Source organism: uncultured Acetobacteroides sp., assembly GCF_963667355.2.
GTDB lineage: Bacteria > Bacteroidota > Bacteroidia > Bacteroidales > ZOR0009 > Acetobacteroides.
In genome coordinates this window covers 2,593,489-2,651,159 of sequence record NZ_OY763328.2, presented here as the reverse complement: position 1 = coordinate 2,651,159, position 57,671 = coordinate 2,593,489, and the positions used below count along the sequence as shown (strand labels likewise).

Annotated in this window: 45 protein-coding genes (1 of these 45 running past the window's edge); 17 read left to right on the top strand and 28 right to left on the bottom strand. The window is 47.9% G+C overall.

Annotated features, from left to right (window positions below; translation table 11 throughout):
- Positions 1–348: the 3' portion of a peroxiredoxin gene (locus ACHZA1_RS10950; RefSeq protein WP_394701080.1), read on the top strand. 195 nt of this gene lie to the left of the window's left edge; 348 of the gene's 543 nt are visible here — the last part of the coding sequence; the start codon falls outside the window, past its left edge; the stop codon is at positions 346–348.
- Positions 349–447: 99 nt separating this feature from the next.
- Complete coding sequence (locus ACHZA1_RS10945) at positions 448–1,026, top strand: carboxymuconolactone decarboxylase family protein (protein ID WP_320051922.1); 579 nt, start codon at positions 448–450, stop codon at positions 1,024–1,026.
- Positions 1,027–1,091: 65 nt separating this feature from the next.
- Here ACHZA1_RS10945 and purN read toward each other — a convergent pair whose 3' ends face one another.
- Positions 1,092–1,661: a phosphoribosylglycinamide formyltransferase gene (gene purN / locus ACHZA1_RS10940; protein ID WP_320051921.1), complete on the bottom strand. Its 570-nt coding sequence runs from the start codon at positions 1,659–1,661 to the stop codon at positions 1,092–1,094.
- 191 nt (positions 1,662–1,852) lie between these two features.
- Between purN and ACHZA1_RS10935 the strand changes: the two genes are divergently transcribed.
- The 7 genes from ACHZA1_RS10935 to ACHZA1_RS10905 all read left to right on the top strand — a co-directional run bounded on the left by ACHZA1_RS10935 (position 1,853) and on the right by ACHZA1_RS10905 (position 8,056).
- Complete coding sequence (locus ACHZA1_RS10935) at positions 1,853–2,089, top strand: acyl carrier protein (RefSeq protein ID WP_320051920.1); 237 nt, start codon at positions 1,853–1,855, stop codon at positions 2,087–2,089.
- A 44-nt stretch (positions 2,090–2,133) separates the two neighbouring features.
- Entirely contained in the window at positions 2,134–3,387 is a 1,254-nt protein-coding gene (fabF, locus tag ACHZA1_RS10930) for a beta-ketoacyl-ACP synthase II (protein ID WP_320051919.1), read from the top strand.
- Positions 3,388–3,467: 80 nt separating this feature from the next.
- Positions 3,468–4,133, top strand: coding sequence for a ribonuclease III (gene rnc, locus ACHZA1_RS10925; protein WP_320051918.1), 666 nt, complete (start codon positions 3,468–3,470; stop codon positions 4,131–4,133).
- 6 nt (positions 4,134–4,139) lie between these two features.
- Positions 4,140–4,571, top strand: a complete 432-nt coding sequence (locus ACHZA1_RS10920) for an IPExxxVDY family protein (RefSeq protein ID WP_320051917.1) — start codon at positions 4,140–4,142, stop codon at positions 4,569–4,571.
- 135 nt (positions 4,572–4,706) lie between these two features.
- Positions 4,707–6,296, top strand: coding sequence for a HAMP domain-containing sensor histidine kinase (locus tag ACHZA1_RS10915; protein ID WP_320051916.1), 1,590 nt, complete (start codon positions 4,707–4,709; stop codon positions 6,294–6,296).
- Positions 6,297–6,308: 12 nt separating this feature from the next.
- Positions 6,309–6,998, top strand: coding sequence for a response regulator transcription factor (locus ACHZA1_RS10910; protein WP_320051915.1), 690 nt, complete (start codon positions 6,309–6,311; stop codon positions 6,996–6,998).
- Between the two features lie 77 nt (positions 6,999–7,075).
- Positions 7,076–8,056 carry a glycoside hydrolase family 16 protein gene (locus ACHZA1_RS10905; protein WP_320051914.1) on the top strand — a complete coding sequence of 327 codons (981 nt, stop codon included), beginning with the start codon at positions 7,076–7,078 and terminating at the stop codon, positions 8,054–8,056.
- A 62-nt stretch (positions 8,057–8,118) separates the two neighbouring features.
- On the opposite strand, the gene lepA is transcribed toward ACHZA1_RS10905, so the two are convergent.
- The 4 genes from lepA to leuS all read right to left on the bottom strand — a co-directional run bounded on the left by lepA (position 8,119) and on the right by leuS (position 14,966).
- Positions 8,119–9,909: a translation elongation factor 4 gene (lepA, locus tag ACHZA1_RS10900; protein WP_320051913.1), complete on the bottom strand. Its 1,791-nt coding sequence runs from the start codon at positions 9,907–9,909 to the stop codon at positions 8,119–8,121.
- Positions 9,910–10,032: 123 nt separating this feature from the next.
- Positions 10,033–11,277 (bottom strand): peptidoglycan DD-metalloendopeptidase family protein, encoded by a 1,245-nt coding sequence (locus ACHZA1_RS10895; protein ID WP_320051912.1) that lies wholly within the window; start codon positions 11,275–11,277, stop codon positions 10,033–10,035.
- 21 nt (positions 11,278–11,298) lie between these two features.
- On the bottom strand, positions 11,299–12,144 hold the full coding sequence (locus ACHZA1_RS10890; protein ID WP_320051911.1) for a YitT family protein: 846 nt from the start codon (positions 12,142–12,144) through the stop codon (positions 11,299–11,301).
- Positions 12,145–12,206: 62 nt separating this feature from the next.
- On the bottom strand, positions 12,207–14,966 hold the full coding sequence (leuS, locus tag ACHZA1_RS10885; RefSeq protein ID WP_320051910.1) for a leucine--tRNA ligase: 2,760 nt from the start codon (positions 14,964–14,966) through the stop codon (positions 12,207–12,209).
- 164 nt (positions 14,967–15,130) lie between these two features.
- Here leuS and mscL point away from each other — a divergent pair, with 164 nt between their 5' ends.
- Positions 15,131–15,556: a large-conductance mechanosensitive channel protein MscL gene (mscL, locus tag ACHZA1_RS10880; RefSeq protein ID WP_320051909.1), complete on the top strand. Its 426-nt coding sequence runs from the start codon at positions 15,131–15,133 to the stop codon at positions 15,554–15,556.
- 180 nt (positions 15,557–15,736) lie between these two features.
- Here the strand turns inward: mscL and ACHZA1_RS10875 are convergent, their stop codons facing one another.
- The 3 genes from ACHZA1_RS10875 to ACHZA1_RS10865 all read right to left on the bottom strand — a co-directional run bounded on the left by ACHZA1_RS10875 (position 15,737) and on the right by ACHZA1_RS10865 (position 19,788).
- Complete coding sequence (locus ACHZA1_RS10875) at positions 15,737–16,513, bottom strand: DUF6261 family protein (RefSeq protein WP_320051908.1); 777 nt, start codon at positions 16,511–16,513, stop codon at positions 15,737–15,739.
- A 433-nt stretch (positions 16,514–16,946) separates the two neighbouring features.
- Complete coding sequence (locus ACHZA1_RS10870) at positions 16,947–19,379, bottom strand: TonB-dependent receptor (RefSeq protein ID WP_320051907.1); 2,433 nt, start codon at positions 19,377–19,379, stop codon at positions 16,947–16,949.
- Positions 19,380–19,470: 91 nt separating this feature from the next.
- The gene (locus ACHZA1_RS10865; RefSeq protein ID WP_320051906.1) at positions 19,471–19,788 is read right to left on the bottom strand and encodes a hypothetical protein; all 318 of its coding nucleotides are present in this window, start codon (positions 19,786–19,788) and stop codon (positions 19,471–19,473) included.
- Between the two features lie 220 nt (positions 19,789–20,008).
- On the opposite strand from ACHZA1_RS10865, the gene ACHZA1_RS10860 reads away from it, so the two are divergent.
- Positions 20,009–20,545 carry an alpha/beta fold hydrolase gene (locus ACHZA1_RS10860; RefSeq protein WP_320051905.1) on the top strand — a complete coding sequence of 179 codons (537 nt, stop codon included), beginning with the start codon at positions 20,009–20,011 and terminating at the stop codon, positions 20,543–20,545.
- 58 nt (positions 20,546–20,603) lie between these two features.
- Positions 20,604–21,779, top strand: coding sequence for a GDSL-type esterase/lipase family protein (locus ACHZA1_RS10855; protein WP_320051904.1), 1,176 nt, complete (start codon positions 20,604–20,606; stop codon positions 21,777–21,779).
- Positions 21,780–21,876: 97 nt separating this feature from the next.
- Here ACHZA1_RS10855 and ACHZA1_RS10850 read toward each other — a convergent pair whose 3' ends face one another.
- From ACHZA1_RS10850 to ACHZA1_RS10815, 8 genes are all read right to left on the bottom strand, one after another.
- Positions 21,877–23,088, bottom strand: a complete 1,212-nt coding sequence (locus ACHZA1_RS10850; protein WP_320051903.1) for an AGE family epimerase/isomerase — start codon at positions 23,086–23,088, stop codon at positions 21,877–21,879.
- Complete coding sequence (locus ACHZA1_RS10845) at positions 23,081–24,499, bottom strand: MFS transporter (RefSeq protein WP_320051902.1); 1,419 nt, start codon at positions 24,497–24,499, stop codon at positions 23,081–23,083. Before ACHZA1_RS10845 ends, ACHZA1_RS10850 begins: the two co-directional genes overlap by 8 nt.
- A gap of 43 nt (positions 24,500–24,542) precedes the next feature.
- Positions 24,543–25,742: a glycosidase gene (locus tag ACHZA1_RS10840; RefSeq protein ID WP_320051901.1), complete on the bottom strand. Its 1,200-nt coding sequence runs from the start codon at positions 25,740–25,742 to the stop codon at positions 24,543–24,545.
- Positions 25,743–25,765: 23 nt separating this feature from the next.
- Positions 25,766–27,049 (bottom strand): beta-mannosidase, encoded by a 1,284-nt coding sequence (locus ACHZA1_RS10835; protein ID WP_394701079.1) that lies wholly within the window; start codon positions 27,047–27,049, stop codon positions 25,766–25,768.
- A 15-nt stretch (positions 27,050–27,064) separates the two neighbouring features.
- Positions 27,065–28,330, bottom strand: a complete 1,266-nt coding sequence (locus ACHZA1_RS10830) for a glycosyl hydrolase (protein WP_320051899.1) — start codon at positions 28,328–28,330, stop codon at positions 27,065–27,067.
- 176 nt (positions 28,331–28,506) lie between these two features.
- Positions 28,507–29,667, bottom strand: a complete 1,161-nt coding sequence (locus ACHZA1_RS10825; RefSeq protein ID WP_320051898.1) for a glycan-binding surface protein — start codon at positions 29,665–29,667, stop codon at positions 28,507–28,509.
- 14 nt (positions 29,668–29,681) lie between these two features.
- Positions 29,682–31,487 carry a RagB/SusD family nutrient uptake outer membrane protein gene (locus ACHZA1_RS10820; RefSeq protein WP_320051897.1) on the bottom strand — a complete coding sequence of 602 codons (1,806 nt, stop codon included), beginning with the start codon at positions 31,485–31,487 and terminating at the stop codon, positions 29,682–29,684.
- A gap of 18 nt (positions 31,488–31,505) precedes the next feature.
- Complete coding sequence (locus ACHZA1_RS10815; protein ID WP_320051896.1) at positions 31,506–34,697, bottom strand: TonB-dependent receptor; 3,192 nt, start codon at positions 34,695–34,697, stop codon at positions 31,506–31,508.
- Positions 34,698–35,080: 383 nt separating this feature from the next.
- Here ACHZA1_RS10815 and ACHZA1_RS10810 point away from each other — a divergent pair, with 383 nt between their 5' ends.
- Positions 35,081–36,202: a glycosyl hydrolase gene (locus tag ACHZA1_RS10810; protein ID WP_320051895.1), complete on the top strand. Its 1,122-nt coding sequence runs from the start codon at positions 35,081–35,083 to the stop codon at positions 36,200–36,202.
- 240 nt (positions 36,203–36,442) lie between these two features.
- Positions 36,443–37,330, top strand: coding sequence for an AraC family transcriptional regulator (locus ACHZA1_RS10805; protein WP_320051894.1), 888 nt, complete (start codon positions 36,443–36,445; stop codon positions 37,328–37,330).
- Between the two features lie 704 nt (positions 37,331–38,034).
- Here the strand turns inward: ACHZA1_RS10805 and ACHZA1_RS10800 are convergent.
- The 8 genes from ACHZA1_RS10800 to queG form a co-directional block, all read right to left on the bottom strand.
- Entirely contained in the window at positions 38,035–38,958 is a 924-nt protein-coding gene (locus ACHZA1_RS10800) for a hypothetical protein (protein ID WP_321426966.1), read from the bottom strand.
- Positions 38,959–39,574: 616 nt separating this feature from the next.
- Entirely contained in the window at positions 39,575–39,769 is a 195-nt protein-coding gene (locus tag ACHZA1_RS10795; protein ID WP_320051892.1) for a hypothetical protein, read from the bottom strand.
- 443 nt (positions 39,770–40,212) lie between these two features.
- The gene (locus ACHZA1_RS10790) at positions 40,213–42,459 is read right to left on the bottom strand and encodes a glycoside hydrolase family 3 N-terminal domain-containing protein (protein ID WP_320051890.1); all 2,247 of its coding nucleotides are present in this window, start codon (positions 42,457–42,459) and stop codon (positions 40,213–40,215) included.
- A 150-nt stretch (positions 42,460–42,609) separates the two neighbouring features.
- Positions 42,610–43,716 (bottom strand): SGNH/GDSL hydrolase family protein, encoded by a 1,107-nt coding sequence (locus ACHZA1_RS10785; RefSeq protein WP_320051889.1) that lies wholly within the window; start codon positions 43,714–43,716, stop codon positions 42,610–42,612.
- Positions 43,717–43,775: 59 nt separating this feature from the next.
- Positions 43,776–45,194 (bottom strand): sialate O-acetylesterase, encoded by a 1,419-nt coding sequence (locus tag ACHZA1_RS10780; protein WP_320051888.1) that lies wholly within the window; start codon positions 45,192–45,194, stop codon positions 43,776–43,778.
- Between the two features lie 159 nt (positions 45,195–45,353).
- Positions 45,354–45,674: a hypothetical protein gene (locus ACHZA1_RS10775; RefSeq protein WP_320051887.1), complete on the bottom strand. Its 321-nt coding sequence runs from the start codon at positions 45,672–45,674 to the stop codon at positions 45,354–45,356.
- Positions 45,675–45,726: 52 nt separating this feature from the next.
- Entirely contained in the window at positions 45,727–46,719 is a 993-nt protein-coding gene (locus tag ACHZA1_RS10770; protein WP_320051886.1) for a GSCFA domain-containing protein, read from the bottom strand.
- A gap of 11 nt (positions 46,720–46,730) precedes the next feature.
- The gene (queG, locus tag ACHZA1_RS10765; RefSeq protein WP_320051885.1) at positions 46,731–47,681 is read right to left on the bottom strand and encodes a tRNA epoxyqueuosine(34) reductase QueG; all 951 of its coding nucleotides are present in this window, start codon (positions 47,679–47,681) and stop codon (positions 46,731–46,733) included.
- Positions 47,682–47,953: 272 nt separating this feature from the next.
- Here queG and ACHZA1_RS10760 point away from each other — a divergent pair, with 272 nt between their 5' ends.
- Both ACHZA1_RS10760 and ACHZA1_RS10755 read left to right on the top strand, forming a co-directional pair.
- Complete coding sequence (locus tag ACHZA1_RS10760) at positions 47,954–49,822, top strand: DUF3857 domain-containing protein (RefSeq protein WP_320051884.1); 1,869 nt, start codon at positions 47,954–47,956, stop codon at positions 49,820–49,822.
- A 38-nt stretch (positions 49,823–49,860) separates the two neighbouring features.
- On the top strand, positions 49,861–51,810 hold the full coding sequence (locus ACHZA1_RS10755; RefSeq protein WP_320051883.1) for a DUF3857 domain-containing protein: 1,950 nt from the start codon (positions 49,861–49,863) through the stop codon (positions 51,808–51,810).
- Positions 51,811–52,002: 192 nt separating this feature from the next.
- Here the strand turns inward: ACHZA1_RS10755 and ACHZA1_RS10750 are convergent, their stop codons facing one another.
- The 4 genes from ACHZA1_RS10750 to ACHZA1_RS10735 all read right to left on the bottom strand — a co-directional run bounded on the left by ACHZA1_RS10750 (position 52,003) and on the right by ACHZA1_RS10735 (position 56,438).
- Positions 52,003–52,380, bottom strand: a complete 378-nt coding sequence (locus ACHZA1_RS10750; protein ID WP_320051882.1) for a hypothetical protein — start codon at positions 52,378–52,380, stop codon at positions 52,003–52,005.
- A gap of 47 nt (positions 52,381–52,427) precedes the next feature.
- Complete coding sequence (locus tag ACHZA1_RS10745) at positions 52,428–52,805, bottom strand: hypothetical protein (protein ID WP_320051881.1); 378 nt, start codon at positions 52,803–52,805, stop codon at positions 52,428–52,430.
- 2 nt (positions 52,806–52,807) lie between these two features.
- Positions 52,808–54,007, bottom strand: a complete 1,200-nt coding sequence (locus ACHZA1_RS10740; protein WP_320051880.1) for a 3-oxoacyl-[acyl-carrier-protein] synthase III C-terminal domain-containing protein — start codon at positions 54,005–54,007, stop codon at positions 52,808–52,810.
- 454 nt (positions 54,008–54,461) lie between these two features.
- Positions 54,462–56,438 (bottom strand): GAF domain-containing protein, encoded by a 1,977-nt coding sequence (locus ACHZA1_RS10735; RefSeq protein WP_320051879.1) that lies wholly within the window; start codon positions 56,436–56,438, stop codon positions 54,462–54,464.
- Positions 56,439–56,641: 203 nt separating this feature from the next.
- Here ACHZA1_RS10735 and ACHZA1_RS10730 point away from each other — a divergent pair, with 203 nt between their 5' ends.
- Positions 56,642–57,637 (top strand): metallophosphoesterase family protein, encoded by a 996-nt coding sequence (locus tag ACHZA1_RS10730; RefSeq protein ID WP_320051878.1) that lies wholly within the window; start codon positions 56,642–56,644, stop codon positions 57,635–57,637.
- The last annotated feature ends 34 nt before the right edge of the window (positions 57,638–57,671 follow it).

Below are 57,671 nucleotides of genomic sequence, written 5' to 3'. Positions count from 1 at the left end.
GAATTTGCCGACAGAGATACCCTTCTAGTTGGCGCATCAACCGACTCCGAATTCGTGCACCTTGCCTGGCGCAACAACCACAACGACCTGCACGACCTTAAATTCCCCATGCTAGCCGACACCTCAAAGTCGCTTGCCGAAGAACTCGGAATTCTTGTAAACGATGCAAAAGTAGCCTACCGTGTAACCTACATTGTAGACCCACAAGGCATAATCCGATTTGTTAGCGTTAACGATCTAAGCGTAGGCCGCAACGTAAAAGAGGTGCTCCGCGTACTAGATGCCCTTCAAACCGATGAGCTTTGCCCATGTAACTGGGAAAAAGGACAGGAAACGATTAAGCAATAAGATTTTCAACTGCCGAGAGCCTCCTACCTGGAGGCTCTCATAATAAATAGAAAAAGAGGAGCAACTCCCCCAACCAGATAACCCCACAAACAGCAAAAGATGTACAACGAAACAGCCCAAGAGCTACTCGCCGACCTTGGTATTAGCGCAGAGCATCGCTTCCCTGCTCTTGAAACATTATCGCAGAGCAGCACAAAATATTTACGCGATCTTAAGGTAAACGTAAAAACAGCCTTAGCATCAGAAGCACTTGGAGAAAAAGACGCGCTACTCATAGCCTATGCTACCGCCATAAACAACAAAAATCATCCGCTTCAAGATGCCCTTAAGGCAAAAGCACTCGCAGCAAATGCAACACCCGACGAGCTTGCAGAGTCTGCAGCAATAGCATCACTATTAAGTGCGAACAACGTTCTCTATCGCTTCCGCCACTTCAGCGACAATAAGAAGTACACCGAGTTACCAGCCCGCATTCGCATGAACATAATGATGAGCCCAGTATTGGGTAAGGAGTGCTTTGAGCTTATAAGTTTGGCCGTATCGGCAGTAAACGGCTGCAAAGTTTGCGTAAACTCTCACGAGCATTCTGTTCGAGAGTTAGGTACTAACGAGGAAAGAATATTTGATGCCATTAGGCTTGCTGCGATTGTTGCTTCGCTGGACAGAATTATTGGGTAACAATATTCAATCAAAAAAAGGGACTACAAGCGTAATCCCTTTCCAATAGCATAGCGTTTTACAGGCTAAAGAGACGCTACAATTTTTTCTACAATTCTTGGGAAATGCTCGTATTCTAGCGCATGAATCTTTTCTGCAACCATCTCTGGACTATCTGTAGGAAGAACTTCTGTCTTAGCCTGAAAAATGATACTTCCCTCATCGTAGTTGCTATTCACATAGTGAATGGTAATTCCTGTCTCATGCTCCCCATTTTCTACAACAGCAGCATGTACCTTCATCCCAAACATCCCCTTCCCACCATATTTTGGGAGCAATGCAGGATGAATATTCACAATCCTTTCACTAAAATATTCGATGATATCGTCAGGAACTAGCCACAAGAAACCAGCAAGCACGATACAGTCAATTTCTTGCTCTTTAAGTGTTTCCAATATTTTAGAAGAATTGTAAAAGTCATCTCTGCCGAAATATAGCGATGGGACTCCCAATCGGTGGGCTCTTTCCAAGGCAAAAGCATCTTTTTTATTGGAAAGAATGACTGAAACACGAGCTAAATCACCCTTTCTGAAATATTTTACTAAATTTTCTGCATTGCTGCCAGAGCCAGATGCAAGTACTGCTATTTTTTTCATTCTGCGCTGATTTCCAGGGTTAAAAACAAGATGACGGTAAAAAATTAGAAAAAGAAATGCCAAAAATAAGAACAAAATGTTATACATTTGTCCCGTCATTCGCAAAGAGGGCAATTTCAATATTATAAAAATTGTTTTTCTTTGCGGTGAAATTTAAAGGTCAAATTCAGTACTAATCAAAATTTACCGTTATGTCTGATATCGCATCAAAAGTAAAAGCTATCATTGTTGAGAAGCTTGGCGTAGACGAAAATGAAGTTGTTCCAGCAGCTAGCTTCACCAACGACCTAGGCGCTGACTCACTTGACACTGTTGAGCTAATCATGGAATTTGAAAAGGAATTTAGCATTTCTATTCCAGACGAAGATGCTGAAAAAATCGGCACTGTTGGCGATGCAGTTTCTTACATTGAGCAACACGTAAAGTAAGAAGAGAAAACTAGAACAGAAATTTTGTTATAAAACTTGGACGTATGGAATTAAAGAGAGTTGTAGTTACTGGAATTGGAACAATCAACCCATTAGGAAATTCAATCGAAGAGTACTTTACTAACCTAGAGAATGGTGTTAGTGGTGCAGAGATGATCCCCTATTTCGATACATCCAAGTTTAAAACAAAATTTGCCTGTACAGTTAAGAACTTTGACCCTAATCAACACTTCGATCGCAAGGAAGTTAAGAAGTTGGATCTTTATGCACAGTATGCCATAGTGGCTGCCGAGCAAGCATTTGCAGATTCAGGACTTAACGAAACAAACCTAGATCCAGATAGAGGTGGTGTAATTTGGGGATCTGGAATTGGTGGCATTAACACCTTTTCTCAAGAAGTAAAGGGATATGTCGAGGGTGATGGAACCCCTCGATTTAACCCCTTCTTCATTCCAAAAATGATTGCAAATATTGCAGCAGGACATATTTCCATAAAGCTCAACCTACGTGGACCAAACTACTGTACCTTGTCTGCATGTGCATCTTCCAACCATGCAATTATTGATTCATTCAACACAATTCGTTTAGGCAAAGCCGATGTTTTGATCGCTGGTGGATCAGAAGCATCCGTAAATGAAGCAGGTGTTGGAGGATTTAATGCGCTACAAGCCCTTTCTACCCGTAACGATGACTACAAGACGGCATCACGTCCATTTGACTCTGGTCGAGACGGATTTGTAATCGGAGAGGGAGCAGGTGCTCTTATTCTTGAAGAGTATGAACACGCAATCGCACGTGGCGCAAAAATCTATGCAGAAGTCGTTGGTGGTGGTATGACAGCCGATGCTTACCATATGACTGCCCCTCATCCAGAAGGATTGGGAGCTAGCAACTCTATGAGAATGGCAATCACCGATGCTGGCATTGAGCCTTCTGCTATCGACTATGTAAACGTTCACGGAACCTCTACCCCACTCGGCGACATTGCTGAAATTAAATCAGTAAAAAATGTGTTTGGGGATCATGCCAAGAAGATAAACATCAGTTCGACAAAATCTATGACCGGACACCTTCTAGGTGCCGCTGGTGCTGTTGAGGCCATAGCATGTATCTTAGCAATTACTAAAGGGATTATTCCACCAACAATCAACAACGAAAATTTCGATCCAGAGTTAGATTCTGAATTGAATTACACCCTAAACAAGGCTCAGAAGCGTGAGGTTAACTACGCGCTAAGTAATACCTTTGGGTTTGGTGGACATAACGCAACTGTTATCCTTAAGAAATTCTCTAAGTAGTAGCATTGCTCAACAAGTTACTACATTCGGTAAAGATCGCCCTTTCTAAGGACAAGAAAATATACTTGGCACTTAGAGAGATGTTCGATCTTTACCCTTCCAACATTTCGCTATACAAAGTCGCTATAACCCACAAATCAGTTCTAAATACTCATCATCCAGTTATTCACAACGAACGATTAGAGTTTTTAGGCGATGCTGTGCTCGATTTAGTCGTAGCCGACTTCCTTTATGAGGAATATCAAGACAAAAGCGAAGGGTTTCTAACCAAGATGCGTGCAAAAATCGTTAGCCGCTCTACTCTTAACCAGTTATCTATAGACATTGGTATTCCTTCCTTATTGGTTCTACACACCAACCCCAATCACCAAATTAAACACATCTACGGCGATGCCCTAGAGGCACTAATTGGCGCCATTTACCTCGACAAGGGATACGCATACACTAAAAAGATGCTCATCAAATTCATTCGCAACCACATTGATTTTAGCAGATTAGAGTATACGGAAACCGATTTTAAAAGTCGTCTTATAGAATGGGGCCAAAAAAACAAGAAAGAATTCTCCTTCGAATTTCACGAGAGTTTTATAGAAGATGCTAAAACAATTACCTTTACAGCAAACATCCTTCTTGGATCATTAGTTGTAGGCAAGGGAGTTGGTCAATCAAAAAAAGAGGCTGAACAAAAAGCTGCATGCAAAGCATTAAGCACAATTGCCGAGCATTTATCGTTGAACCTTAACTAGCATGGTATGAGGGCAAGGAAACTACCAGTAAAGCCTTTACAGAAAGTAAAACTTGCTGATTTGCCCAGCAGTACACTTATCCTTTTTGCCATATGCTCTACAGAAAACGGTTACAGGTTAAGCTGGCTACTCAACTCAATACTATCCCTTAACCTCCAACGTCACGAACTAAATAGCAACGAATTTCCTGACTTCATTTGCAAGTTCGATGCCTTTACTGAAGAAAAGAATAATGGAGCTATTCTTTTACCTAATAAAATAGACCCCACAAGTTTTATTGCGCCAAAGTACAAAGAATTCGACTTCTTACTTGCCATTCGTCAAAATTCAGACGTTTTATCTCTCGAATCTGCGATAAAAAAGACTTCTGGAGTTGTAGCAGCAGTTCAAATTACCAATCTCAACAAGATGATTCTTGATTTAGTTAATCTATTTTAGCATTTTACGATCTTTTTATAGCTTAAGCTAAACTAGTGGCCCTTTAATCAATACTATCTTTGCATGATAGTAAAAGTTAAAATCCTTTTCTAATTTTATCTTTTAAAGGAATTCTGCCTCATAGTAAGCACTAGCATGAATAAAAAGCAAATCTGGTTACTGGTTTCCATCATCTTCCTTACCTCTGTAGGCTTGATATTCGTTCAAACCCTATGGATTAGGAATTCGCTTAAAATCAAAGAAGATGAGTTAAGCGACCAACTCAATGAGACCATTCGCCAAGTTATTCAAGACATTCAGCAAAGTGAAATACTTACCCAAACCGAAAGAACCGTATCCCCTTTTGGTAATAATGACGCAATCAATCCCTATTACGAAGATCAGTATAATGTAGTAAAAAAAACTCGCTCATCAGTTCACACCGTTAGTAAAAACGAAAAGATATACTACATCGACTCCAAGGATACAAACAAGTTTGTCAATCAGGTTAAAGGTTCATTCAAGTCAAATGCAGTAAGTTCAATTGTCAGCAATGCCTATAAGAACAAAAGACCAGAAACTCCCAATTCACAGAATAGCGAGAGAGTAAGGTTTCCGATGAATGACCGTTACAAGAAGCGTACGGTATTCATCTCCGAAACCATAGATAAACTCATTCGAGTGGAGGAACCAATTTCTCAACGTGTCAGCAAAAAACAGATTGATTCTCTTATCCGTCTCGAATTAAAAAAAAGAGGTATACGCATTCCATTTGAGTTTGCTGTAACCGACGAGGGAGCAAACAACATATTTAAATCTGAAAATTTTGAAAGGAATCCGACAGATGCGCTCACTGTTCACCAACAGATTTCACCAGAAGGCTACACGCGCACATCTTTCCTTCACGTAAACTTCCCGAACACGCAGAAGGTAGCATTCCGATCTATGGCAATGCTTGCAGCAATGTCCGTCGGATTAACTTTGATCATCATTTTTACCTTTTCTCTCACTTTACTTGTTATATTTAGACAGAAGAAATTAGCCGAGATAAAAAATGATTTTGTCAGCAACATGACGCACGAGTTGAAAACGCCCATATCAACGATTTCGCTTGCTGCCCAAATGCTACAAGACAAAAGTCTGCCCAACTCATCAAAAAACTATGACTACCTGTCAAAAATTGTTGGTGACGAGAGCAAGCGTTTGGGTTTTCTTGTAGAGAAAGTGCTTCAAATGGCAATTTTCGACAAGGGGAAACTTAAACTTAAAACAAAAGAAATTGACGTACATGCAATCGCTGGTAAAGTATGCGATAACCTTCAACTTCAGGTTTCCAGCAGAAAAGGATCCCTTGAACGATCATTTTCTGCTGAAAAATGCATTATTTTTGCCGATGAGGTGCATATTACAAATATTATAGCTAACTTGTTGGACAATGCGTTAAAGTATAGCAAGGGTATTCCTTCAATCAAGTTGTCGACTTACAATAAGGACGAAGGAATCGTTATAGAAGTGAAGGATAACGGTATTGGAATCAGCAAGGACAACATAAAACGCATTTTTGAACAGTTTTATAGAGTCCCAACAGGCAACGTACACAACGTAAAAGGCTTTGGTTTGGGATTAAGCTACGTAAAAAAGATTGTTGAAGCACACGGAGGACAGATTTGGGCCGATAGTGAACTAGGCTCAGGAAGTACCTTCAGCATCTACATACCATTTAAAAGTGGACTAAGTAACAATTAAACCTGTATAACAATGGAAAGCAAGGCGAAGGTTCTTTTAGCAGAAGATGATGAAAACCTTGGTATGTTACTAAAGGAGTATTTAAACGCCAAAGGTTATCAAACCGAGCTTTATGTCGATGGTGAAAAAGCATTCGACGGATTTAAGAACAACAAGTACGACATCGTAATTCTAGATGTGATGATGCCCGTAAAAGACGGCTTCTCCGTCGCTAAGGATATCAGAATGATCGACGACAAGGTGCCAGTACTTTTCCTAACCGCTAAGTCGATGAAGGAAGATGTTCTTGAAGGATTCTCTGTAGGTGGAGATGACTACATGACAAAACCATTCAGCATTGAAGAACTTCAATACCGTATTGAAGCTATTCTACGCCGCACAAAAGGCGCTGGAGGGGTGGCAAGTCAAGATCAATTTACTCTTAGCACGTTTACTTTTGATGCTACCAAGCAGATACTTGGACACAATGGCGTTGATCAAAAGCTTACCGCAAAGGAATCGGAATTGCTCAAATTTTTATGTATCAACAGAAATGCTGTACTTGACAGAAATTTCGCGTTGAAAACTATCTGGTCTGATGATAGCTACTTCAACGCTCGCAGCATGGACGTATACATTACAAAGTTGAGAAAGTATCTAAAAGACGATCCGTCAATTCAGATTCTGAATATCAGAGGAAAAGGATTTAAGCTAATCGGCTAATAAAGTTTTAGGATTGACAATTGTCAATCCTAAAACTTATGTACATTTACGGCAGTAAAAAAGTTGGCTGAAAGGGTATGAGGAATTTTTGGGGAAACATTTCGTTAGCACTAAAACTTAAGTTTGGAATCGTTCCATCGACACAAGTTTATGAATCCAAATTGAAAAACATTTGGGATGATGTGGAATTCATTCGTGAATTTTCTAAAGGAGATTTATGGAAAGAATATGAGGAATTTGGAAAGGCAAAGCATCTATCAAAGGAAGAGCGAAAAAGTGCCAGAATTCGAATCAAAGAAATTGTCCAAAGCGAAAGTTGGAAGCGATATACTAAACTAAAAAAATCATCAACCATCGCCGAGTTTCTTAGATTAGAAGAAACATTTTCAGATGACTTCGAGTGCGAGAAAATTGATGAGGCGAAATGGCTCACAAAATTCTTTTGGGGAGAAACCATTTTAGGAAAGGGTTACTCTCATTCTGAAGAGTTTCACAATTATACCGAGGGTAAGAACTTACGATTCAAAAATAGCACCCTCATTATTAGTACCAACGAAGAGGAAAACACATCACTCTCGTGGAATAAGAAATACGGATTCCTAAGCAGAAAATCTGGTTTTACCTCTGGAATTATAAATACAGGCAAAAGTTTCCGCCAGCAACATGGCAGGTTTGAGGCTAAAATGGATTTCAATCATACAGACGGCATTTATAATGCATTCTATATGATTGGCAATTCTGCGAGTCCTCACCTTAATATTTTTAAGGTATCTCAAAACTTTGAACTTGGTCTAATCAATGGAACAAAGGATAAGGATAACAACCAATCGAAAGTTTCGCTTAATCTCCTTAAAGAGAATTCCTACATTGCCGGTATTGAATGGAATGATAAGGAAATAAAATGGTTATTGAACGGAGTTGTAGTAAAACGAATCACCAATAATCTGCCGAACACTCCACTCTACCTTGTATTTTCATCGGGCGTTTACAAAAATGTAAAAGGAACGGAATCTAACGATTTCCTAATAGATTGGGTTAGATGCTACAAGAAGAATTAGTTGAGAGTTGTGAATAAAATAAAAAAGAGGTCGATTAGACCTCTTTTTTATTTTATTCACAACTAATCTCCCATCTTAAGAACAGCAAGAAATGCCTGTTGTGGGACTTCAACATTCCCAACCTGACGCATTCTCTTCTTGCCTTTTTTCTGCTTTTCGAGCAACTTGCGCTTACGCGATATATCTCCACCATAGCACTTTGCTGTAACATCCTTTCTAAGAGCCTTGATGGTTTCTCGTGCTATTATCTTTGCCCCAATAGCAGCCTGAATAGCAATATCGAACTGCTGACGAGGAATGAGTTCCTTTAACTTTTCACACATCTTACGACCAAAGTCGTAGGCATTATCGCGGTGAATAAGGCATGAAAGAGCATCTACAGGCTCGCTATTAAGCAGGATGTCGAGTTTTACCAGAGTAGCCTGCTGATAGCCATTCAAGTAATAATCGAACGATGCGTAACCACGTGAAATGCTCTTAAGCTTATCGTAAAAGTCAAATACGATTTCGCTTAATGGCATGTCGAAATTCACCTCAACACGGTCGGTTGAAAGGAATACCTGATTGCGAAGAATTCCACGCTTATCAATGCAAAGCTTCATGATAGTACCTAGGTACTCGGTTTTAGTGATAACCTGAGCATGAATGGTTGGCTCTTCAATAAAGTCTATAAGTGTTGGAGCAGGTAAGCCTGATGGATTGTGAACCTCAACAACGTCACCTTTGGTTGTATGTACCTTATATGAAACGTTTGGAACGGTAGTGATCACATCCATGTCGAACTCGCGGTAGAGACGCTCCTGAATGATCTCCATGTGAAGAAGCCCTAGAAAGCCTGCACGGAAACCGAAGCCCAACGCAAGCGATGACTCTGGCTCGAAGGTAAGAGAGGCATCGTTTAGCTGCAACTTTTCGAGCGAAGAACGAAGATCCTCGTAGTCATCAGAATCAACTGGATATAGACCTGCAAACACCATTGGTTTTACATCCTCAAATCCAGCAATCGCCTTACTGCAAGGCTTAGCAACCTGAGTAATAGTATCACCAACCTTCACCTCAGAGGAGGTCTTAATTCCAGAAATGATATAACCAACATCACCGGCTTTAACTTCCTGCTTTGGAAACATCTTCAACTTAAGCACCCCAATTTCATCGGCAACGTACTCCCTTCCTGTGTTGAAAAATTTCACCTTATCACCTTGGCGCAAGGTTCCGTTTGTCACCTTGAAGTAGGCGATAATTCCTCTAAAGGAGTTGAAAACAGAGTCGAAAATTAGCGCCTGAAGAGGTGCCTCAGGATTGCCAGTTGGAGCAGGTACACGACTAACGATTGCCTCTAGTATTTCGGGAACTCCAACACCTGTTTTAGCGCTAGCAGCAATAATATCTTCTGGTTTACAACCAATAAGTTCTACAATTTGGTCTGTTACCTCTTCAACCATTGCTGCATCCATATCAATCTTGTTGATAACAGGAATAATTTCGAGGTTGTGCTCAAGCGCAAGGTAAAGGTTTGATATGGTTTGTGCCTGGATGCCTTGTGTTGCATCCACGATAAGCAGTGCTCCTTCGCAGGCTGCAATAGCACGAGAAACTTCGTAGGAGAAGTCAACGTGACCAGGAGTATCAATTAGATTCAAGATATACGTTTCGTTATCCTGAACATACTCCATTTGGATGGCATGGCTCTTAATGGTAATACCCTTTTCACGCTCCAAATCCATGTCGTCTAGAACCTGGTTTTGAAACTCCCTTTCGTTAAGGGTGTGGGTTGCCTGCAGAAGTCTGTCAGCCAAGGTGCTCTTACCATGGTCGATGTGGGCTATAATACAAAAGTTTCTAAGATTCTTCATTAACCGCATTTCTTAATGCTCGCAAAGATAATCTATTAGTTTGAATTGTTGCAATATTAAAGAGTTACGGCTGGTACAGCAACTCCGTATTTCGTACTGCTTAATAATACTATTGGGGTTTTCCTACTGCTTCTTCATCAATTGCATCATTCCATTTCGATACCGCATAAACTGATTGAGGTTCTCCTTTCGCAATGGCTTTTCGGGTGGTGATTGAACCTTTAATGGATTAATTGGCTCAGCCCCCTTCCAAACACGAAAATCGAGGTGCGCCCCTGTTGAATATCCGGTGGAACCAACAAAGCCAATAACCTGTCCCTGCTGAACACGTTTACCTAATGATATCCCCTTAGCAAATCGGCTGAGATGCATGTAACTGGTTACAAAATTGGCAACGTGCTTTATCTTAATCCAGTTTCCAGCGCTACCACTGTATCCCTTGAGTATCACGACACCACTTCCTATTGTCATTACAGGCGTTCCGATAGGTGCAGAATAGTCAATCCCGTAATGTGGTCGAAATATCTTCAGTATAGGATGCAGGCGGCTACGGCTAAATCCCGAGGTTATGCGCGAAAATTTTAGAGGAGCCTTCAGAAAAGCCTTTTTGAGGCTCTGTCCATTCTCGTTCCAATACGAATCTATACTATCCTGCTTAAATGCAAAAGCATAGTAAGCTTTTCCCATATGGTTGAAGACGGCTGCGTGTATCTTCGCTATTCCGATAGAAGTAGATCCTACAAACATCTCATCATAAACCACCTTGAAACTGTCCTTTTTTTTAAGTCCAAAAAAGTCGATTTCCCAAGCGTAAACTTCAGAAAGGTCGAGAGCCAAGGCTGTATTCATCTTAGCCTCCTCGATAGCATGCCAGAGCGAAGACTTTATGGTTGTACTGCTAATCTTTCTGACAATTCGGACTGGCTTTTCGGCAACATGCACGCTCATGCTATCCTTAAACGAAAACACAACGTACTGTATAGGGGAAATTTCGTAGACCCAATACGCCAATTGCTGAGTGGAATCGGGCTGTACAAACGCTTTGAATACATGACCTGCCCGAATAGAACGCAAGTCAAACTTTCCTTCGGCTAGCTTTGAAAGGCTATCAACCTGCCTAGCACTAATTCCGCAGTCTCCAAGAATCTCTGACAAACTTTTACCCGGTGCTATCTCGTTCGTTACGACATTAAACGAATCGACAGGTATACCATACTCCATAACAGGTGGCGGAACCTCTTTCTTCCTAAATAGATCGCTAAACTGCTGAAGTAACGGCCAAAGAACTATAGATCCGGCCAACAGGATGCCAAAAGAAAGAGCCGCAACTAGCACGGCTCTTTTACTATAAAACTTTTTTAACTTCATTACATTCCACTAAAACGTCATCTACTTGGCCTTTATGGTTTCGAACCCTTTGCCGAATACCCCCATTGCATTTACAACGGAGATAAATGCATTAGGATCTTCCTGCTTGCAGATCTTGTAAACCTGATTGGTTTCAAACTTTCGCACAAGCACCATCACCACCTTTTGCTCTTCTTTGGTATACCAGCCCTGCCCATTAAGCACTGTAACTCCACGACCGACTTCGCTTGAAAGCCTATCGGCAATGGAATCGTAGCTTTTTGAGACGATAAACATCTGCACAGACTGACGTGTACCTTGCAATACCAAATCGATGGCAAACGACACCACTCCAACGCTGATATAACCGTAAACAACAGAGGTAAAGTCCTTCAGAATGAAATAGGAAGAGCCAATAATTATAACATCGCAAAGCAGTATCATCTTGCCCATGGAGATGTTGCGGTACTTGCACACGATCATGGCAATGATATCGGTACCTCCTGATGTTCCTCCTTGGGTAAAGATAAGTCCTAGCCCCGTGCCGCACAAACCACCTCCGATAATGGTGGCAAGCAAACGCTCATCGGGCAGTTTTAAGGGCGAAGAGTGAATGAACAGCTGTCCTAGCCAAAGCAGAAAAGCCGTCATTCCAATACCTATAACGGTTCGCACCCCAAACTTTCCACCAAGCACCTTAATTCCAAGGTACAGAAGGAAAACATTTATGACAAGGTAGCTGTAAGCAATCTTAATGCCACCTCCTTCGGCACCTCCAGTTGCATAGTAGATTAATGCCCCTATACCGCTGACTCCTCCGCTAACAATGTTCGCAGGAAGCAGGAAGGCGGTCCATCCTAAGGAATAAAGCGATAAACCAAATGCCATAAAGAGGTAAACTTTAAATTCCCCTAGTATGGCTTGAGTGCTAAGCTTACCCATATCTTCTATTAAATAACTATGTTAACGATCTTTCCTGGCACTACGATTACCTTCTTAGGCGATTTCCCTTCTAGGAATTTTGCGGCCTGCTCGTCGGCAAGAACGGCTTCCTCTACCTGCTTTGGATTCAGGCTTAGAGGAAGAACTTTCTTAAACCTAAGCTTGCCGTTAAACGAAACAGGATACTCGAAACTAGTTTCTACCAAATACTCCTCGTTATGCACAGGGTACTTTGCATCGTTGATGGTTGTTGTATAGCCTAGCAACGACCACAACTCCTCGGTGATGTGTGGAGCAAATGGCGAGAGCAGCACGGTTAGCGGTTCAAGAATATCACGCTTGTTGCACTTAAGGTCGGTTAGCTCGTTTACGCAAACCATAAAGGCCGAAACCGAAGTGTTGAACGAAAAGTTCTCGATATCTTCGCGAACCTTCTTGATAGTCCTATGAAGCGCCTTTAACTCGTCGGCTGAAGGCTTGTCGTTGGTTACCTGGAATTCGCCATTGCTGTTAAGGAAGAGCCTCCAGAACTTACGAAGGAAGCGGTGAACGCCATCGATACCCTTGGTATCCCAAGGCTTCGACTGCTCGAGTGGTCCAAGGAACATTTCGTACATGCGAAGGGTATCGGCACCGTAGCGCTCTACAATATCATCGGGATTAACCACGTTGAACATCGACTTCGACATCTTCTCGACAGCCCAGCCGCAAACGTACTTGCCATCCTCGAGTTCAAACTCGGCAGTAGCAAACTCTGGTCGCCACTTCTTGAACGCCTCGGTATCGAGAATATCGTTGCTTACAACATTGACATCAACGTGAATTTCCTGCGTTTGGTACTTATCCTTTAACCCTAGCGATACGAACTTGTTGGTTCCCTGAACACGGTAAACAAAGCTCGAACGGCCCTGAATCATTCCCTGGTTAATCAGCTTTTTGAAGGGTTCCTTCTCGGCAACAAAGCCAAGATCGTACAGGAACTTGTTCCAGAAGCGCGAGTAGATAAGGTGGCCCGTTGCGTGCTCGGTTCCCCCAATGTAGAGGTCGACGTTACGCCAGTACTCGTTAGCCTCCTTAGACACCAGCGCCTTGTCGTTGGTTGGGTCCATGTAGCGGAGGTAGTAGGCCGATGAGCCTGCGAAGCCTGGCATGGTACTCAGCTCGAATGGATATCCATCGGTGGTAGCCCAATTCTTGGCACGGCCAAGCGGTGGCTCGCCCGTTTCGGTTGGGAGGAAGGCATCCACCTCGGGTAGCTCCAATGGAAGCTTATCATCCTCGATGGCGTAGGGAAGCCCATCCTTAAAGTAGATGGGGAATGGCTCGCCCCAGTAGCGCTGGCGGCTAAAGATGGCGTCGCGCAGGCGGTAGTTGATTTGGCGCTTACCAATGCCACGAGCCTCCACCTCGTCGATGGCGCGGTTTACGGCCTGCTTCACCTCCATCCCGTTTAGGAAATCGGAGTTGATGAGCTTGCCCTCCTTGGCGTCGTAGCTTTCGTTGGTAATATCGCCACCGGCAACCACCTCGATGATGTCGATACCGAAGTGCTTAGCAAAGGCGTAGTCGCGGCTATCGTGGGCAGGAACGGCCATGATGGCGCCGGTTCCGTAGCCGATAAGCACATAGTCGCTTATGTAAATTGGGATTTGCTTTCCGTTAAATGGGTTGATGGCGTAGCCTCCTGTAAACTGGCCGCTCACGCGCTTTTCGGCCATGCGCTCGCGCTCGCTACGCTTCTTGGTCTCGTCGATATAGGCTTGAACGGCCTCGCGGCACTCGGGCGTGGTAAGCTCCATCACCATGTCGTGCTCGGGGGCAATTACCATGAAGGTAACGCCGAAGATGGTGTCGGGACGGGTGGTGAAGACCTCCAGCTGCTTTTCGCTATCCTTCAATCCGAAGAATACCTGGGCACCCTGCGAGCGGCCAATCCAGTTACGCTGGATCTCCTTCAGCGAGTCGGTCCACTCCAGCTCCTCGAGCTCGTCGAGCAGGCGCTGGGCGTAGGCCGAGATACGGAGCGACCACTGGCGCATTTTGCGCTGCACCACGGGGAAGCCTCCTCGAACCGAAAGGCCATCCTTTACCTCGTCGTTGGCCAGCACGGTGCCCAGCTCGGCGCACCAGTTAACCATAGTATCGGCAAGGTAGGCGATGCGGTACTGCAGCAGGATCTCCTGCTGAGCGGTTTCGCCCATGGCGTTCCACTCAGCGGCAGTGAATGCAGGTACATCGCCACAGGCGGCATCTACATTGCCGTTACCGTTGATTCGGAACTCTTCGATAAGGCCATCAATAGGCTCGGCCTTCTGGGTTTTATTGTTGTAGTAACTCCGGAACATGAGCAGGAACGCCCACTGGGTCCACTTGTAGTACGAGGGGTTGCAGGTGCGGAACTCGCGGCTCCAGTCGTAGGAGAAGCCGATCTTGTCGAGCTGCTCGCGGTAGCGCTTAATGTTGATATCGGTGGTGATGGCTGGGTGCTGCCCCGTTTGGATGGCGTACTGCTCGGCGGGAAGGCCGAAGGCATCGTAGCCCATGGGGTGAAGCACGTTGAAGCCCTCCAGGCGCTTGAAGCGCGAAAAGATGTCGGAAGCGATATACCCTAGCGGGTGCCCCACGTGCAGCCCAGCACCCGATGGGTAGGGAAACATGTCGAGGACGTAGAACTTGGGCCTCGAAGCATCCACATCAACCTTATAGGTCTTATTCTCGCGCCAGCGCTGCTGCCACTTCTTCTCTATATCAACAAAATTGTATTCCATGATGACTTGCATTACTCTTTGACCTGCGAAATTAGCAAAAAGATGGTAGAATAAAGTTTTAACATTGGCAAAGTAGCGATTCCTCGCCAACCCGCCAAGGGCAATCCAAACAAAACCGAGGGGTAGGCGTTTTTATACTAAACGAACCCTAACACAATCTAGCAATGAGCTTCATCAAGGAATTTAAAGACTTCATCTCGAAGGGCAGCGTCATCGACCTAGCCGTTGCCGTGGTCATCGGCGGCGCCTTCGGGCAGATTGTTTCGTCGGCCGTGAACGACATCCTGATGCCCGTGGTAGGCCTCCTGCTTGGGGGCATCGACTTTGCCTCGTGGAAGATTACGCTGAAGGAGGCCGTGGTGGCCGCCAACGGCACCATCGGCCAGCCAGCCGTGACGATGAACATCGGCAGCTTCATCCAGGTAACGGTCAACTTCCTGCTCATCGCCCTCTTCATCTTCATCGCCCTTAAGGGGCTAATGCACCTGAAGCGGCAGAAGGCCGCGGCACCTCCCGCACCCGCCGCCCCTAGCCAGGAGGCCCAGCTGCTGGCCGAGATTCGCGACCTGCTGAAGAAGGAACAGGGCTAGCCCCCCTCCTTTTAAGGGGATAACTAGCCATGAATATGCATTAGGCTTTGAGAAAAACAGCTTAGCTAAGGCACAAACAGAAAGCCCCCTCCATTGCTGACGGGGGCTTTCACCAACCATTTTAACTTTATAAACTGAAAAATACATGGGTATACAGCAGGACCTTCGCAGGTGCTAGTACTATTTTGTTCCTTTCTTTTTTTCCTCTTCCTCTTTCTTCTTCTTTTCCTCCTCTTCTTTTTTCTTCTTGGCCAGCGTTTCGCGGGTTCGGATGAGGGCTATCACGGCATCGGCCTCGTGGTTTACCTTGCCGATGGCGTCGGCGTACTCGGCCTTTCCCTCTATCTTATAGAGCGCCTCTATCAGCTCGAACACCTCGGTGCACTGGGTCTTGGCGCGCTTGGCCACCACGTGAGCGGCTTCGCCAGCGTCCTCGGCCACGGCCAGCTTGCTACGGATGCCAGCTGCGGTGTCGAACTCCTCCTGCGCCACCATCACATTTTGCCACAGCGGCTGTGCGCTGAGCCCGGCCATCGCCTCGGCGTGACGCCCCGTGCTGAAGAGCCCGTTAAGGGTACGGATGGTGGTGCTCTCCTCCTTCAGAGGGAGGCTGTTGAGCGTGTAGCCGTTGGCCTTTAGGGTATCGTGAATGAGCAGCGCCTGCTCGCGGGTGGTGGCGTTGCGGCTATGGGTAAACGCCTCGATGAAGGTGCGGAAGGTGAGGTACTCGCCGTCGCGGTAGTCGTCAATCTCGTTTACGCTTCGGGTTTCGCCCTTAAGGTTCGTCTTCGGCAGCGCGGCATCGAGCTCCTTGCTTACGTCAGACAGCCCCACCAGCGCCAGCTTCAGCTTGGGGTTGAGCGGCCCTAGGGTATCGAGAAAAGGGTAAATTACATGAAGAAAATCGGACAATTCGTTAACACGGATGTTGTTTAAACAATTTCTTGTAAATCTCATAAGTTGTAGTTTTTAGGTTTGCGCTGTTAAAATAGGAATAATTCCATTACGTCCGTCTAAGTTAAATATTATTTTTTTGTACTAGCTTCTTATTTCATAAAAAGCCAGGAGCCAAACGAAAAGGCATTACCATCTCTTATGGTTCCATAAGATGGTGCTCAGGGGGTCGAAGCATGCTCTCATGGCACCATGAGAGAGCCATAAGGGGGGCGGAAAATGCTCTCATGCACCCATGAAAATCCCGTTTGGGGTCAAATCATGCATTCATGGAACCATGAGAGACTGCTCGGAAGGGCGAATCACGCCCTCATAAAACCTTGAAGAGACTGATCGAAGGCTCAAGCACGCCCCTACACAGCCCAAGAAGGGCGCATCTGGAGCAGCAGCCAACGCTGCCGCCACAGGTGCGCCCTTCGGTATATACTCCAGCGGACTAGCGCCCGCCGAGGCTCCCCTCGAAGGGGATAATCAGCTTAAAGCCGAAGCTGCGGCCCATATTGTAGATGCCCGAGCGCCCAGTAACGGGGTTCTCGGGGGCGTACTTCAGGCGGCTGAGGTGGCTCTGGTAGGCCCTGTCGGCAAGGTTGGTGGCCGAGAGGACGATGGTGCACACGGTTCGGCCCCGCACCACCCAGTCGGTGCCCACGCCCGCGTTCAGCAGCACGTATCCCGGGGTGGCCGTCTCGGTGCCGTAGGCCGAGTACACCTCGCCCTGGCGGAAGTAGGTCTCCACGTCGAAGCGCACGTAGCTGTTGGCCAGGCCGCGCGACAGCCTATGCCCCTCGAGCTTTACGCCCGACATCAGCTTGGCCGGCGGGGTAAAGGGCAGGTGGCTGGCCGCCGATGGCTGGTGGCGCAGCGTGGCCAGGACGTACGAGAACGAGCTTTCGAGGTGAATCCAGTCGAAGGGATGGGGGTGGATGTCCAGGCGGGCCTCGCCGCCGGTAAGGTGGGCATCGCCCTGGTCGAACCTAAAGGCATCCACGCCGCCGATGGTGGAGTCGGCCCCAGCGCTGCTGCTGAGCTTGTGCAGGTAGATGTAGCGGCTGATCCAGCTGCTGAAGAGGCTAACCTCGGCCGAGATGTGCTCGGAGCTGTACCCGGCGCCCAGGTCGGCCTGCAGGCTATGCTCGGGGCTCAGGTTGGGGTCGCCCAGCTCGTAGCGGAGGGTACCCTCGTGCACGCCGTTCGAGCCCAGCTCGGCGATGTTGGGGGCGCGGTACCCCCGCGAGACGTTCGCCTTCAGGAAGGCGTACCGCGAGAGCTGCCAGGTGGCCCCCACGCTCCCCGAGATGCCCGAGAAGGCGGAGCTAAAGCGCCCGAATCGGACGCTGCCATCGGGCATGGGCTGCGGCGTAGCCTCGCCGCTGGCGTCGAGGTACAGGCTGCGCGAGTTGATGCTGCGGCGGTCGAAGCGCAGGCCACCCGTCAGGTCAACCCCTCCGAGGTTCTTACGGATGATGCCGAAGACACCCGCATCGAAGAGGTTGTACTCGGGCACCAGCACCTCCTCGCCCAGGTTACGCGACGTTTGCCCCATGCCGTTGACGCCCACCGAGCACGAGGCCCCCCAGCGCTCGGGCAGCTGGTACTGGAGGTCGTAGCTAACGGTGTTGAGCTTAAAGTAGAGCTCGGGCGTACTGGGGGCCAGCACATCGGCCAGCTCCTTGCGCTGGTTCTGCTGGAAGCCGACGATGGCCCTCAGTCCACCCTCGCCCACCCGCACGTAGGCGTTGAGCACCGCCCGGTAGTGGCCAATCTGCTGCGATGGGGTAGCCGGCTGGTAGCTGCGGCCGTCGGCATCGGTGGCCAGCACCTCCTCGGCCACACCTCCGCGATTCACCTGCCGTACGAAGCGCCCGGTGGCCGCATCGCGCTCGCCCTCCACAATGCCGGGCTCCAGCTCGTAGCGGCCAAGGGTAAGGTTGGCGAAGCCCCAATCGCGCTTAAGCCCCAGCAGAAGGGAGGCGTTGTTCTCCCTAAAGCCCGAGTTGAAGACGTAGCCGTCGTAGCGGTTCCGGTAGCTGTGCGCCAGCTTGCCGCTCAGGCGGGCATCCCACACCAGGCTCCCGGCGTTACCCGCCGCGTTGGCCGACAGGCCTGCTAGCCCGTTGTTGGTCTGGTACTCGCTAAGGATGCTGCCGCGGATGGCCCCATTGGTGGGCAGCGGTGGCGATATCAGGTTGATAACGCCCGCCAGAGCGTCGGAGCCGTAGGCCAGGCTGGCCGGCCCCTTCAGGATCTCCACGCGCTCCACGCCGTAGGCATCCACCTCTACGCCGTGCTCGTCGCCCCACTGCTGGCCCTCCTGCCGAACGCCGTCGGATACCACCAGCACGCGGTTGTAGCCCAACCCACGAATGACGGGCTTGGAGATGCCCGCCCCCGTGGTAATCTGCGCGACGCCGGGCTGCGCCGCCAGCGCATCGATGATGTTGGACGATGCCGCCTCCACCAGCAGCTGCCGGGGCACCACCGATATGGGCGCGGGGCTGCGCTTCTGCTCGATGGCCTTAGCGTTGCCCGTAACCACCACCTCGTTAATCTCGGTAGCAGCAGGCTCCAGGGCCAGCACCACCACCGAGTCGGTACCCACGCCCACCTCGCGAATCAGATTTCGGAAGCCCACGAAGGAGGCCTGCAGCATCACCCGCCGCGCCGGGATGCGCCGCAGGGTAAACGCCCCATCGGCGTTGGTGGTGGTGCCCACCTTTAAATCGGGAAGATAGACGGAAACACCCGCCATTGGCTGCCGCGACGCTTGGTCCACGATTCTGCCCGAAAGCGCCCCCTGCCCAAACAGCAGCGGCGCACTCGCCATCAGCAAAACCGCAGCAGCAAAAAGTTGTCTAACTATACTTTTCATGCTAGGATTTAGTCTTTTTGATGAGAAATAAAAGGGCACAGCAGGCGCATTCCCCGCTAGGGAAAGCCCACGTACCGAACAAAAAAGAATGCTAAACCCCAGCAGGCGGAGCCCGAAGGAGGAAGAGAACAATGGGAGCCACAAACGGAAGACAGACATCAAAAGTCTCCCGCCTAAAGGCAATCGGAGTAAGATTGAAGTGGTGCGAAAGGTCGTCGACCACAAACGTAAGGTAGTCGAACTGGCATATCTCGCAGGCATGCTGCGGCCCATGCACGCTCACCACAGATAGATCGACATCCTGATGCTCGATATGGTGGTGGTGAAACACCTTCAGCGCAAAGGGGAATAGGAATACGAGCAGCAGCAATGCGGCTATCCGTGCTCTTATGTCCCTACTCTGCTTCATTTATCCCACAAAGCTAGCCGCAGGATGCGAAAAAGGTTCCCATTATCCGTTAATAAACCTAATGGGAAGAAAATAGCTACATTTTTACGCCAATATGCGCACTTTACGTTTTGAATTCTCGGAGGATTTCCTACTTTAGGCGCCTGTAACCGCTAACGATAAGCTTATACCTTAGACAATTCTAAGCCCCTCGTGGCGTTAGAACTAATACAGATTCATTATGGAATTCAGTTCGGATATCCTAACCCTCCCCGGCTACGGAAGCTCGGGAGCAAACCACTGGCAGACACTTTGGGAAAAAGAGCACGGTTTCAAGCGCATTGAGCAGCACGATTGGGCCACCCCCGCCTGCGACGACTGGGTGGAGGCCATCGAAAAAGAGATTGGCACGCGCGATGCCGACAACGTAATTGTAGTAGCCCACAGCTTGGCCTGCATCGCCATGGCCTTTTGGGTGGAGCGCTACAACCGCTACATCAAGGGGGCGCTGCTGGTTGCCCCCTGCGACACCGAAGCCCCTACCGCCCCTACGGGCATCGTCGGCTTCGACCCCATCCCCGAGGTGGAGTTCCCCTTTCCCACCATTCTCATAACCAGCCTAAACGACCACTACACCACCTACGAGCGTGCCGAGGCCTTTGCCGGGTGCTGGGGTAGCGAGCTGGTAACCCTTGGTAACGCCGGCCACATCAACCCCGCTTCGGGCTACGGCAGGTGGCACTGGGGGATCGAGCTGCTAAAACGGCTCGACGAATAAGCGCCTTCCCGACATTACCCTACATTCGAAAGCACTAATACCATAATAATACACATCAATGCTTCAGAAAACACTTCTAGCGCTAGGCATGCTATCTATGCCGATGCTTAGCGCCTATGCCCAGCAGGTCGTTCGGCCCAGCAGCCCCAGCATCAAGGCTCAAGGCCGTGTCGACACCACCAACCCCGAACGGTACCGATTCGACTATCCCGGCGTTCGGTTCACCATGCAGTTTTCGGGTAGCAGCAGCATTGCCGCCAAGCTAAAGGGTAGCGCGCAAACCTACTTCGAGGCCTTTGTCGATGGCAAGCCCGCGCTCGACCCCTCGGGCCGTCAGGCTATCTACCGCTCCTTTGGTGATACCACCATCGTAATCGCCAGCAAGCTCGCCAAGAATCAGCCCCACGAGGTAATACTCTTTAAGCGCACCGAGAATCTCGACAACACGCCTGCCGAGTTCATGGGCTTCGTTGTTGACGATAAGGCCTCGTGCAGCCCCGCACACTACAAGGCTCGAAGGATAGAGTTTCTGGGCAACTCCATCACCTGCGCCTTTGGCACCGAGTCGAAGGATATCCACTCGACATTTACAGCCGAAACCGAGAACAACTACCTGAGCTACGCCAACGTGCTCTCCCGCGCCTTCGATGCCGACGCTAACATCGTTGCCCACTCGGGCCGAGGCGTTGTTCGCAACTACGGAGATAAGAGCATGGTATCGACCAAGGAGGCTACCGTACCCAAGCTCTTCGGCCGCGTGCTCGACTCCGACTCCACCTCCCGCTGGGACTTTAAGCGCTACCAACCCGATGCCGTAGTGGTAAACCTTGGCACCAACGACTACTCCACCTGGCCACAGCCCCTCAAGTCGCTCTTCATCGATGGCTACCTAAAGCTCATCGCCAAGATCAGAGCCGCCTACGGCAGCCAAACGCAGATCTTCTGCATCGTTGGCCCCATGATAGACGAGCCCTGCTACAGCTACGTTAAGGAGATGGTGGAGATGCAGCGAAATACCAACAACGACTCGCACATCCACTTTATTGGGATACCCAAGTCGATACTCGCGTTGGATAAAGACTACGGCGCATCGGGCCACCCCGGTGGCGATGGCCAAAAGAAGATGGCCCAGATCGTGGCGCCTGTAATCAGCACCGTTATGGGCTGGAGCTACAGCCGCACCGAGATGGACGACATCAAGGGCGGACAAGGATTCTACTCTAGGGAAAAGTAAAACCATCTATACCGAACATAAAGAAGGGCTGTTGCAGCAAAGCAACAGCCCTTCTCTTTTGTCTGATGTATATAAAACTAATGATTCATGAAGTCCACTACCTAGCTGTTGGGCTGGCGAGGTGGGCAATACGTTCAGCCAGTTCCAGGCACATCCTACCGTTGTGGTAGGGACACTTCCAAAGTCCGGCTCTATCGTCGGTGGTATTCTTGCTACCATCAGCGGCAACGCTCCAGTACCACTCGCCACCATCGGCAATCAGGTTTTTTTTGATGAACTCCCAGCAGCCTACGGCCCGCTGAAGCCCCAGCTCCGAACCAAAATGCTCGAATAGGCTAAAGAAGCCAACAACCGTCTCCGCCTGAACCCACCAATGCCTATCGGTATCGGTATGGTTGGCATCTAGGTTGGTTTCGTAAATCATGCTGCCATCGGATTGAAGCCCTTGGGTAGATGCTTCGGCGATGCGCTTAACCAGCGGAGAGATGCTTTCGACCAGCGCCTCATCGCCAAGCACCAATGCCGCCTCGTGAATCAACCACGAACCCTCTATGTCGTGCCCGTACGATACGAAGTTGCCCTTCTTATTCCAGTACTCGTCGAAGAATAGGTCGAAATGCGCCGTCTCGGAGTTGGTAATCTGCGTAGCAAAAATGCTGATAAGGTTTCGCAGCTGCTGCTCCAGCTGCTCATCCTTCCATACCCTATACAGGTTCGCGTAGGGCTCAAGGATGTGCAAATGGGTATTCATCGTCTTCTTCTCATTTGCATCCTTTGCGCTCAGGCGCATGTCCTCAATCTCGTGCCAGTCGGCAGTAAACGCCTCGAAGTAGCCGTTCAACTCCTTGTCGAAGGCATACTTTTCGATGATGTAGAAAAGTTCCTTAGCCTTATCCAACGCCCTCTGGCTGCCGGTTGCCCTAGCATACTCACTTAAACCATATATAACGAATCCCTGTGCGTAGATCTGCTTTTTGGTATCCTTCGGATTGCCATTACAGTCTACCGTCCAGTAAACACCACCATTCTCCTTATCCCAGAACTTATCGAGGATGTAGTCCATGGCGCGTGTTGCCGCATCAAGGTATTCGGGTCTCCCCAACACCCGATAGGCTGCCGAAAAGGTCCAGAGCATACGAGCATTAAGCACAGCACCCTTGTCGGCTTCGGGATGTAGCACCCCGTTGCCGTCAATACGTCCGTAAAAGCCACCTCGCTTATCGTCAACGGCGTTAAGCCAAAACGAAAGGATATTTTGGCTTAGCTCATTTACCATTTCATCGCGAAGAACTAATAAATCCTTATGCATGAACTTTGCTTGATGATTGTTTGCTCCTAATTTCTCCCAATCCCTTTTCAACCTCTTCCATTCTCGACTCTGTTAGCGGATAGAAGAAGATGAAGATAACCGAAAGCGCAGTTCCAACAGCAGGAAGGAAGCTTAGCATCATGCGAATGCCATTCTGTACATCGGCATTTTGAACCACATTGGCCTTAAACCCATAGTATCCCAGCAACCAGCCGGTTAATGCGCCACCAACAGTCCATCCCAGCTTCTGCGACATCGACGACGACGAGAAGATAAGCCCCGTAGCCCTGCGACCAGTCTTCAACTCGGAGTAATCGGTAATGTCTGCATACATCGACCAAAGCAATGGGAAGATGCTTCCGGCACACATGCTGATGAGGAATTGAAGCCCAAGAATTGCCCCAATGCTATTCTTACCTATAAAGTAGAAGCCAATGCTTAGCGCCGTTGCAATAACCATTGCAAACATGTAGGTATTCTTCTTTCCAATTCGGTTAGATATTGGGGTTACCAAAACAATCCCCACAATATTGGCAATCTGCCCCAACACCAAGTAAAGCGTGGTTAGCGACAGGGATGCATCTACAAAGCCAAGCTTAAACACGCCAATATCGTCTACGTAGTACTTAAAGTAGTAAACTGCCGCACCATCGCGAATAGAGTTGAAGATAAGCGCAGCAACACCAGCACCTAGCAATATCCACCAAGGACGGTTGCGGAACAAGTCCTTAACATCGTCGCCCAACGCGTTGTTCTCCTCCTTTATTGGCTTAACACGCTCCTTAGTCCAGAAGAATGTACCCATAAAGAACACTACCGCAATTACGGCAAACACGCCAATAGCAGCCTGCCAGCCAAATGCAAGGTTAACGCCTTCCTTTGTACGGCTAAATATCTCCACTAATGGCTCTATAAGCAAAAGGGAAATGATGCTACCACCAAATGCGAATATCATACGGTACGACGAAAGCTCCGTCCTAGTCTTTGGATCGGACGACATAACCCCTAGTAACGATGCGTATGGCACATTAATAAGCGAGTAAATCATCATCATCAAGGTGTAGGTGATGTATGCATATACAATCTTACCACCTTCGCCAAAGCCGGGCACGGTAAACGTTAGCACGCCAATTATTCCAAATGGAACGGCAACCCACAAAATATAAGGACGGAATTTCCCCCAACGCGACTCGGTTCTATCCCCCATCACTCCTACAATAGGATCGATAAGCGAATCCCAAATACGTGTCACCAAAAACATGGTTCCAACAATAGCCGCTGGAATCCCAAAAATATCGGTATAGAAGAAAAGTAGGTACATGCTAAACAGCTTCCAAAACATCGACGAAGCAGCATCACCTAATCCGTATCCAACCTTTTCCCTAAATTTTACTACAGCACTCTTATTCATTATTCCGAGTTATTGTAACGGGTTAAGCAGGGTGTTTCCCTGCCTACTTTTTATTTTTCAAATAGTCCAAATTACGACCAATAAGCTCCTTTAGCGCCTCTACCGAAGCGGCAGAACGAAGGCCATCAGCTGGCGTATTCATGCAGTAGTCTACCAGCTTATCAACGGTAGATGTCGCCACATGCATACGTGTATCGCTCGATGCGTAGTAAATAAATACCTTACCATCCTCATCAGCAATCCATCCATTGGTGAATAGCACGTTAGAAACATCACCTATACGCTCCTCTCCTTCTGGTGCCATAAAGTGCCCAGCAGGTGTTGCAATTAACTTGGTAGGATCTTCCAATGAGGTCATGAACATATAAATCACATAGCGCAAACCAGCAGCACAACCACGAACACCGTGAGCTAAGTGTAGCCATCCCTTATCCGTCTTTATAGGATGAGGACCTTGCCCATTCTTAACCTCCTTTATGGTGTGGTAGTAGCGTTGATCGATAATCGTTTCACCGATTACCTCTGCATTGGTAATATCATCAATAAGAGCCCATCCAATACCGCCACCGCTACCAGCATCAATAAAGCCATCCTGAGGGCGAGTGTACAATGCATACTTTCCATTAACAAATTCGGGATGCAGCACAACATTTCGCTGCTGCGACTTGGACTTCAAATCGGGAAGGCGCTCCCAATTTACCAAATCCTTTGTACGCGCAATGCCAGCTGCAGCTACTGCCGAAGAAAGATCTCCTGCAGGTGCTTTCGGATCTTTACGCTCCGAACAGAAGATGCCGTACAGCCAGCCATCCTCGTGTGCGGTTAAGCGCATATCGTAAACATTCGTGTCTGGCTCATTTGTTTCTGGCTCATTTGTTTCTGGCATGGTAATAGGAAAATCCCAAAATCGAAAGTTATCGATTCCATTTGGGCTTTCGGCTACCGCAAAAAACGACTTACGATCGGCCCCTTCGGTACGAACAACCAACAAATACTTATCGCCCCACTTTATGGCTCCTGAATTCAGAGTGGCATTAATGCCGATTCTTTCCAACAAGTTAGGGTTCGTTGCAGGATTAAGATCGTATCTCCAAAAAATAGGCGCATGCTCGTTGGTTAGTATTGGATACTTATAGCGAGTCCAAACACCGTTAGAAGATGCAACTTCGTTAGGACGCGTTACGAGCGTCTCGTACGTTTCAAACAACTCGGAAACCTTTCCTTCAAATTCACTACTCTTCATTCCTTTAAAACTAATTCGGTTGTTTACTTCTTTAACTCTTTAATTCGTCTCTCAACAAGGTTTACTGTCGAGTCGGTATTGAAAACGGAGTTTAGCCCCTGCTCCTCTTGAGCAGGATCTCCCATATATTCGTCTCCCTTAGCCCAGTTCTTGTGCCCCTCGGTAGCACGGGCAAATCCGCCCCATGCCCAAAAGTTACAACCTGCAAGAGCACCTCCCTTTTGCGCACTCGCCACCACAATCGAAAAAACAGTATCGTAGTATCTATCGCGCAAGGTTGTTGTAGAAGACAGACTGTAGCTATGCCCATCCCTTGGAAGCCCAAACTCCGACATCACAATCGGTTTACCAAGTTTTTCGGCTATGGCGATATGCTTTGCCATATATTCTTTTGTAAGATCAATCCCCTTGTCCACCGTACCTGCAATGTCTTTAGGGTTAATCCAGCTCCAGTTCTTAGGCCAAACATGAAACGTTAGGTAATCGACATTCTTATCGGTATGAATGCGTTCGTACATTCCTATATCTTCCTCAGCCCCCTTCTCACCTTCCGATCCTGTTGATACAAGATGGTTATGGTCTAGCGACTTGATCAGGGAAGCTGTCTCGCTTATCCATTTCTCGTAGGCAGGCTTCTGCTTATCGGCGAATGCGCGAGGTTCGTTTGCAATCTGCCACGACATTATTGCAGGATCATCTACATACTTTTTGCCCGTATATCGGTTTGTGCGGGCAATTATAAATTTGATATGATCGCGAAGCTGCTGCTTGCAAGGTTCGCATTCGTGAAATTTATTAACCATTGCCTTAAAGGGCTCCCAGCCTATATAGTTGAGAATAGGGAAATCTCCATATCCATTCCACGCAAGGTATTGCCCAAAGCCTCCCGACCACTCCCAGCTATTGGTAAGGTAAAGTACAGCCACCATCTTTCGCTTGTTAAGCTCCTTCATTAGGTAGTCGAGCCCATCAAGAATAGTATCGTTGTACACCCCAGGGGCTGTTTGCAACGTTGGCTCAACCTTCGTAGGCACTCCGTTAGGGCCATCGGCACCAACCAGAATCCGAAGGTTGCTTATCCCTTTTTTAGATAGAAAGTCAAGCTCCTTCTTCAGCCGCTTTCTATCACCACCCTCGCCCTTCGAACCCAATATTGCCCCATACCAAAAGTTGGTTCCAATAAAGTAGTATGGCTTACCATTACGCTCGAAGTGGGTAGACGAAACCTTGATAAAATCAGAGGATTGTCCCAAAGCGATTCCCGATATAAAAAGGAAAAAAGGAAGCAATAAAAAACTTTTTCTTATTCTACTCATCTCGGTTTAGTTATTGATAGAACTTGGGAAACGATAAAGATTTCGAGTATCACCAGATAAGAAGATGTAAGGAGAACTTGCAAAATCAACAAAGTCTTTTGCTGGTTCTGGATTATATGGAGTTGCCGTATAGTAACTTGTTTGATTATTATACCAATACATTGCATAAGCAATCTTTGCATTGCTTTGGGTAAAGGCTGGAAGCATATAACTAGTGTAAAGCTTGCTTACAGACTTATTGGCAGACGAATAACCAAATTCGGTAAGTGCAGCAACCTTTTTGTGTGCAATGGCAAAGTCTGAAATGATTTTAAGCTTGGAAGATACATTAGCAACACCAGCAGCACCTTTCGCTCCATAATCCTCATAGTTATCAAAGCCTACCACATCTACATAATCATCTCCAGGATAGCAAGTAGTATAGGCTGATTCTGAAGTAAATGTATCACCAGGCGAAAATGCGTAAAGGATGTTGTGTAACCCTTTTTGATCTCGTAGGTACTTAACGGTAAACTGCCAATTCTTTATAAACTGAGCAGGAGTAGCGTAGTGTGGAATTCCCCACCAGAACCAGCTACCATCAAACTCATGAAATAACCTTAAAATAACAGGGATAGGTTTCCCGCTATCATCGGTTGTCGAAGAAAGAATCTGAGCAACCTTATCTAACTTCTTTTTATAGTATTCATGATTTTCGTTACCCTCCAAAATGCTAACAAACGCCCTATTCTTTAGGGTTGGATCAACCTTATCCATTTCGCTAACGTAGAATGCATCACCATGATAAGGTTCATTCATGTGCCAGCAAATGGTTACAACTAGTCCTCTTTTGTAACTCTCTTTAATTTGCTTCTTAAGCAGGAGTTCCTGTTCATACCACCATCCACTAGTTGAAGTTCCATCATTATGGTAGTTCGTGGCAAAAATAAGATCACTTCCGACAACAATTGGATCTTGTCCGGTTGTAAGCTTAATATCTGACTTATCAGAGAATACGTTGCTCTGCTCTGAATAGCGGTTAATAAATGCATCCTGCTGCCCGATCATAACCCCATTTTGGGCATAAGCCTTTAGATTGTAGAATAAGGCCGCAACTTCATCAGTCGCATTTTTATCTACCAAGAAATTCCTCACAGCGGTAGCACTAGGAGATGCCTCAATCCACTCAGGTTCCTCACCTTTAACAGACGTAGCAGAATCACTACTCTTTGTGCAACCTAACGATAAACAGATTAGAAATAAAAATAACAATCGCAAGTTCTGCTTAGTCATTGGCAATTCTATATAGACATTTACTGTAATAAAAGTACTAGATATAGATATCATAGAATGATACTTTTAAACCGTTCCATAATACTTTATCTTTTATTCGTCATCGCCACATCTTCCTCATCCTTAAAAAGAAGGGGCTGCATAAACAGCCCCTTACTAATTAGAGTTTGCAAATGCTACTTATGAACAATTCTGAAATTAACAAGACTTAAGTCGCATGAGAAAAGCGCTGTATTCAGGAAAATGATATTAAATGGATTCCGCCCATTTTCTATCGTTTTATCTCCCATGAAGGTTTTTAGATCCAACTTTACAGTCCTCCATTTTTCATACGTATTAAATGAAATACCTCCAGCTGCAGGATTCCAAGAATACTGACCACCATTAAGTTGGAAAATCATATTCCCAATTGCTAATGGGCTACTGCTTTTTGTATTAATTTCAAATTTAAACCAGTAGTTTTCAGGATGAGCAACCACATCGGCATCGTTAACAGCAGTATTACCACCAAATATCACAAACCAATCCCAAGCAGCAACATTACTACGTACTACTCGTGAATAGGAAGGGTAGCCTATTAGTGGCTTAGGATCGCCAGCATTCGAACCAGAAGTTATTAGGTTCGCCCCAGCCCAAATCCAGTTATAACCACCAAGATCAGCGTAATTTAAAAGTTGGATGCCTGTATCTCTCCACTTTAGTTCCAAAGGTGTTTTTACTAAGGGACTAGAGATAACGATCTTGCTTCCAGGAACAGCATTATCTGGTATTTTGACACGAATTTCAGAACCAGTTGCATCAATAATATCGATTTTATTCCCACCTAATGTAACTGAGCCATTAGCTTTATCAACCTTGTAAAGATCAAAGAAGTCTCCCTCTATTCGTGCTGTATCACCAGGATTCACAAAGTCATTATAAAGGCCATCCAATTTCAAATCGGGAATCACAACCTTAAAATCAACCGAGACAACCCCCTTTTGCGTTGTTACGACTAACTTGTTGTTGACGGTTGTTGGAAGTACACGAGGAATTGGTAGTACAATCTCCTTTGCCTTTATATAAGCCTCCGTCAGGTCTACCTCTACGTCGTTAATTGTTATAGATTTTACACCACTTAGATTTTCACCTTGGATAACAATCATCTGTGCAAGAGCGCCCTCTGTTATAGAAGATTCTCGTGAATTAACAGGTGATATCTTCGCAATTGTTGGAGCACCTGTTGATGTTAATCCATTATCATAACCATCATTGTAGGTTACAATATCATCGCAAGACATCATCATTGCTGAAATCAATGCGAAAAAGAGCAAATATTTTATATGAAGTTTTTTCATTGTCTGATAGATTGCTAGTTCCAACCTGGATTGTTTGTAGTGATCTTAGGATTCGTTAGAATTTCAGATGTTGGAATTGGGAATAGTAAATGCTTAGCGGATCTACTCTTGTTAACCTTGCATTCATCCAATCCACCAATAGAATTCATAACATCAAGATAAATACCCCAGCGCAAAAGATCCCAACGTCTATCTCCTTCGAGGGCAAGCTCCATCGCACGTTCTTCTATAACAGCAGAACGGAATGTTTCTTTATCCAGCAAGGCTCCAGTACCTGTAAGTTTAAACGGTGTTGCATGGCTTCTATTTCTTACTCGATTAAGGGCTTCGATTGCGGCTTGGTTAGGACCTGCAACCTCGTTAGAAGCTTCGGCATAGATCAACAAAATATCCGCAAAGCGAAGGAATGGATAATGAATATCTCCCTTGTTTATTGTTCTATCGCTGACATCTGCATATTTTGTAGTAAATGCAAGACCTCTGCTATTATTGGCAAATGTCCATGCCACGCCATCGTTATATTGTGCTTCTGGCTTTTTTACAAAAACCTGAATAACGTTTCCGCTAGCATCCTTTACCTGATTTCCATCTTTATCCAGAGAGTCTCTTTTTACTCCTTCGGCCCTTTCCTTCCAAGAAGCTGGATAGTAGCAACCCGCATTAAACTGCTGCTGATCAACAAAACGATACTTATGGTTAACCCCGTCGATCACGCGTGAATCCTTAGAATCATCGAATAGCTGATACCAGTGGTCGCGGCATCCCATAAACATACCCTCGATGATAAGCTTAGATGAGTTATCAACTCCGGTATACCATCTCGATACTCCATTACCATAAAGTTGATCGCCACTTTTTGCCTGAAGGCTCCAGATGTGTTCGGTCTTATTTCTATTTGCAATAGACCATACATCTCTAAAGTTGGGAATCAGATCGTAAGTTCCATATGTCCCTTTCATGACTTCCGCTGCCTTATCCATTGCTAGCTTAAAATAATCTTGAGAATTAAACCCTTCATATCCAGCAACAGCAGCGGTCTTCTTTGCAACTAACGTTACAGGCTTTGTACGCACAATTTCTTTCCCATTGAGGGTATATGCAGGACCACCTTTAAAAGTAATATTTGCAGAAGGCGTTGCCGCAGATGCGATGGTTACATATACCTTAGCAAGCAACGAGGCTGCAGCACCAGCAGATGCCCTACCCGAAGTAAATGCTGCATCCGTGTTCTTATACATCATGCCTTCGGCATCTGTTAGCAGCTTAATGATATGCTCATACACTTTTGCAATTGGCTGACGAGGCTGGCTAAAAGCAGCTCCATTAGAAACCGCATCTTCATAAATAGGCACATCGCCATAACCTCTTACCAACCAAAAATAACACCAAGCTTTCAGGAAGTATAGTTCACCAAGATTGTTATTCTTGTGTGCTTCGGAAACATTCTTCATTCCCTTGATGTAGCCTATAGCAACATTAGCACGATTAATTAAGGCATACGAACCAATCCAAAGCCTATTAATTGCGCTTTCCTCCTGGAAACTACCTGCACCCATGGCCGCAAAAGACCAGTCTGGTCCAGTCACATAATCGCAGTCCTGATCAAGGATACGGGGAAGCTCGTCCCACCTAAACATGTCATCGCATAACTTGCTGTAGGTACCCATTACCCACATATCTGCTCCTGCATCGGAATCACCGATTTGCTCTGGTCCTATAAAGTCATATGCTTTCTCATCAAGGAAGTCCGAACATCCCGAGAATAATGACCCTGAAAGAACTAAAGCCGCTATGAATAAAATTCTTTTAATCTTTTTCATCGTTGTTTCATTTTCCAATTAGAATGTTAACCTAAAACCTAAAGAAAAGGTACGACTGCTTGGATAAGAATAAATATCTACACCACGGCGAGATGCGTCACCACCAAATGCATTTACATCTGGATCAAACCAGCTATAGTCGGTAAAGGTAAGGAGGTTCGTTGCGCTTGCATACACATTAATAGCCTGAACTCCTTTAAACTTAGGATGGAATGTATATCCAAGGTTCACATTCTTTAGGCGTACATACGAACCGTCTTCCACATAACGATCGGAAAGAAGCCACTCTCTATTATATCCAGCAACGGCTTTGGGCCACTTTGCATTCTCCCTATTTTCAGGTGTCCAACGCGAGTTATAAGCATCAACCGGAATGTTACCGATGTTTGCTAATCTAACATCCATCAGGTTACCATTAAAGATATCGTTTCCAAAAACACCCTGAATAAAGAAGCTTAAGGTGAAATCCTTATAGGATAAATTATTAGTTACACCCAAAATAAAATCGGGGTTCGTATCGCCAATAATTGTTCTTACCTTATTGCCATCCTTATCTACACGGTACTTGATTTCACCGATTTTCGACTTTACAACATCGGCACTTGCAGTTGCATACTTTGGATCGGCACGTACTTCGGCTTCATTATCGTAGTATCCATCTTCAACATATCCATAGATTGCACCAATTGGCATTCCGTTGCGTTGAATGAATACTTCATCGGCCTTATACCAAAGTGCATTTGCAAATTGATCGGAAGGAAGGCCTCCAATTCTATTTTTATTGAAAGAGAGGTTTGCGTCAATGTCCCACTTGAAGGCACTACCGGTGAAAGCATAGTACTTTCCAGTGAACTCCCATCCCTCGTTGGTTACCCAACCAAAGTTGGTCATCATATTTCCAAAGCCCGTGCTTAGAGGAATTTTTACGTTCTGAAGCAGATCGGTAGTTTTCTTATGGTAGTAGTCTACAGTAAGGTTTAGCTTATTGTTAAAGAAACCCATATCAATACCTGCGTTGTACTGCTCAGTTGTTTCCCACTTAAGGTTTGGATTGGTTGGCCCTCTCCAGTCTACTTCCGAAAAACCACTGCTCAACGAACCTCCAACAGGATAATTTGAGGTTCCTAGATAGCGCCTTGTCATATAGCTACTGATACCTTGGTTACCTGTTTGACCGTAGCTAGCGCGAACCTTAAGGTTGCTGAATACGTTCAGATTCTTGATAAATGACTCCTCCGAAGCTTTCCATGCAAAAGCCGCTGATGGGAAAGTTGCGTACTTATTATCTTCAGAGAACTTACTAGATCCGTCGCGACGTACAGATGCGGTAAACAGATACTTTCCTTTATAGGTATAGTTAAACCGAGCAAGGTACGAAAGCAGGGTATTTCGTCCTCTGCTGCTAGTTGTCTTGTTTTGGGTAAGTCCTTGGCTCAAGTCATACTCCTCTGTGATATCGGTAGGGAAGTTCTGCGAAGAAGCTGATTTGGCACCATACTCAGAAAACTCGGTAGAAAATCCGATCATCGCTCCAACGGAGTGATCGTTAGCAAATACCTTATCAAACGAAAGCAAAGATTCGGAAGTTCTGCTTGTATACCAGCTATCGGATTGACTTGCCAAACCGTTGGTTGGTGCCTTTCCCTCCTGCGTATGCGTTCCGTAGTAGGTTCCACGATCGTTTTTGCTATAGCTTAAGCCTAAGTTCTGACGGAACTTTAAGTAATCGGTAAACTTTATCTCCGCAAATGTAGAGTTAAATGCATTGCCCGAGGTAACCCTATCCTTTGCCGTTTGTACGTAAATATATGGGTTAGCAGCAAGCCAGTTGAGCTGATCGCCAGCTGTAGCTTCCTGGTCGGGATTAAATGTTGTTGGGAAGATTAGCGCAGAACGGATAACACCGTAGTCGTTTGCGCTGGTCTTTGCGAAGTTTGTCTTCGACTGAGAGAAGTTGGTGTTTAACCCTACTTCCAACCACTTGAATGGCTTACGACCAATATTCGAACGGATAGAGTAACGGTTGAAATCTGAATTCTTTATGGTACCTTCCTGCTCCAAATAGTTTCCAGAGATGCTATACCAGCCCTTATCAGTACCTCCCGATACGCTTAAGTTATATTCGCTGGACTTACCTGTTTGGTAGATAAGATCCTGCCAATCGGCACCCTTAACATATGAAGAGTTTCCGTACTTATCTGTATACTTTCCAGGATTCTGGAAATCTTCGGGCTTTGGGTTATACTTACCAGAGTTCTGGATCATATTTCCATTGGAATCGTAGCTGTAGCTCCAAGTCCCAGAGTAAGGTAATGTAGTGTAGGGCGTATTTTCGTAGAATTTGCTATTAACGGTTTCCTCGTTAATATATTTTGCATAGGTAGAAGCATCGAGAACATCAACCTTGTTAGCAATCTTGGAAATACCAAAGTTTGCTGAAAACTCAATCTTATCAGTTCCCACCTCGCCACGCTTAGTGGTAATCATAATTACACCATTTGCACCACGTGAGCCATAAAGCGCTGTAGCGGAAGCATCCTTGAGCACTTCGATCGACTGGATGTCGTTGGGGTTGATTAATGATAATGGGTTAGATGTTTGGTTGTTGTTACTATTACCCGATCCTCCAGAAGGAGTAGATGCAGCATCGTAAGGTATACCATCAACAACGTAAAGGGGCTGAGAACTTGTAGAGAAGGAGTTTGCACCACGAATTTGGATGCTAACACCTGCACCTGGAGCGCCGTCGTTTTGGTTAACAATCACACCAGCCATTTTGCCTTGCAGCCCTTGGTTGATGCTGGCAGGTCCGCCCTTTAGCAGAGCGTCACTCTTAATGGTACCAACCGACCCCGTAAGATCGCTCTTCTTCACGGTACCGTAGGCAACAACCACAACTTCGTCAATCTTCTTAGAATTTGACGTTAGCGCTACATCGATTACCGTATTCTTTCCAACGGGTATCTCCTGGGTATCCATTCCCACAAACGAGAAAGTAAGCACATCCGAAGGCTTTGCCTTAACGATATACCTACCAGCAGCATCTGTCATTGTTCCGACAGGCCTTCCTTTAATGCCCACGGTAACTCCAATGATTGGCGAGTTGTCTGCCTTATCGGTTACCTTACCCTTGATGCTTACCTCCTGAGCCCAAAGCCCCGAGGATACCAGCAAAAGGATGATAACCAATAGTAGTCCTTTCTGCTTCATTATTCTGTGTTTTTTAAGTTAGATTAAACGGTCTTTAAACAAAACTTGATTAAAATCTAGGGGCAAAGTTATTATTTAGTTAAGGCTATGTTAACCTACAATAATTTAGGGGAAAGGGTTGTACCCTGTCAAGATTGTATCATCAGAACCAATTGTTAAATATGACTTAGCTGTATTCCTGTACGTTACGCTGCAAAAGCCTTCATGTTTTTTAGATGTATCATACTATTTTTGCATGAAAGAAGCCGTTGATTTGCAAAAATAATACAGGACATTGTCAATTTATCATCAACCAAACGTACCTTAACTGGTTAAAAAAGCATTACCATAACATCCTAGCGTATACTAATTTTGCATTAAATAAACTAGAAAAAAAGAGATCGATGAAAATGCAATATTTACAGTTTATACTCCTTCTCGCGTTACAAGCAGGCGCAAGCGGTGCTACTGCGGCTAATACAAATTTAGCATCGGACACAAAGGCCACGACTAAGACCCAAAACCTGATCCGCAACATGCATACGCTGGCCAAGAAGGGCACCATGATTGGCCATCAGGATGCGCTCTCGTACGGCATCGGCTGGTACGATAACAGCAACCGCTGCGACGTTAAAGATGTATGCGGTAGCTATCCCGCCGTTATGGGTTGGGACTTGGGGCACCTCGAATTGGGTTCCAGCGTTAACCTCGACAGCGTGAGTTTTGCCACCATGCGAAAAAACATCATTCGCGGCTACGAAGCTGGCGCTATTAACACCATCAGCTGGCATGCCCGCAATCCGCTTACCGGTTCTGATGCCTGGGACATCTCCTCTAACCAGGTAGTTACCTCTATTCTGCCTGGCGGCCAAAAGAATACCCTCTACAACCAGTGGCTCGACCGCGTTGCCGACTTCATGACGAACTTAAAGGGGAAGAATGGCGAGCTTATTCCGGTAGTATTCCGCCCCTACCACGAGCTATCGGGCTCCTGGTTCTGGTGGGGCAAAAAGCTTTGCACTAAGGAGGATTTCGTCGCGCTTTGGAGGTACACCATCGACTACCTTAGGGGTAAAGGCGCGCACAACATGCTGGTGGCCTACTGCCTTGCCGACTTCTACTCCGAAGCAGAGTTCCTCGACCGCTATCCTGGCGATGGCTACGTGGATGTTGTAGGCTTCGACATCTACCATCGCGAAAACGACCCAAAGGGAACGATATTTAGCGCCGACCTCAAGATGAAGAGCGACATCGCCCAGAAGGTAGCAAAGGATCGGAACAAGCTTTTTGCGATTACCGAAGCCGGCTACGAGGCAATTCCCGACTCCAGCTGGTTTACACAGGTACTTGCCCCCGGCGTTAGGGGCCGAAATATATCCTATGTCCTTTTGTGGCGCAATGCCTTCAACAAGAAGGGCCACTTCTATGCTCCTTACCCGGGCCATAGCTCGGCGGCCGACTTTGTGAAGCTAACCCGCGATCGCGCATTCTTCACCTGCCGCAACCTAAAGAAGATGTACAAGTAAAAAAGCTGGCATACCTCAGGCAATTCCCCATCTTGAGGTATGCCAGCCATTTCCTTTCGGAAATCACAGCCAAAATCCGAAAGTCCTTAGTCCACCCCCCTCCGAGGGGCTCCCAGACCAGCAGCAACCACCTTCGCCTACCAAATTTGCTCGATTTGCCATCTTTTTCCTGATAAATAGTTCATTATTTGGCTTTTTTTTTAAAATTCGCCAACTGATTTCGCAGTAAAACACACGAGCATGGCAACGAGAGATATCCTAACCGAGGTTCCACCAATTGCTGAACGGGACAGCTTCGTCATCTTCGAGAGGAAGAAGAGCAGCTTCAACTTTCCCATTCACATCCACAAGGAGTACGAGCTTAACTTCATCGAGAACGCTAAGGGTGCGCAGCGCATCGTGGGCGATCACGTCTCGGAAATCGACGACCTAGAGCTGGTGCTTATCTCGGGCAGCAACCTCGAGCATGCCTGGCTCAACCACACCTGCACCTCCGACGAGATCTACGAGGTAACCATCCAGTTTAGTCCCGAATTGTTCAAGAGCGGATTTATCGAGAAGAAGCAGTTCTTCTTCATCAAGAAGATGCTCGACCAGGGCAGCAACGGGCTGGCCTTCTCGCGCGAGACCATTATCTCGGCACGCCCCGTAATCATGGAGCTGCTCAGGAGTACCGACAGTTTCGGCTCCGTGCTCATCTTCCTGAGGCTGCTCAACCAGCTCTCGCGCGCCCAAGACTCCAAGGTGCTCTCACACTCCATCTTTGCCAAAGGCATAAACAACTACGACAGCCGCCGCATTAAGATGGTGATGGACTACCTCTCGGAGAACTACAAGAAACCCATTAAGCTGATTGATGTTGCCTCGATGGTAAACATGAGCGAGGCCTCGTTCAGCCGCTTCATTAAGCTGCGCACGGGGAAAAATTTCATCGATTGCCTCAACGAGATTCGGGTGAGCGCCGCTTCGCGGTACCTAATCGACGAGCCAACCTGCACCATCGCCGAGATTGCCTATAAGAGCGGGTTCAACAACCTCTCCAACTTCAACCGTATCTTCAAAAAGAAGCGGAGCTTTACACCCCAGGAGTTCCGGGAGCAGTACGTTAAGCGAAAGATTATTATTTGATCTTTTCCTGCAGTCTTAAGGCAATACAGCAAGCATTTTTCGTCAAGCATTCCTTCTTCATCCATGTCGCAAGGTTAAGCGCAACGCTCAATTAGAATTGGATTCTGGGCTTGATTTCTGAATTGAAGAGGAATCCAATAGCAATGCTATTTAGTTAAGCACACCGCTTAATCAGCGCTGTCATGCTGGGATTGTCCCAGCATCTAAATTAACGTCAGCTCGATATCTGTTGCGAACTTTACGAAAAGGCTGCCATAAGCCAATACCAGGTTTATCCTCTACGAAGAAAATAGGCGGCTTATGCTTGTCCTACTACAAATCTTGATGTCCTACGGACAAAATTAGAACAGCAGAATACCGCGTAGCGGTAATAGACTTGTAGCCTATCATTTCTGCTCCCCTGCTTTTTTCTCTGGAGGAGATATACAATAACATTATCGCCTTAAGCTGAGCTGATGTTAAATCAGCATCCAATAGATGCTGAAAAAGTTCCCGTTTCTCGGGATTTCCGCTTCGGCACAACCTTCGGACTATTCTTTAGATTAGATGCGCTGAGCTCGCTTCGCTTGGTTCCGTGACAAGCACGGGATGACACTCCGAGGAAAATTTCTTCCTTAACTAAATGCCATTAATTCCAATAGCCCCCACCAAAAAGGGCCCCGCATTATGCGGAACCCTTTTTGCCGTATCGGTAGCATGTAGTGCTAAATCGCCTCCATCTTAACCAAAAGTACGTTCATCTCATTGCCGGCAACATGTACCTCAACCGTTTGAAAGACAAACCCAATCTTATCAAATGAAACCAAATAGATGCCTTCAGTAAGGTTCTTTATAAAAAAGCCACCCATTGCCGCTGTCTTCTTCACAATCTTCTTTTTCCCTTTCTGCAAAGAATTGGCTTCGGCTGCACTCTTTAGCATAAGGGTAGCCGTTACCCCCTTTAGCGACTCACCGCTCTTCGCATCAACAACGCGTACCTTAAGCGCAAGCGTGCCCCCTCCCGTATTCACAATTTTACGGTTATTCCTGTAGGCCTGATAGAAGATGGGATGGCTTAGCCTAACAATATCCACAAGCACATCAATAACTTTCAGGATTCGACTCGCTTCCTCAAAAAGCGCATCTAGCCTACTGGTTAGCACCTTGTTGCTGCTAATGTAAGTTCGCAGCTCCGGAATCGCTGCTGCATGCATTTCCGATAGCTCTTTTAAGTCGGCCAACGTCTTCTCGGAAATTCCATAGGGCTCTAGCTCCTTTAGGTGCTCGCTGGCCCTAGCATGTACCACCTTTACCTTATCGGCAATGCTAGATTGCTTAGACCGGGTAAAATCTGACGGGGTATAGTAAACCTCCTTCTCTAGAATCTTATCACCTCCCGTTACCGCATACGCCCTAACCTTGCAAATTACATCGTATGTGTTAGTAGCAAGCTGCTTGCGCATCTCCTCCTTAGCCGCTGTTAACCCTTTTATGCTAGCCCCCTGTTTATGCCTAATCGCTTGTATTTCTTTAGCATTATTCTTTAAATCAGTAAATACCGTTGTAAAGTTAGGGATAGCGCTTGCAATATCCAGGTTGTTGTTAAGAAATTCGATGATCGTTAGGATCATTGCTTGCTTCCTTATCATCTTTTTATTCATAGCGGCCTAGTCTTGGTTAGCTGTATAAAACAATATTAAGCATATTTTCATTATTTTTCAATCTTGCAGATTTGTTTCTTAATAAACACTCCCCAATTTTTTCTCAATTACCAACTACTACAATAAATACACAACTTAATCATGCAACCTCAATACTGGTTCTATAATAAATAGCGTAAATATTAGTGATGAGTTTGCCCGTTTCTTAGAGAATCTACTCAACTTATTGGAGGTTGTTCTCTTCTTCCAATCTAATTCTCTAAGTTCCACTTGAGGCTGATAAAATTAAAGTCCTAACGAACTTCAGTTCGTAGTAATAATAGGTTCTTTATAAGTGCGAGTGTTGAATATAGAAAGATCCATAATCAGCATCGTAGAGCTAGAGCCACATTGCATGCATCTTGCTGTATAGAAATAGCTGGACTAAAAGCAATTTTCCTGATTCCACGGCTTCTGTTTTGAGGTCATTTCGAGCTGAATAAATTTCTTCATTCTCTAATTGCAAACCATTCTCTATCCAATATATGTCTATATGCTCTGAACACAATCCAATATGCTTTGAATAAATGTCAAAACGATTAAAATTTATATCAACATCGTTTGATCAGCTGCCAATATCTTCTGAACATACACCAACATGCTTTGAATGCATGCCAATACCTTCTGAATAAATGCCAAAACGATTATATCTCAAGTCAATATTGTTAGAATAGTCGCCAATATCTTCTGAATACATATCAACATACTTTGAATACATGCCAATGCATTCTGAATAAATGTCAACACGATTAATATTCATGTCAACATCGTTTGAATAGCTGCCAATATCTTATGAATAGATGCCAATCCGATATAAATTCATGTCAGTGTCGTCTGAATAGCTGCCAATACTCTCTGAATACATACCAACATGCTTTGAATGCATGCCGACACGTTCATATTAGCATTCATCATTAGTTGAACAAAAATCATCACTATAAAATCGGCTGTATTAGCTATCTGAATAAGCATCATTACTATTTAAATACATGTCTTTTCCACCTAAACGAGTACCATCACTACTATTTGCCTTGTCTTCGCATATATACTAAGCACCATTCCTACTTATTCCATTGGCATCAGCAATTCATCTGCCCTCCAAATCATCGCCACGCCAATCCTAGCCAAAAGAGAAGAGGTGCTACACCGAAAACATATCGGCATAGCACCTCGCTATAAATTTATCGGCTAAGCAGCTAACGGCTACTTCTCCATCAGCTTAAACGAAGCCTCGTTGGCGGTATCCGAATTGCCTCCCACAAACACCTTAAAGTCGCCAGGCTCTGCCTTAAAGCTCATATCGCGGGTGTAAAAGGCAAGATCGTTGGCCTTAAGGGTAAACTTCACCTCACGGCTTTCTCCAGGCTGAAGCATCACCTTATTTATCCCCTTCAGCTCCCTTACCGGACGCGTTACGCTCCCCTTTAGGTCGTGCACATAAAGCTGCACCACCTCCTCACCGGCTACCTTGCCGATATTGGTTACGGTAACGGCAACCTCCTGCGCCTCATTCATCTTCATCTCGGGCTTGCTCAGCTTCACCGCCGAATACTCGAAGGTGGTATAACTTAGCCCATAGCCAAATGGGTATAGCGGCGTGTTCGGCATGTCGATATAGTGCGACCAGTACTGATAACTTGGATCACCAGTAGGGCGCGCCGTGCTCTTATGGTTATAATAGATAGGACACTGCCCTACAGCACGTGGGAATGTCACCGGAAGCTTACCCGAAGGGTTGTACTTGCCGTAAAGCACGTCGGCAACAGCTGGACCAGCCATTGTACCAGGGAACCAAACTTGTAGAATGGCATTAGCCTTCTCAATAATGCTGCCAAGCGCCAATGGACGCCCGCTAAAAGTAACCGCAACAACAGGCTTTCCTAGCTTCGCGATTTCATTCAGCAGCTCCACCTGCTTCCTAGGAATAATTAAATCAGTACGCGACAATCCCTCGCCGCTCATATTTCCAGCCTCGCCGATAGTCATTACTACCACATCGGCATTCTTTGCTGCACTAATGGCCTCCTCAAAGCCCGAAACATCATCACCTAGGAAACCGCATCCCTTAGCGTAGGTAAGGGTAGCACCTGCAGGTAGCTGCTCCTTAAGCCCTGTAAAAACGGTAACAGCATCTTTTGCATCGCCCATACCCGTCCATGTACCAAGCATATCCTTTTTCGAATCGGCAAGAGGCCCTATCAGAGCAATGTTCTTATATCTTCCATCCAACGGAAGAACCCCGTTACTATTCTTCAGCAACACAAACGACTTGCGAGCAGCATCTCGAGCAGCTTCCAGAAACGAAGGCTGCATGGTAAGCTTCGCTTCAAGTTCCGTATCACAGTTTTTATAGGGGTTATCAAAAAGTCCAAGGCGATACTTCACCGTTAGAATTCGGGCAACAGCATCATCAATCTGGCTAACAGAAACTTTTCCTTCGTCAACCAGGCCTTTTAGCTCGGTAACATAGCCATTGGTGCACATATCCATATCGCACTGGTTGCTGATGCCTTGGTAAACGGCATCCTTCTTATCTTCGGCTGATCCATGAATAACCATCTCGCCGATAGAGTCCCAATCGGAAACAACAAATCCTTTAAACTTCCAAGAATTCTTTAATGTTTGCTTCACCAGCAGGGTATTACCGGTTGCAGGAACACCTCCGAGGTCGTTAAACGAGTTCATGAAGGTGCAAACGCCTGCATCGGCAGCCGCCTTAAATGGGCGCAGGTACACCTCGAATAATGTTCGGTCGGAGATATCTACCGTGTTGTAGTCGCGGCCCGCCTCTGCACCACCATAGGCTGCAAAGTGCTTGGCGCAAGCAGCAATGGAGTGCTTATCGGCAAGATCCTTGCCCTGAAAGCCTTTCACGCGGGCGGCAGCAACCAGCGAACCATAGTAGGGGTCTTCGCCTGCTCCCTCCATGATTCTCCCCCAACGGGCATCGCGAGCAATATCCATCATAGGGGCAAATGTCCAGCTTACACCCGCTACCGAAGCCTCGGTGGCCGCAACTCTTGCACCATTTTCTATTGAAGATAGGTCGAAGCTGGCCGCATCACCAAGTGGAATAGGGAATATAGTCTTGTAACCATGTATTACATCGAATCCGATGATGAGCGGAATACCCAAACGGCTTTGTTCCACGGCTATCTTCTGAAGTGCGTAGGCGTTAGCCGATCCGTTCACGTTAAGCATGGAGCCTACCAGCCCCTTCTTTATCAAATCAACATCGTTCGGATTGGCCTTAACGGGACCAGTAGCCGCTCCATTGCCGTTCACCTGGTTCATCTGCCCAATCTTTTCATCGAGCGTCATCTTGGCAAGTAATGCCTTTACCTTTTTAGCAATTTGCGCTTCGGTATCAGCGCGGTTATTCTGTGCATTCGCCATATCTAGTTGCATTATAGAAACAAACATCAGCAAAGAAAGAAATCTTACTATCATCTTGTTCTAGTGTTTACTAATTCATCTAATTATCTGTAGTGCGTGCGTTAAGGCTGCATCCACTCGCCCATTGCTATCGCTACTCATATTGCAGCGCCTACCCATCGGCCTCAGCTTAGAGCCCGCCTGTGGGTTGTAAACGGGAGAATACTACTCAACCACCCTTAACGGCATTGTCCACTTCATCACCTTAGAGATATAGGGGATGAGCGACATCGCCATTTTACGATGCCCGTTGTAGTTGGGGTGATACGAGGCTCCTAAATCTTGCCCCTGATCGATATAGCTGTTATCAAGTGCAACAAAATGCAGGTTGCTATCGCCAGCCTTATCAACCATATCCTTTAGATACTCCTTAACCGCATCGCCACCCAAAGGGGCAACACATATCACGGGTACATTCCCGTACTTCTCGCGGATGCTTTTTACTATTTTCTTGTAAGAATCAAGGAATTGCTCCTTCGAAGGTTTAGGATCGCGCGAATAGTCGTTGGTACCCAGTCCTATCATCACAAGATCTGGATGATACTGATCGAACTTGTAGGGTTCCTTATCTTCGTCAAAGAGCTGAAGGAAACGCTCGCGCATTGTGTAGTCCGACACGGGTTTCTTATCGTCCCAATTCTTAGCAGCTCCCTGTCCCGAGTGCGAAATCAGCGTATAGTCGGCATCAAAGTAGCGGGCCAGAATGGGCCCAAAGGCTTTATAGCTGTTCTCCACCCTTGGATTGTAGGGCAGGTTCACATCGTTACTCTCGGTACCGTATCCACAGGTGATAGAGTTGCCCACGAACTCGATGTGGCGCTTAGGCGCATCGTAGCATTCGAAAAGCTGCGCGCTCTTATCGAGCACAAAGCTGTAGATGGTGGTTCGGCCCTCCATTCCCTCTGTTCGCTTTTGCAGCAGCAGCTTATGCTGACCAAAGCCAAGGCTATCGGCAAGGGTAATGGTAGTTGCGGCCCCTTTTACGTCGACCTTGCGCACCAGCTTGCCGTCAATAAAGACATTAAACTCGTTATACTTCGTATCCGAAGCGTTCATGGCTATGGAGTTGCCCGTAAAGAGGGTTTGCAGGTAAATTCCGCTCCAGTCGAAGCTCACCGCGCCATCGGGCAAGCGCTTTATGCGGCCAACGTAGCGGATAGCCTTACTGTCGGCCTTTACCACCTCCTTATCCGATTGCGCAGCGGCGTAGCCGTAGCCATGCTCCAATCCTAATGCTGCAAAAAGCAGCGTAGCTAGTGCTAGTTTTTTCATCTTCAAGTGTATTTCGTAAGGCCGAGGCATCAACGCGCAGGCGTTGCATGCTGCTAATCCTACTTCCAGTCGTCTGTTCTAAAAGGAATAACGGGTAGTCCTCGTAGGTTGTAGAGATTTCCGTGCGAGTAGTTCTTAAAGCAGTAGCGAACTGCTACTGGGCTGGACACTTCGGCAGATTCTAAAAGGATCTTACGATCGGTTGCGAGGATCGAAGCCTTTACAGAATGGAAAACCCTATCATTTCCGGCAACCTCAAAGCCTACGATATCGCCCTCTACCCCAAAACCATGCTCAGCACCGTTAAAGGTAAGGGTCACCTTACTTCCGTTTACCTCCATCGACTTATAGGATGGGCCCATATAGGCCAAACCGTCCTCATAGCCGTAACACTTCGCCAGCGCCCAGTAAGCAAGACGCTTCCCTACCGATGGTTTGTCGTTCGGATGTATGTTGTCCTTATCGTATTCGGGAACAAGATCGTTGGTGCTTGCCATGCCCACGTTCGGAAGCATCGACATCACCTTGTACTGTGCTTCGCGAATTAAAGCACCTTCTAGCGGAGTGCCATAATTGTATGGCGCAATTTCTACATAGAAGAATGGGAAATCGCCCTGCTTCCACTGCTTACGCCACAGCGAAATCATTGACGAAAACTTCTCCTTGTAGGTGCTATTATTAAAGGTGTTCGATTCTCCCTGATACCAAATCACCCCCTTAATGGTATATGAGGTGAGCGGATTAATCATGGCGTTGAACAAAACCGTTGGCTTCGACTCGGGCTTAACGCTCTCCTTCTCGATAGCGGTATAGTCTACGTCCTTATACTGGCTTAAGGTCTCCTTATCCATCCAGGCCTCCACAAAAGAGCCTCCCCAGCAGCTAGATATAAGACCGACAGGCACGTTAAGCGCCTTGTTCAAGTACAAACCAAAGTTGTACCCCGTTGCACTAAACCATGCCACCGAGTTAGGCTTGCTCTCCTGCCACTCGCCCCCGCAATCGGGCTTGGGCGCTGCCGAAAAGTCGTGCTTTACATTAAATAATCGGATTGCTTTATTCTGAACGCTATTGGCGATAACATCATTCGAGCCCTTAATCGGAAGATTCCAGTAGCCATTAAGCGGCATGTCCATGTTCGACTGCCCCGAGCATACCCAAACCTCTCCTATAAGCACATTGGTAAGTACGGTTGGCTGCCCATCGCTAACGGTTATGTCGTATGGGCCTCCGGCGGATGGGGTCTTAATAAAGGTGCTCCAGCTGCCATTCTTGTCGGCAGCAGCATTCCACTTTTGCTTGCTCCAGGTTGCCGAGATGGTAACCTTGGCGCCTGGCGATGCCTCGCCCCACACCCTAACGTCGGCCTTTTGCTGAAGTACCATGTTGCTTCCTACCAGCGCAGGGAGCTTAACCTTTGCAGAAGCTGCAAAAAAGGTTGTTACGAATAGCGATAGAAGTAAAAATGTTTTGCGCATTTTCTAAAGGTATTGCGGATTTCACAACACACAAATCTAAGACCATTTCGAAGGGAGAAAAGATACCTTTTTGTCATTCATCAGTACAATTCTGTCAAGCACCACATTTTCAGACAGGAATCAACGTAAATCAACGAATAGCAAATAAGGCCTTGATGGCTACTTCATCTCCTTAGCCTTAACGAAACGGAACACCACCTTGCGCAACAGACGGTATCCGAAAAAGGCCCAGACAGGAAGGAGTATGATTTGAACAATAAGCGGTAGGACAACTCCGGAGAGGAGGAAGATGCCGTACCAAACAGCAATGCATGCCCCCCAAACAATAGCAGCAAACCACATGTATATCACCAAATACTTACCGCACTTGCACTTTTGCGGTGCGATGCCGGTAATGGTTCCAAAGGTGGGCTTCACCTCGGCCTTACACGATGGGCATATAAATTCGCTGCCAGCGTCCTTTGCTGCTTTCTTAGCCATTTGCTTATTTTACGATTGGTAGTGCAAGTATAGTAAAAAAGATCCGCCCTTACTACCGGCTAAAGAACTCTAGCTCTTCCGTCAAGTCGAGGAAGGAGTACTTTTGCTGCAATTTCTCGGCCTTGGCGGCCATCGAGGCGCAGAACTTGCGGTATTCGCTGCCGTGGGCATTAAAGGGGATGTGCTCCACCGCACGGACAATCCGATCGACCTCCTCCATGGCCTCAACAGAAAGACGATTGACCGCCGAATGCACGAATTTCTTAAAGATGATATCCACCGCTAGGCTCGAAGGGTGCACCATGTCCTCGGCGTAGAAGCGGTAGTCGCGCAGCTCGTCCATCACGATCTCGTAGGAGGGGAAGTAGCTTACCCCAGGCAGCTGCGCGCAGAGGCTGTGGCAGGCAACAACGAGCGATGCCTTGCTCCGCTGGTTCTCCACCAGCCCATCCTTAACGTGGCGAATAGGGCTAACGGTAAGGACAACCTTGAGCGCTGGGTTGATGCTTCGCGCGGCAGCAATAGCCTCCGATAACGCCTCGACGGAGTGATTCACCTCAACAAAAAAGCGGTCGAACTCGGCGGCCTTCGTCTTGTGGCAGTTGGCCACCACCTCGCCGATGGCCTTCAGCCGGTAGGCCCACGAGGTGCCGAGCGTGATGGTAAGGTGCGACGACTCGCGCAGCATGATGGCCCCCGAGGCCACCGCCTGGTTGATCTTGGCCAAGCACCCTTCCTTATCCACAGCCGAGAACGAGGAATGGTGCGAGTAGCTGTTCCATACGCCGTTCTGCTCGAAGAGGTCGTCGGGGGTAAGCGGTGTGCCATCCACCAGCTTCTTAATGCTGGAGGCCACCGACAGCGGGTTGTAGATCACCCCAAAGGGGTTAACCATAACGGGCAGCTTAAGCCTGACCAGCCGCTCGCCCACGTTGGTGGCAAAGCACGAGCCCATCATCATAAACGGGTGCGTGTAGCCCATGCGCGCCTCGAAGCAGGGCAGCGCCACCTCGGTTTGGTAGCTGTTGATATCTAGAATCGACATATTAGTAGCGTTTACTCATTCTTTTTACTTTCGTTTCGGAGCATCACCGCCAGGTTGCGCCTAAAGCCACCTAGCTTAGTGCGCTTCACCGCCGATCGGCGAAAGATGGCCGAGAAGTGCGCCTCGTCTACCTGCTGCCACTGCTCGGTGGTGTAGGTGAGGATGGCCTCGCGGGGTGTGAGTTCGGGATGCCGATGTGGGGCAACCCTCGCGTTCCAAGGACAGGCGTCGAGGCAGGCGTCGCACCCAAAGATGCGGCTGCCCATGACCTCCTTTATGCTGTCGGGAATCTCGCCCCTATTCTCTATGGTTTGGTACGAGATGCAGCGGTGGGCATCTACCACCATTGGCGCTACGATGGCCCCCGTGGGGCAGGCATCGATGCAGCGCGTGCACGCCCCGCACGATGGACGAACGGGGGTGCCATACTCCAGCTCCTGATTGAGCATCAGCGTGCCGATAAAGGTAAGCGAGCCCAGCTGTCGATTAATCAGCAGCGAGCTCCTGCCAATCCAGCCCAAGCCGGCACGCTCGGCCCAGGCACGCTCGAGCACGGGCGCCGAATCGACAAACGGACGGCCATCGGCTTCGGGCACCACCTCCTTGATTTGTGCCAACAAATCCCAAAGCTTACCCTTGATCACATCGTGGTAGTCGTCGCCGTAGGCGTACTTGGCGATCTGCGGCAGATCTGCGAGCTGCACCTGGGCTGGTTTGTAGCTCAGGAGCACCACCACCACCGACTTGGCACCGTCCACCAGCAGCGTAGGGTCTACCCGCTTGTCGAAGTGCCCCTCCATCCACGCCATGTCGGCATGGTGGCCCGCATCGAGCCATGCGCGTAGGTGATCAGCCTCCTGATCGAGCCTTTGGGCACGGGCAAAGCCCACCGCGTCGAAGCCCAAGCCTGCGGCTAGGGTACGGATGGTGTGCGATAGCGATATGGGGTTGGATGCGTCCATAGGTACAAAGGTAGGGATTTTGAGACGTTTGTTGAGCATTGCCCAACAGCCATAACGAGCCCCATCCATGCTCGACTTTTGTTAAAGTAAATCAAATGCTATTTTTGTAGCAGCAAAAGAGCCGCAATGTGCGCATGCTGGCCCTTTGTGCTCCATGAAAGGTATCTGAATAGTACAAAATTGAGGATGCAACACTATTTTCAACCTGCATTATTTCGGTGTCGATCGTGCTTAAGTATTGTATCTACTCCTACAAAAAGACTTAATTACCTATGAATGTAAGGTTGTACCTAAAGCCATACGTGCTGCTATTCTTTCTCCTCTTTATTTCAAGCAATCGGGCAAATTCGCAGGCCTTCGATGCGGAAGTCATCAAGTATAATCGGACTTGCAGGGTTGAAACAGGTAGGATGTCGCAGATTGACACTGTAACCATTCAAATCAACAACCGCAACGGAGAAGAATATACACATGTAGCAATCCCCTACTCGAAGGATTACAAGGTATCGGATATTGATGCCTGGATTATTGACCGTAACGGGAGCAAAGTAAGATCGCTGAAGAGCAACGAAATAACGGACAGAAGCGCCATCTCGGATATCTCGCTCTACGAAGACGATTTCGTAAAGGAGTTTCAGCTAAGGCATAGCACCTATCCCTACCGGATCGCATACACCTACAAAACAAGCTGCAAAAGCTTTATTCAAGTTACCAATTGGACTCCCATTATCAACACTATGGTACCCACGCGTAGCGCGAGACTAAGGGTTATCGCTCCGAAGACTATTCCTCTAAGAAAGTATGCCGCTAATATCGCATCATGCAGGGTTGACTCCACCAAGCAGGAAATCGTATACGAATGGAGCGCCGCCTACCCCAAAATTCTGAAAGAGGAGGCGTTCGCCAAACCTCTCGATGCATTTCTCCCCTGCGTTATGGTAGCCCCAATACAGTTTTACTATGGAGTAGAAGGCAGCACCCGCAATTGGGCCTCGTACGGCGATTGGCAAAGCAACCTCCTAAAAGGGTTAGATGTGCTTCCGGAGGATGAAAGGGTGAACCTCGCCCATCTCACCCAAGGTATAACGGATAGGCGAGAAATCGTAAGGATTCTGTACCATTACCTCCAGGATAATACCCGATACATTAACGTATCCATAGGCATTGGAGGCATGAAGCCTTATCCCGCCTCGTACGTGGCCCAGAATAAGTACGGCGACTGTAAGGCGCTATCCAACTACATGAGGGCAATGCTAAAGTGCGTGGGTATCGACTCGTACTACGTGCTGGTAATGGCCGGAGATCAGCCGCACGAGCTGATTAAGGATTATGTTGGGCCGCAGTTTAACCATGCAATAGTTGCAGTACCCAACGGGCAAGATACGATATGGGTTGAAGCCACCAGTAAGGTGAATCCGCTGGGATACATAGGCACCTTTACCCAAAACAGAGAAGCCCTGCTGGTATGCGAGAGCAATAGCCGAATAGTAAGAGTACCTGCCATGAAAATTGGCGACAACGCCACCTCTCGAAGAATGAAGTTTGACCTGCAAGCCGATGGTAATGCTCGGGCCACCATAAGCTACTCCCTTAGAGGACGCGATTTCGAGCTATTCAGCAGCTTGGATACCGAACTTAATGCCAATGAGCAGGATCGATTCATCCGCGAGTACATACCCTTTAGCAATTACGAGCTCGAGCAGTGGAAGCTCCAAAAGATGCACCGCGATACTGCCCGTATCGAGCTGCAGGCATCGCTAAGCATCTCCAAAATGCTTAAGCCAATAGCCAACGACTTCTACATTGGCCTGCAGCCAAGCCGAATACCCTACTTTGCGCCCATAAGCAAGCGCTGCCTACCCGTAGAGATCCCATATCCCATCTGCAACGCCGATACGCTCGTGTATACGCTTCCGCAGGGATACCGCGTAACATCGAACCTCGATGCCGTGAGCATGAAAAGCCGGTTTGGCAGCTACGAGCTAACCTTTAAGTATGCAAACGGGGTGCTTATGGTTGCAAAAAGGCTTGTGCTCCACTCCGCCGCCTACAGGCTGGAGGAATACCCCGACTTCTACGGCTTCATCCAGGCGGTTAAGGAGGCCGAGAAGCGGGCAATTGTACTAAAGCCTACCGCCTAACCAACCATCTATGAAAATAACTACCACATCATTATACCATGAAAATAAGTAAAGGCATTGTAATAGGCTTACTGCTGGGTTGCCTATGCGCAGGCACTCGCGCCCAAGATTCGGCCTACGAATTTGGCCGTCATACCAAGGAAGAGTTCGAGATGAAGAGCTACGCCAAGGATCCCTCGGCCGAAGCGGTTGTTCTCCACGACATCGGCAGCTCTCACTTCCTCTTTAACGATAGGGGGCTAAACATCATCTTCGAGCGCCGAATGAAGATTAAGGTGCTGAGCAAGGCGGGCATTAAGTGGGCACAGCTAGCCATACCCTACTATGCAGATGACCAAGGTTCGGAGTGCATCGAGGAGGTAAAGGGGAACACCTACAACTTCGAGAATGAGAAGCTGCGCACCACAGCGCTGAATCCAGAGAATTCGTATGTCGAGAAGATTAATAAGTACTGGTCGCAGCGGGTATTTGCCATGCCCGATGTAAAGGTGGGCTCCGTAATCGAAGTTGCCTATACGGTTAGGAGTCCATTCCTCTTCAACCTACGCGGCTGGAAGTTTCAGCAGCGAATTCCGGTAGTATACAGCGAATATACCACCCGAATAACACCCAACTACAACTACACCTACATCTTCCAAGGTGCCCCCAAACCAGATAGCTTTAAAAGCTACGCCGACCAAAAAAGTATTGGGGTAGACTACAACGAGATGGTGTACGAGTTTGCCATGCGCGATGTACCCGCCTTCCGCGACGAGGCGTTCGTTGCCTCCGTAGACGACTACCTCATCAAAATCGACTTTCAGCTCGTTGGCATTGTCAACGACGAAGGCATCGAGAGGAAAGTTATGGCTACCTGGGATAAGCTGGTAGAGGATATCTACAGGGTGGAGAGCTTTGGCAGGTATTTGAGCAATAGCCAAGATAAGGCCAAGACCCTATTCGGCAGTATTGGGGGGAGCGATACTTCACAGGTAGGCCTCGCCAGACAAATTAACCAGTACGTAAAAAGAACCTATAGCTGGAACGGGCATAACGATAAGTTTGCAAGTAAAAGCGTCAAGGAATTCCTGCTAAGCAAAACGGGAAACTCGGCAGACATCAACCTCTTCCTAGCGGGGATGCTCAAGGCTGCTGGCATAGAGGCATACCCCGTGCTCATCAGCACGCGCGAGCATGGAAAGCTGAAGCTCGACTACCCCTTCGAGCAGTTCTTCAACAGCGTAATCGTGCTCGCCAACATCAACAAGCAGCCGGTGCTGCTAGATGCCACCGACCCGCTCTGCGACTTTGCCCAGCTACCCATACGCTGCATCAGCGACAAGGGCCTCGTTGCCAATAAGAAGAAACCGGAGTGGGCTAAGCTTACTGGCGCTTCGGGATCGTCCACGCTGCACATCATCACCATAAACCCAATGGCCGATAAGGATAGCTCCCTACTGATGCACCGAATTATTGCCACCGGCTACGATGCCGTCGATAGCCGAAGCCAGTACGCCAGCAGCTACGCCGATTATAAGGCCAAAATCACAGGAAATATTGTTACTACCGACTCGTTAAGGCAGAAGAATCTCTATCAGGTCGACAAGCCCTTCGAGCTGGCCTATAGCGCAACCATAGGCACAGACCGAATAGAGGATAAGCTTGTTGTAAATCCTTTCTGCAATGCAATCATCACCAATCCCCTAAAGCAAGACACCAGGAGCTGCCCCGTTGATATGGCCTACCGAAGCACCAAGCGCTTCTTCTCCACCATTGTTATTCCCGAAGGGTACAAGCTAATGGCGAAGCCCGAGGATCTCACCATCGACAACCCCATTGCAAACCTGTCCTATAGAGTCGAGCAGCAGGAAGATGGTTCGGTACGCATAAGTGGAGCCTATACCTTTAAAAAGGATATCTATCCAGTAGAGGAGTATTCCGACTTAAAGGCATTCTTTAAGATATTGGTAGATAAGTTTAGCGAGAAAATAATACTCCAGAAGATTTAAACCACCATGCCGGTGGTGAAGGCCCGCAAGACTTGCCGCCAAGAAGAAGCCGTAACGGCACCAATACCTCAAAAAAATAGCCCTGCCAGCAACGGCAGGGCTTTACTTATCTTGCTAGGCAACCCTCCATGAGGTGAACTCTCAGGTGAAGGGTAGCACCAGGGAAAAGCCGCCCGCCCCAGCGACGGGATTTTAGATGGCGTTAATTGCGCTGACGTATGAGTTGTAGTATCTCATGTAGTCGCTCAAGTCCTTTTCCAGGTTGCTGATGGTCATCTTGGTAAAGGCGCTCTGAGGAAGCACGATGTCCAAGTGGTTGATGCCTGCCGCCTTAAGCTTGGGCACGATCACCTCGGTTGCCCAGTCGGTCGCTTCCTTTTTCAGCAAGCCCGCATTGGTAGTGTCGCTAATAAAGTACTTGCATCCCTTGGCAATAATAAATTCAACGCTCTTCTCCTGTACGCTTTGGTACTCTTCGGTAGAGCAAAATGCCTTCCAAGTTTGTACTAAGCACTTCTTCTCGGGAACGTACGTAATGGTTACGCAGCGTAAATCCAATAGTGTCTCCATTTTTCAAAAAAAATTTAAAATACTAATTTCAACTTCAGCCTTGAAGTCTATTTAATGCTATCTAATGCCTCATCGAGGCTATCGTACACTACAACTGACATGCCGTAGCAGCCCAAATTATCGGCAATCTGCCGCGTTTGAGCGGCAAGGGGGCGCACTACCCTCAGGCACTCTAACCCAGCCTGCTGGTAGCTGCCAAGAATCTCCTCTGCGGCCCACCGAGCATCGGCAGGAGGCAGCGGAGGCGCCAGCCGGATATCGCTCACCACGTGCCGGCAGCCACTCTCCTCAAAGTACCGTAGCGACTTGGTGTGGGTAGCCCGAAATACCTCCGACGGGCATCCGCCACGCCACTGCTGCAGCAAGATTGCCCGATCGGCATCGTGGTAGAGCGTGTAGAACTCCGTCTCGAAAACCATCTGCATGGCTAGAAGTCAAGGACGTTCTTCTCCAACTCTGGAGAGAGCGTTTCGTAGAGGGCTATGTGATTTTCGCCAGCACCCGATGAGGCCATTAGCACACGCTGCCCGGCTTTCACCATCCCCCGCTCGATGGAGAGGAGCAGGTTGGTGGGCACGCTACAGGTGGCAATGTTACCGTACTTTTCGTAGGTGCACAGATGCTGGCTAGGAGTAAACCCTAGCGAGTCGCGCCAAGCAAGAGGAGCCCAACCCACAGGCTGGTGGGTTACCAGGAACTGCGCCTGCGAACGGGTGATTCTGGTCTTTTTCTCGAGTTGCTCAACAGCATACTCCAAATATTCGGTAGCCTTGGCGCCAATCGTACGGCACGCCTCAGGATTCATGAAGGTAACAAAGTCCTGCGCGTAGGAAGGCTGACAAGAAACATCCGCATGAAGCATAGGCGAACGGTGGTGGAACACGATTCCATCGTGCAGCTCGCCACGGCTCAGCGAGAAGGAGCCTTCGTACCCGTACTCTCCTTCAACTGCCGTAATTACGGCAGCGCAGGCAGCGTCACCAGTACAAATGCTGTAGTAGGTGCTCTTGTCGTTAATCATAGAGTCGAGGATGCTGTTTACCACCAGCACGTTCTTCTTCACCCCAGCGTTTACGAGCGCCGATGCCACCTCTACCATTGTTACAAAGGTGGAGCAGCACGAGTCTACGGTGTAGGCTCCGGCGTTGGTAAGCTGCAACTTGTGCTGCACCAGCGAGGCGTTGGAGGGAAGCGGCCTATCCTGCACCTGCGAGTGCACCAGCACTAGGTCGATCTCCTCCTTTGGCTTGCCCCACTTCAGCAATGCCATAGCACCAGCAATGGTTTCGGCATCGGAGGGCAACATCGGATGTGGGTGAGTTGACGTCCTCACAGAGGTTGGGTCCATTGGAACTCGGCGGCGCTCTTCAGCCCCTTGAAAGGGATTGCTACGCTTCTTTTCGGGCAGCTGCTGCAACCAAGCGTCGTACCATGGCTGGCTGATCCAGCCATCGTAATTGGTTTCTACGTACCCAGGAAGCTTTTGCTCCCCTTCTATCATCGCGATATACTCCTTCTTCAAAAGAGTATTATCTCTTAAGTAATCTCCTAACTTTTTTGCCTGTCTTTCTAGTAGATCGGTACCAGGTAAATAGCCAGCAAGACTTACCAATGCTGCTTTTTTCATTCGTTCAGCCAATATTAAGAGTAAATAATTTAATTCTATTTAAAACAGTCAAAACTTTCAGCCTGTTGTTCGAAAGCGTTGCGAAGATATAACTTTTATAGCCTCAATTTCGAGCAATCCCAATAAAATCGAGGGTTGAGACAATATTCACCATCTCTGGAATGCCAAAAATCGGCCTAACTTGTAGATTTTCTTGTTGCTCTGTAAATTTAAGTTATGCTAATTTTTCGTAATACAGAATACATATTAAAAAATCAAATTTCCCTAAACATAACCTCCGAGCTGGCAGGCTGCATTTGTGGTCAACACACCTTCGAAGAGTAAAAGCATAGTATATTTTGCGAAAAAAAAGGGCTGCTGCACATCTGCAACAGCCCAATATCGAGCAAGGTTATCGGGAGATTCCTCCTCCTCAATCCGTCAGCACGTCATCCTTAGAATCCCCCACCCCTACTCAATCTCTTCTATCAAGCTCAGCCTTTAGCTGGCTTATCATTTCCTCGTAATCCTCAGTTTTGCGATGCATCTCCTCCTGGGCGGCCTGCATCTCCTCCATGTTCTGGCGTAGCTCCTCCTCCTGGGCAGCCATCTCCTCGGAGTATTGCTTGCTTTGGTCGAGCAATCGCTGGGTTCGCTCGTTGATATTAACGTTGGCAACGGCCGAGGCAAGGGCTTCGGCGGCCTTATCGAGGTACTCCATTACATGGGGCTCCTTTTCCCCGAAGGAGGATAGTTCCATCACGCCAATCACCTCCTCGTTGTGGATAAGCGGGATGAGCGCCAGGAAGTCGGGCCTGCGATCGCCCAGACCGGAGGAGATCGACAGGTAATCCTGGGGTATTTCGGTAAGAATGATGGGGGCCTTCTCGTAGATGCAGCGGCCAACCATCCCCTCCTCAACGGATATGCGCTTGTCCATCATCTTCCTTCGGTTATAGGCGATGCACGAGACCAACTCTACGAACCTTCCGCCCTCCTGCTCGCCATCGACAACGAACAAGCCGCCTTGAATGAAGTTCGAGTAGCTGACAATCTCCTGAAGAACGGCATCGCAGAGCTGCTTGATGGAGGTGTTCTCCTTGCGAATGGCTTCGTGGATGCGGGCGTTACCTGCCACCTTCCAGCTTTGAATTTCATCGATACGCTTGCGCTCTTCCTCGGCAGACTTAGCCGCAATAAGGTTCTGCTTCATCTCCACCATCGCCTTCCCAATGGCATCATCATCGCTCTTTGCCGTTATGTCGGCATCCAGATTGCCCGTTCCCACCTCGTGGGCAAAGTAGGCGAGGTGCTTTAGCCCCGAGGCAAGGTCGTTAAGGCCGCTGACCATGGTGCCTATCTCGTCCTGGGCGTTAACGTGGATCTCCTTCACCTCCGAGAGCCGGCCCTCTGCAATGAGTTTCAGCTCGGTGGATGCCTCAACAATGGGCCTAGAGATGGCTCTGGCGATGCTGCTGATGACAACAACCAGCACGCCAAACCCCACCACCATTAGCACCAGCAGCAGCAGCGCCACCATATTTGTGCTATGGGTAAAGGTGCTCTTGGGCACCATGGTGCAGAACGACCAGCTGGACTTGGCTCCCGCGAAATTGGCCGAGGCGTAAACCTTGTATGCCTCCTCGCCAAAGGTGGCCGAGTAGGAGTAGCTGGTGTGCAGGCGGCCATTTTTTATTGCATCCAGGATCTCCTCGGTTTGCTCGCCCTCGTTCAGCTTAGTTCCTATGACGGTCTTGGTGGGGTGGGCTACGACGAAGCCGTTGCTGGAGATGATTTTGCAGGCAACATCATCGGAGCCCATCGCTTTGCGCACGATACGTACGAAGAACTCCTCCTTGATCAGAAGGCCAACGGCTCCGATGGACGTTCCGCTCCCAATGGGCACGGTAATGCCAATGACCGTTGTGCCGTCAATGGTAATTGGATCGCTGATGGCGACCTCGCGGCTCTGGCGAGCCTCCTGGTAGCCAGCCTCCCGCTCTACCTTATCGAGCAGCTTGGCTGTACTGGCCAAATTGGCGCCGGTATTACCTCCGGCAATATACTTGTTCACCGTGGAGGAGTCTCCCTGGCTGGCATCTTCGATATACCACATGGCGTATACCGCCGTATCCTCCTTGACGGTGCGGTCGATCACTTTTCGGTAGCTCTCGAATCTGCTGGACCCCATGCCCGAGAGGCTCTCTAGGCCGCGGGCCATCCCCTTAAGGACTCCCAGCTTCTCGTTGAGCGAGCCGCTCGTCTGGGCTGCATTCTCCTGGCCTATTGACACCACATTTTGCTCGGCATACCCGATAACAATCTGCTGAACCCGGATAAGCACCACCGGCATCACCAGCAATAGAACGCCGCCAACAGCCCCGATCACCGAGATGCTAATTTTCTGCCGAATGCTGCAGCGCTGGTAGTACTTCCTTAACTTTTCTAACATAACCTACGATTTAAAATAATACCTAAAAGGGGATGCAAAAGTAGCAATTCCCCCCAAGGATGCAGGGGCATAGCTAGCTGTTCATCAACATAGTTTAAGATATTACGCACTCCAAAGCTGATTTTGCAGGCTGGTCGGATATGCGCTAAAAAGAATTGTGTAGATTTGCTTTCGATCACCAAGAACCATTACACCTATAGCCCATGATCAAGCGCCTCCTCCCACTGCTGCTGCTTCTGGCGGCCCTTACGCCAACCCTGGCGCAGCAGCCCGAACTAAGGTTCGGCGCCAGCCGAAAGTTCAAGATTGTTCAGCTCACCGACCTGCACATTAAGTGGCAGGATCACCGCTCGGATTCAGCCTTTGCGTGCATCCGAAATGTGGTGGAGGCCGAGAAGCCCGACCTAATCATGCTTACCGGCGATATCATCTACAGCTCCCCCGCAACCGACAACATGCGCAGCGTGCTGCAATTCGTCTCCAGCTTTAAAATCCCCTTTGCGCTCACCTTCGGCAACCACGACCATGAGCAGGGTGCCAACAATGCCGAGCTGCTACAGGTTGTCCAGGGAATCCCCTACTGCATCGTATCCACCCAGAGAGGCATCAGCGGCGAGGGGAACTGCGCCCTTTCGGTAAAAAGCGCCGATGGAGTGAGGGATGCCGCTGCGCTCTACTGCTTCGACTCTCAGGCGTACACCCAGCTCAAGCCGCAGGGGGTTGATGGATACGACCATATCCGCCTCGATCAGCTGCAGTGGTACATAAATACCAGCAAGAGGTATGCCCGCCGAAACGATCACAAGCCGCTTCCCTCGCTGGCCTTCTTCCACATCCCGCTCCCCGAGTTCGCTGAGGCGGCCGCCAGCCAGAATACAACGCTATACGGCATACACAACGAAAAGGTGTGCGCCCCCGCGCTCAATAGCGGCCTCTTTGCCGCCATGATGGAGCAGGGCGATGTGATGGGCATCTTCGTGGGGCACGATCACGACAACGACTTTGCGGTGAACTGGTACAGCATCCTGCTAGCCTACGGCCGCTTCTCGGGCGGAAATACCGTTTATAACCATCTCTCCAACGGAGCACGCGTGATAGAGCTCACCGAGGACAAGCGCACCATCCATACATGGATTCGCCTACGAGATGGTAAGGTGGAGCAGGAAACCGTTTTCCCAACGGATTACACAAAGAAGTAGCTCCATCCAATAGTAGAGGTTTCCCCATTCCCCA

Coding starts and splice junctions, on each gene's coding strand:
- ACHZA1_RS10855 (WP_320051904.1), top strand. CDS start 20,604: ATGCTTCAGAAAACACTTCTAGCGCTAGGCATGCTATCTATGCCGATG.
- ACHZA1_RS10750 (WP_320051882.1), bottom strand. CDS start 52,380: ATGGAGACACTATTGGATTTACGCTGCGTAACCATTACGTACGTTCCC.
- ACHZA1_RS10735 (WP_320051879.1), bottom strand. CDS start 56,438: ATGTTAGAAAAGTTAAGGAAGTACTACCAGCGCTGCAGCATTCGGCAG.
- ACHZA1_RS10920 (WP_320051917.1), top strand. CDS start 4,140: ATGAGGGCAAGGAAACTACCAGTAAAGCCTTTACAGAAAGTAAAACTT.
- ACHZA1_RS10820 (WP_320051897.1), bottom strand. CDS start 31,487: ATGAAAAAGATTAAAAGAATTTTATTCATAGCGGCTTTAGTTCTTTCA.
- ACHZA1_RS10865 (WP_320051906.1), bottom strand. CDS start 19,788: ATGAAGCAGAGTAGGGACATAAGAGCACGGATAGCCGCATTGCTGCTG.
- ACHZA1_RS10905 (WP_320051914.1), top strand. CDS start 7,076: ATGAGGAATTTTTGGGGAAACATTTCGTTAGCACTAAAACTTAAGTTT.
- queG (WP_320051885.1), bottom strand. CDS start 47,681: ATGGACGCATCCAACCCCATATCGCTATCGCACACCATCCGTACCCTA.
- ACHZA1_RS10740 (WP_320051880.1), bottom strand. CDS start 54,007: ATGAAAAAAGCAGCATTGGTAAGTCTTGCTGGCTATTTACCTGGTACC.
- leuS (WP_320051910.1), bottom strand. CDS start 14,966: ATGGAATACAATTTTGTTGATATAGAGAAGAAGTGGCAGCAGCGCTGG.
- purN (WP_320051921.1), bottom strand. CDS start 1,661: ATGAAAAAAATAGCAGTACTTGCATCTGGCTCTGGCAGCAATGCAGAA.
- ACHZA1_RS10840 (WP_320051901.1), bottom strand. CDS start 25,742: ATGAAGAGTAGTGAATTTGAAGGAAAGGTTTCCGAGTTGTTTGAAACG.
- ACHZA1_RS10830 (WP_320051899.1), bottom strand. CDS start 28,330: ATGACTAAGCAGAACTTGCGATTGTTATTTTTATTTCTAATCTGTTTA.
- ACHZA1_RS10780 (WP_320051888.1), bottom strand. CDS start 45,194: ATGCGCAAAACATTTTTACTTCTATCGCTATTCGTAACAACCTTTTTT.
- ACHZA1_RS10745 (WP_320051881.1), bottom strand. CDS start 52,805: ATGCAGATGGTTTTCGAGACGGAGTTCTACACGCTCTACCACGATGCC.
- fabF (WP_320051919.1), top strand. CDS start 2,134: ATGGAATTAAAGAGAGTTGTAGTTACTGGAATTGGAACAATCAACCCA.
- ACHZA1_RS10935 (WP_320051920.1), top strand. CDS start 1,853: ATGTCTGATATCGCATCAAAAGTAAAAGCTATCATTGTTGAGAAGCTT.
- ACHZA1_RS10770 (WP_320051886.1), bottom strand. CDS start 46,719: ATGTCGATTCTAGATATCAACAGCTACCAAACCGAGGTGGCGCTGCCC.
- mscL (WP_320051909.1), top strand. CDS start 15,131: ATGAGCTTCATCAAGGAATTTAAAGACTTCATCTCGAAGGGCAGCGTC.
- ACHZA1_RS10755 (WP_320051883.1), top strand. CDS start 49,861: ATGAAAATAAGTAAAGGCATTGTAATAGGCTTACTGCTGGGTTGCCTA.
- ACHZA1_RS10910 (WP_320051915.1), top strand. CDS start 6,309: ATGGAAAGCAAGGCGAAGGTTCTTTTAGCAGAAGATGATGAAAACCTT.
- ACHZA1_RS10795 (WP_320051892.1), bottom strand. CDS start 39,769: ATGAATATTAATCGTGTTGACATTTATTCAGAATGCATTGGCATGTAT.
- ACHZA1_RS10805 (WP_320051894.1), top strand. CDS start 36,443: ATGGCAACGAGAGATATCCTAACCGAGGTTCCACCAATTGCTGAACGG.
- ACHZA1_RS10870 (WP_320051907.1), bottom strand. CDS start 19,379: ATGAAAAGTATAGTTAGACAACTTTTTGCTGCTGCGGTTTTGCTGATG.
- ACHZA1_RS10800 (WP_321426966.1), bottom strand. CDS start 38,958: ATGATAAGGAAGCAAGCAATGATCCTAACGATCATCGAATTTCTTAAC.
- ACHZA1_RS10945 (WP_320051922.1), top strand. CDS start 448: ATGTACAACGAAACAGCCCAAGAGCTACTCGCCGACCTTGGTATTAGC.
- lepA (WP_320051913.1), bottom strand. CDS start 9,909: ATGAAGAATCTTAGAAACTTTTGTATTATAGCCCACATCGACCATGGT.
- ACHZA1_RS10845 (WP_320051902.1), bottom strand. CDS start 24,499: ATGAATAAGAGTGCTGTAGTAAAATTTAGGGAAAAGGTTGGATACGGA.
- ACHZA1_RS10775 (WP_320051887.1), bottom strand. CDS start 45,674: ATGGCTAAGAAAGCAGCAAAGGACGCTGGCAGCGAATTTATATGCCCA.
- rnc (WP_320051918.1), top strand. CDS start 3,468: ATGTTCGATCTTTACCCTTCCAACATTTCGCTATACAAAGTCGCTATA.
- ACHZA1_RS10810 (WP_320051895.1), top strand. CDS start 35,081: ATGAAAATGCAATATTTACAGTTTATACTCCTTCTCGCGTTACAAGCA.
- ACHZA1_RS10890 (WP_320051911.1), bottom strand. CDS start 12,144: ATGGCATTTGGTTTATCGCTTTATTCCTTAGGATGGACCGCCTTCCTG.
- ACHZA1_RS10860 (WP_320051905.1), top strand. CDS start 20,009: ATGGAATTCAGTTCGGATATCCTAACCCTCCCCGGCTACGGAAGCTCG.
- ACHZA1_RS10850 (WP_320051903.1), bottom strand. CDS start 23,088: ATGCATAAGGATTTATTAGTTCTTCGCGATGAAATGGTAAATGAGCTA.
- ACHZA1_RS10815 (WP_320051896.1), bottom strand. CDS start 34,697: ATGAAGCAGAAAGGACTACTATTGGTTATCATCCTTTTGCTGGTATCC.
- ACHZA1_RS10730 (WP_320051878.1), top strand. CDS start 56,642: ATGATCAAGCGCCTCCTCCCACTGCTGCTGCTTCTGGCGGCCCTTACG.
- ACHZA1_RS10760 (WP_320051884.1), top strand. CDS start 47,954: ATGAATGTAAGGTTGTACCTAAAGCCATACGTGCTGCTATTCTTTCTC.
- ACHZA1_RS10875 (WP_320051908.1), bottom strand. CDS start 16,513: ATGAGATTTACAAGAAATTGTTTAAACAACATCCGTGTTAACGAATTG.
- ACHZA1_RS10895 (WP_320051912.1), bottom strand. CDS start 11,277: ATGAAGTTAAAAAAGTTTTATAGTAAAAGAGCCGTGCTAGTTGCGGCT.
- ACHZA1_RS10915 (WP_320051916.1), top strand. CDS start 4,707: ATGAATAAAAAGCAAATCTGGTTACTGGTTTCCATCATCTTCCTTACC.
- ACHZA1_RS10785 (WP_320051889.1), bottom strand. CDS start 43,716: ATGAAAAAACTAGCACTAGCTACGCTGCTTTTTGCAGCATTAGGATTG.
- ACHZA1_RS10790 (WP_320051890.1), bottom strand. CDS start 42,459: ATGATAGTAAGATTTCTTTCTTTGCTGATGTTTGTTTCTATAATGCAA.
- ACHZA1_RS10825 (WP_320051898.1), bottom strand. CDS start 29,667: ATGAAAAAACTTCATATAAAATATTTGCTCTTTTTCGCATTGATTTCA.